A 57671-nucleotide genomic window follows, 5' to 3' on the forward strand; every position below is an offset into this window, starting at 1 on the left:
CCACAGCACACCAAGCCTCCCTTATCCATTCACCATGAAACCCAATAATCACTCCACTGAAACCAACACTCCTCCAGCCATTGATGTAGAAAAATTCGTAGCTAAATTAGAAAGTATTACCTCTAGACGCAGTAAAGCGCGTTGTGCACGTAGCATCCGTATTGCGCTTGAGTCTGCTGGTGCCGATGTTGAAAATCATCCGATTGCAGCATCTGATTGGGGCGATACCCTCAAGAAAATTGGCTATAAAGAAATAAATCCAGCCTTTGATGAGCCACAAGAAGGCGACATTTATATCATTCACAGAACCCGCAACCATATTTACGGTCATATCGCTGGTTACACAGGAAGCGAATGGGTGTCGGACTTTAAACAAAGTAGTTATGACGTCTATAAAGATGATAACGTCACCTATACTTACTATAGATTAGGCTAATTCACTTCTAAGATAGAAACATTTGATGAATTTGCTCGGCACAATGCTGAATGATTTCATCATGGCCTTTTCTATAGACCAGTAAAACTTCCGAAAGAGATAGGGAATCTTCCAAAGGTATTAGTTTTACATTGGCAGGTAAGATTTGTTGAAACTCCGCAGGAACAATACCTACCCCTAAATTTGCCGCCACGAGCTGTAACTGTGAAATCTTACGCGACTGAATGGAGGCTTTTTGTGGGGTAAATCCTGCGGCTAAACACAGATTTGCGACCAAATAACTTAAGCCTCCTCTTTCGGCATGAGGTGTTGATACAAAACACTCATCTTTTAAGTCTTTTAAATAAACCTTTTCTGATTTAGAAAACTTGGCATGATCAATATGCACAGCCACCATTAAAGGCTCTTCATATAACTTAAGAGTATTTATACCATCTAAAGTATGCCGAACTGGTGGGCGGATCAAACCGATATCAATTTCACCATTTAATAACGCTAAGATTTGCTGCTCGGATGATAAGGTATTAATCTCAAAGCTCAACTGCTGCGTTAAGCTAACTTCTTTTAATATCTGCACCTTTGTATTATCCACGACAATACTGCTGGAATGAGCAATTTTAACCTGTCGATTTTTCCCTTCCGAAACACTTTTAGACAGATCAATAATTTCATTTAAATAAAGCAGGTTATCTTTTATTTTCTTATAGAAGACCTCTCCTGCTGCCGTAAGTTTTACTCTTTTATCCGTGCGATCAAACAACAGAAAATCAATTTCTTCTTCTAATAGTTTCATTTGTCGACTTAAAGCAGACTGGGCAATAAATAGCTTTTCGGAAGCAGCGGTAAAACTCCCTTCTTCAACAATTTTTATGAAATATTGGAATTGTTTTAATGTGAGCATTACCATCTCAAAATTAGATCATTTGGTCTATTTTCTATATTAGATTAGATAGATTCCCTTCGCTAGAATTTTAATCAAGACCATTCACTTAATTGAATTCTTCATGAAGTACTTAAAAGGTTTCACAATATGTACCATCGTTATTTTAATTTTATGGTGCTTTAAATTTTATGATCAGCAATTACCCATACATCCCAAACAAGACAATATAGAGCTATATGATTAAATAGTTTTTCCCAAAACAAAAGGCATGCACTCACATAAGCACATGCCTTTTCAATATTTAAATTAGGCTTTCTTTAAATCGAGTTTTTTCAAAACTTCGGCTACAGCAATCATAGCAAAGCTTGAAGTCACCACCACCGCTGAACCATAGCCACCACAGCGCAACCCAGCCGATGGGCAGACATCTGCGCTTGAAAATGGATTGTCGATTGAGTAAATACAGGTAATGCCAAATTTCTCTTTTGGCTTTTTACAGATGCCACGAGCACGAAGCTGACTACGTAACTTCGCTAACATTGGGTCTTGTTCTGTTTTTGATAGATCCGCCACGCGAATTTTAAGTGGATCGAGCTTACCACCTGCCCCACCCGACACAATCAAAGGAATTTTGTTAAAACGACAATGGAGCATTAAAGCCAGTTTTGCTTTAACATCATCGATGCAGTCCAAAACAATGTCTGGTACAGGGTTTAAAAGCTCTGCAACATTTTCAGGTGTTAAGAAGTCGTCAATAATATTGACTTTAATGCGTGGGTTAATTTGGCGACAACGCTCCGCCATAATCTCAACTTTTTCACAGCCCAGAGTTGAGGTCATTGCAGGTAGCTGACGGTTTACATTTGACGCTGCAACCACATCCATATCGACTAATGTGATCTCACCAATACCTGTACGCGCTAAAGCTTCTACCGCCCAACTGCCAACCCCACCAATACCAATCACCATCACATGACTTTGTTCATAGTGCTGGAACGATGAATCACCATAAATTTTGGCTACACCTGTAAAACGGCGGTCATATTCATCTTGTTGAAGATCGGTCATTGCTACTCTTTGAGGGGATATAAAACACGGGGAGTATTTTACTGCTTTTCAGAAGAAAGTATATTTCAGATCAAAGAAAACTTGAGATAGCGATATTTGAGTTCACGACAAGTCTTATCATTATAAATCAAATTATATTATTTAAGATTTAAGTCATTATTTACTAACGTGACAGGCGGCATGGATGCCACCCAGTTGGGCTGCGGTATAGGGACATGCCGTCAGCCCGACAAAGGATTTTTGTTACTTTTCATCCTCGAAAAGTAAGGATACCGCTATATACCCAACATTAGCTCATACACATTCATTATAAGGCCATGCTAAGTTTATCGATTTATGAAGCAATCAAATTCCGAAGTACATAATGCAAAATACCACCTGCCTTAAAGTACTCAACCTCATTTAACGTATCAATTCGACATAACACATTAAAATGACTGGCTACCCCATTTGGCCCTTTCACATCAACCTCAAGAATTTCATGAGGCTGAATACCATCCGATAAACCACGAATCGAAATGACTTCATGACCCGTTAAGTTGAGGGACTGTCTGGTTTGGCCATCAACAAACTGTAATGGCAACACGCCCATACCCACCAAGTTTGAACGGTGAATACGTTCAAAACTTTCAGCAATGACAGCTTTTACACCTAACAAGTTCGTTCCTTTGGCAGCCCAGTCACGTGAAGAACCTGTTCCGTATTCTTTACCAGCAATAATCACAAGCGGTGTATGTTCTTGTTGGTAACGCATTGCCGCATCATAAATGGCAAGCTTCTCACCACTTGGCACATGTATGGTATTACCGCCCTCTTCGCCGCCGAGCATTTCGTTCTTAATACGAATGTTAGCAAAGGTGCCTCGCATCATGACTTCATGGTTACCACGTCGTGAACCATAAGAGTTGAAGTCTTTTGGCTCAACACCTTGCTCTTGTAAATAGCGGCCAGCTGGACTGTCTTTTTTGATATTACCCGCTGGTGAAATATGGTCAGTGGTTACCGAGTCACCAAGCACTGCCAAAATACGTGCCTGTTCAATATTCTTGATTGGTTTTGGTGGCTCACCAATACCTTCAAAGAACGGCGGATGACGAATATAAGTCGAGTCATCAGCCCATTCGTAAGTTTTACTTTTTGGAATCTGAATCGCTTGCCAGCTTTCATCACCATCAAACACCGCAGCATATTCTTTGTGGAACATGTCGGTATTTACTTTTTGTAAGACAGCATCAATTTCTGCCTGACTTGGCCAGATATCTTTTAAGTAAACAGGTTGCCCATCTTTACCTTGCCCGATTGGTTGAGTCGTTAAGTCTGTACGGATATTCCCAACTAAACCATAGGCAACCACAAGTGGTGGTGAGGCAAGCCAGTTGGTTTTAACTAATGGATGCACACGCCCTTCAAAGTTACGGTTACCCGAAAGTACAGATGCCACGTTTAGATCATGACACTGAATCGCATCTTCAATTGGTTCAGGTAAAGGACCTGAGTTACCAATACACGTTGTACAACCATAACCAACCAAGTTATAGCCCAACTCATCTAAATACGGCGTAAGCCCAGCCGCCAATAAATAGTCGGTCACGACTTTAGAACCAGGCGCAAGTGAACTTTTTACCCACGGTTTACGCTGCAAACCCTTTTCAATTGCTTTTTTAGCAAGTAAACCGGCTGCCAACATGACACTTGGGTTAGAAGTATTGGTACATGAAGTAATCGCTGAAATCACGACATCACCATGATTTAATGGATATTCTTGCCCTTCAATTACACAAGATGGGCTTTCATGCTGAATATTGGCTTTGGTCGCTTCTACAGCCGTACCGCCACCGCCTTCATTTTCTAAACGTTCTTTCGCTTCTTTGGCTGGCTTAAGGGTTAATTCCATGAGCGCATTAAACGTTTTAGGTACTTCCGATAAAAGTACGCGGTCTTGAGGGCGTTTTGGACCTGCCAAACTTGCCTGAACCGTACTCATATCTAAACTTAACGTATCTGTAAACACAGGTTCATCACCCGCATTACGCCATAAACCTTGCGCCTTGCTATATGCTTCAACCAATGCAATACGGTCACTTTGACGACCAGTTAATTTCAAATAACCCAAAGTCACTTCATCAATTGGGAAGAAACCACAAGTTGCACCATATTCAGGTGCCATATTAGCGATGGTTGCACGGTCAGCAAGTGGTAAGTCGGCTAAGCCATCTCCATAGAACTCGACAAATTTACCCACTACACCTTTTTGGCGAAGCATTTGAGTAATGGTAAGCACCAAGTCAGTTGCCGTAATCCCTTCTTGTAATTTGCCGGTTAGTTTAAAACCGATCACCTCAGGAATGAGCATAGAAATAGGTTGGCCTAACATGGCAGCTTCTGCTTCAATCCCCCCAACACCCCAACCTAATACCCCTAGACCATTAATCATAGTGGTATGTGAGTCTGTACCCACTAAGGTGTCAGGGAAAGCAAAGGTTTGTCCGTTGTCTTCACCTAACCACACTGCTTGAGCCAAATACTCTAAATTGACCTGATGGCAAATACCGGTACCTGGTGGCACAACACTAAAGTTATTAAATGCAGATTGTCCCCAACGCAAAAATTGATATCGCTCGCCATTTCGCTGCATTTCAATTTGAACGTTTTCTTCAAAAGCCTGATCATCGGCAAAATGGTCTACCATCACAGAGTGGTCAATAACCAAATCTACAGGTGATAACGGATTAATTTTTTCAGGGTCACCCCCCGCTTCAGCCATTGCAGCACGCATTGCGGCTAAGTCAACGACTGCCGGAACGCCGGTAAAATCTTGCATTAAAACCCGTGCAGGTCGATATTGAATTTCTTGATCTGAGGTACGGGTTTTTAGCCACTCAGCTAAAGCATAAATGTGTTCTGTTTTAACACTGAGCTGATCTTCAAACCGTAATAAGTTTTCCAACAGTACTTTTAATGATTTCGGCAGTTTGGCAATGTCACCTAGCTTTTTCTCGGCTTGGGTTAAGCTAAAAATCTGATAATTGCTGGAACCTACTGTTAGCGTCTGTAAAGCATTAAAACTATTGATATTGCTATACTTAGCCATTGGGTTATCCTCCCATGTCTGGCAATGTTATTTTTCACGTTTTTACATGTTGTTTTCTTACTTTAAGCTTCTTTTTTAATCGCTGTGTTTTGTTTTAGTTACTATTTCTAATCTTTGATTTTTATTACGATAATTTCAAAGCAGATAAAGAGTTTTTCCACAGCAAATCTGCTAATTCTGACTCTGCCATATTTAAATTTTCAGCCAAACTTTTTAGTACATAAGGTAAATTCACAGGCGTATTTCGAGTACGCTGCTCAGTTGAAGTTTGGCAGCAAAGTGGCGTCATATCAGGACAGTCTGTTTCAATCACTAAATGCTCGGCACCTATAGCCTGCACAACCGTATGAAGCTTTTTCGCATTGGGGTTCGTGATTTGTCCCGTCACACCAATTTTAAAACCAAGCTTAATCAGGCCTTTTGCCTCCTCTACTCCGCCACTAAAGGCATGAGCAATGCCACCGAGTTTAAACTTATGCGCTTTTAATAGTGCGAGCACATCACCATGTGCTTTTCGTATATGAAGCAACACCGGTTTTTGGTATTGAGTTGCCAGATCTAACTGATCACCAAAATACTGTTTTTGCTTGGCATATATATCGGGCTGCTTGTGTTCCTTTAAGAAGGTATCTAAGCCGATTTCTCCTATTGCGACGCAGTCTTCTTGCTGCAAAATCTGTTCAAGATGAGAAAGATGCTCTGGTTTGTGCTGCTCAATATAAAACGGATGCAACCCCGGTGCTAAATAAGAAGTAGGCACGTTGTCCCACTGCTTGAGCTGATGATGGGTTTGTACCAAATCATCAAAACGTGACTGTAAAAAGCCTATTAACACCAGAGCATCCACACCCACTTTTTTAGCTTCAAGTGCTAACTGGTGCCGATCTTCATCAAAATCGGCAACATCAAAATGGGTATGAGTATCAAACAGATGCATTAGCTGGCACTTTTTGCGGCAGGTGTCGAAGCTGGTTTAGCTTTAGGCTGCGGCAAATATTCTTCTTTCAATACTTCTTGTAATTGGTCATATGGAATGACTAAACGAGGTAGCCCGACCACATAAGGTCCAATTTCATATTCGCCATATTGAAGAATCAAGCCTTGGTCACCTAATAGGAAATTTTCTGTGAGTTTAAACGGCCAAGCTTGCTCATATTCACTCACACTATTTGCAAGTTTTGAGTCTGTCACCCAAGCTTTAAACGCTTCATGTGCTAATTTTTCTAAAGCCGCTTTTTTCTCTGGACGTAACAAGTCTTCAAGCTTGACCTGCTTTTCTTTCTTTAAATCAAAATTATAATATTGCTGCGCTGCCGAGCCATGTGCCCCGCCTAAATAGCTACTACTATTTACAACAACAGTTACGACTTTACCTTGAGACTGTATGATTTTAGGTTTCACCAACAGATTAATCTGGTGATTACTACTTAGAGCCTTTAATTCATTGTCCAAATCAATAAATGAATTTGCATAGCGCTGAACCTGAGCATCGAAACTATCTTGTTGCTCTGTAGCGGCAGCTACTGAAGCTTCTGTCTTCTTATCAGCTTGTGCTGCTTTTGCATCTGGTTCTGCAATTTCAAGAATCTGACCAAGTGCTTTTAAAACTTGTTGATCAATAATCTTATCAATAAAAGGGAAATTACTTTGTAGGCGTTCTACCGTAAATTCGGGACAAGTTTTACCATCACAATCCGGTAAAGTCACTTTACTTGGAACTGTTTCTCCTTTCAAAGTCAGTTCTACAGGCTTTTGTTCAACCACAGCCGGTTTTTGCTGATCTTCCGACTCTTTAGGATCACTTTTAGGCTGACATGCCACCAAAAATATCGCAGAAGCAAGTAGCGTTAAACGTAGCGAAGCCTTAGAAGTTAACATCATATTTTGCCTTTATTCTGAGAAGATTATGCATAACTCATATGAAGTTAGCGCATCTACAAGTAGGTTGCAAATTCTGCTACCAACTTAAAACATTTGTTCATAAACCTGAGGTTGCAATATTTTTTTCGTTTGTTCTGTTGTTAAATAAATATCAAGTTGAGGCGCATCTTTCGTAATCTGATTTGCCTGATAGTGCAAACCTACCCCTTCACCATCAAAGAACCAGTCAGCTTGTCCCCAATATAAAGTTTTTGGGGCTTGTTTTTTGACATCGGCAGTTTGCTTTTTCAACCAGTCCTGATACGCAGTTTGAACAATTTGATGTACTGTCGGTTGCTGGTCTTTTTTAAGCACATCAAGCAACGTTAAGTTTTTATGCAGTTTACGATCAGCCACGAAAAAATAATAACGGTCTTTTATAGTGACCTCTTCTTGTTTACTGTCTAAAGCCAGTTGCAATAACACATACTGGTTACGCTGCGAGGCAATGCGTGTACGAATGTGTAATTCATAAGCACGATTTTTAGAATACTTATCTTGCCATTCATCCGACTTTTTCACGTAAGCATTAATCGCTTGTTGAAGGCTTAAATCTTTTTTCAAATTAATTTGAGCCTGAATAACTTTCGTCTGATTTTTTTCAATCCAGCTATTTAACCACGCATCTTGGGTTTTTATGGTTTGAATATCGACATCAATACAATTTTTCTTTTCACAAAACGGCACTGCATAATTTGCTTTGGTTTCGGTCAAATTTAAATAAGGTAAAACCTCTGCTTTCTCAACCGGATGGTCTTGAGTAGAAGCTGAATTTTCTTGAGAAGATGATGAAGACTGAGGCTTTTTCCAGACAAATACACAAATAGCCAAAATTAGAGCTATGGCTGCAACCACAAGCGCAATAATTGTCTTTTTACTCAAGTTCATTTCATCATCCTTTCTTATTTTTCAAAACAAAACAGCTTCTATTCGAAGCTGTTTGTCACATTTACATGATTAGTGTTCACGTGTGCTACGGAACTCAATATCAGGCCAACGCTCTTGCATAATCTGCAAGTTCACTCGGCTTGGCGCAAGATACGTTAAGTGTCCGCCACCATCAATAGAAAGTTGGTCATGTGCCTTTTTCTTAAACTCATTAAGAATCTTTTCATCATCACAATGAATCCAGCGCACTGTATTTACACTTACTGGCTCATAAACACAGTCAACTTTATATTCTTCTTTCAAACGGTAAGCAACAACGTCAAACTGAAGTACACCCACAGCTCCCACGATCAAATCATTGCTAATTTGTGGCATAAATACCTGAGTTGCACCTTCTTCAGACAACTCTTTCAAACCTTTTTGCAACTGTTTTGACTTTAACGGGTCTTTCAAACGTACACGGCGGAACATTTCTGGCGCGAAGTGAGGAATACCTGTGAAGTGCAAGTTTTCACCGCTAGTGAAAGTATCACCAATCTGGATTGTACCGTGGTTGTGTAAACCAATAATATCGCCCGGCCATGCTTCTTCTAAGTGCTCACGCTCGCCTGCAAGGAAAGTCAACGCATCACTAATACGAACTTCTTTACCAATACGTACGTGATTCATTTTCAGACCTTTCTCGTATTTACCTGAACAAATACGCATGAAGGCAATACGGTCACGGTGTTTAGGGTCCATGTTGGCTTGAATTTTAAATACAAAGCCAGAGAAACCTTCTTCTTTTGCTTCAACCATACGCTCTTGCGTTGGATGCGCTTTAGGTTCAGGTGCCCAGTTCATAAATGCATCGAGAACGTGGTCAACACCAAAGTTACCTAATGCTGTACCAAATAAAACCGGAGTTTGTTTACCTTGTAAGAAAAGTTCGCGGTCTAATGGCTCATTTGCCATTTGTACAAGCTCAAGTGACTCTTCAAAAGAAGCCCAAGCTAACTCACCAACTTTTTCACGAATATCAGCGTGATCATAGCCATCACGTACTTCAATATCGGTAATGGTTGAACCAAAACCTGCTTTGTAGACATACAATTTATCTTCAAGAATATTGTATACACCAGCAAAGTCACGACCCATACCAAGTGGCCATGTAATTGGTACACAGCGAATGTTTAAGACATTTTCAATTTCATCTAACAACTCAAGTGGCTCACGAATTTCACGGTCCATTTTGTTGACAAATGAAATAATTGGTGTGTCACGCATACGACACACTTCCATCAATTTAATGGTACGTTCTTCGACACCTTTTGCACCGTCAATCACCATCAGTGCGGAGTCAACAGCAGTAAGGGTACGATAAGTATCTTCCGAGAAGTCTTCGTGCCCCGGTGTATCGAGTAAGTTAATCGTGTGACCTTTATATGGGAACTGCATAACAGACGTGGTGATCGAAATACCACGTTCTTTTTCCATTTCCATCCAGTCAGATGTAGCTGCACGATCAGATTTACGGCTTTTTACCATCCCTGCAACCTGAATCGCTTTACCCCATAACAACAGTTTTTCTGTCATGGTGGTTTTACCGGCATCGGGGTGGGAAATAATAGCAAAAGTCCTACGAGCCTTTACTTCTCTAGCTAATTCATCTTTAAACATAAGAAAAATCTACAATATGTACACAGTTATGTACACATTTCTAAATATGTACTAAAACTGAAAAAGTGGGAATTCAAAATTGGCATAATTGTAGCAGATTTAGAGTTGTATAGGCATAGGTGGAAATCCAGTGGCTTTTTTTTGGGGGGAGAAAACACCTAGTTTTATAAACTCAATTTATCTCTTTGCTTCGGACTTTTCGGCTTATCGGGAATTGATGTTTGCTGGATTAACAGGACACTCTTACTTAGGAGATTCTAGGCAGGCAACTTGTAAAAGTCCTCTGCCATTTGATTTGGTGCATTATTGTAGCAATCGCCTTTTATACTCATCGAAGCCTGAAATCCATATTTTTCAATCATATTGCGATATTCATGGCTACAATATTGGCTTCCTCTGTCCGAGTGAACGATTAATTTTCGAGATGGTTTATGATTGCCAACAGCCATGCTGAGAGCATTGCAAATAAGTTGGGCTGTCATCCGTTCACTTAAGTTATAAGCAACTACCTGTTTAGTACAAAGGTCTTTTAAAGCTGCTCGATATAACTGTCCTTCGGCTGTCCAAATGTACGTTATGTCACTGACCTATGCTTGATTCGGGGTTTCCATTGAAAATTGTTGATCTAGCAAATTATCGTAGACAGAACGCTTGTGGTCACTATTCCTAGTTCATTTAAAACGCTTATGGCACTTACAATACAATTGATTTAACCTTTTGATACAACGGACTGCATACGCGCTAATTTGAATGCCTTGTGATTGTAAGTATCTCGTTAAGCGAATATGGCCATAACTTTCTTTAGTTTCTTGATGGGCGATTTTGACCAAGATAGTCTGCTGATATGTTTGAATCTTTCGTTGGCTTAAACCTTGTTTAAGCCAATCATAAAACCTTGATATTGAAAATTTTAGTAGTCTAGCCATCATCGTCGTTGGATATCTATTTTTTTATGCTCTTTCATATAAGCTTACCTCACTAATTTTCCTTGGCAAAGTACGCTACTGCTTTTTTTAGGGATTCTCTTTCCATTTCAGCAGTTTTGAGTTGTTGTTTTAGCTTTTTATTCTCTTCAAGCAGCGCAACGAGATAGGGTAAATATTGTTGTGTACCCGCTAATGTCCCTGCTTTGGATTTCTTGTGTCAATTGGAAAGAGTCTAGATGAAATTCCAAGTAGTCTTGCTGTTTCTGAAACAATGGGTACATCTTTATAAAATGCTTTAGCTAATGAACGGTACAGCATGGTTGATTCAGTACAATTTTCAAAGATAGTACGTGTACGGCCATCTTTACGGAAACGTTTACCATCAACCGTTTTAGCTTCAGAAGTAAAATTAATATCTGCTAGATAAACTAATAAGCCGTTTAAAATATAGTAATTACTTTCAACTAGTTATAACCCAATTTTTGGTATAATGCAGTGACTGAAAGCTTCTTTCATACGTTAAAAGGTCACGTGGTACATGGGAGCGTTTTTTCGACTCGAAAAGAAGTGAATGCAGTCTGTTTGACTATATTTCGATTTATTATAATCGGGTCAGAAGACATTCTGCAAACGGCTGGTTAAGCCCAGAAGCGAAGCCTTTGAATAGAAATATTTCAAAAATTTAGAGGTATCAGTTGTCCACGATACTGTCTAGGATCAACGGTTCATATGTTATTATGTAGTGAGGTATACAATTATTAAGATAACGTTATGGAAATAGTAAATACAAAATTACTAGCTGGAGCTTTTATGGCCCTAACTTTAACTATGCTTAGCCCTGCCGTACTTGCAAATGATAACAATGATATACGAAAGACTGTTGTAGTTAAGTTTGCAAAAAAAGCTTACTCTGCAAATTATTACGGAAGGATAGATGGATACAAGTATGATTCCTACAAATTTTATGCTAAAAAAGGGCAAAAGTTAAAAGTGAGGTTGACTGGAGGAAATGTTGAAACTTACTTATGGGGTAATCAATTAAAAGACTCCATCAATCTTGGAGAATATTCTCCAGAGCTTGATGATAATGGTATTTATATTTTACCTGCTTCAGGTGAGTATGAAATTAGAGTATTACAACCTAGATCACAGGCAAGAAAAGATAAAAAACCTCAATATTGGATGAGTATTAACATTAAATAAAGACTTGCTAGATTCGTTTAAACTTTTATAAAAGGGTTCAAAAACTATTGCCAGTTAAACGGGGCGTGATTTTTACGTATATGTGTTTAAGTTAGTAAAATGATGTAGTTTACTTGTTTAATACCCCGAGGAATAATTTAATCTTGCTGAGCCTTAGTCACGTTTCTTTCTTTCAAAAGTTGATTATATCTTTCAACGTAACCGTCGTGATATTCAAACTCTTTTGATAGGAATTTGCAGGGGAAGAATAGGCAAAACTTGCCTTAAATAATGGTAATTCCTTATCTTTAAAATAGAGAACGCCCGATGAAATTCATTAGGCGTTTAATTTAAATAAGTGTCAGCTTATTTTATAACTAGATGTACTTGTCAATCATGATTCTTTTTCTCAATTGCCTTAAAAAAACAATCTTGCTATTTTTGACTTTTCACACCATTTTGTTCAATTTGTACTGCGGCTTGCCAGCTAGGTAGTTGGCTTAAAACTGCTACGTAACGTTGGATATGGGGATAATTTTCACCTTGTCCCATATGATAAACTAAAGCATGTAGTCCAAAGCCCATCATAAAGTCAGCACCGGTTAAACGGTCTGCCACTAGAAATTCTTTATCTTTTAAATATTCATTTAAATGGCCAAATACTTTATCGAACTCAACTTGAGTATAATTTTCTAGAAATACCAACTTCGTACCCTGCTTGGTTTCTATCGCATTAAACGTTTTTAACAAAAATGGCAGCATGGCAGAGCTTTCTGAGAAATGAATCCACTGTAGATAATCGACATAGGTAGGTTCATCCATATCTGGTGCTAAATGCGGCGCAAGTTGCTGAATTAATAACTCAACGATTGCGCCTGACTCTGCAATAACTTTGCCATCCCATTCCAATACTGGAGATTTCCCTAAAGGATGAATGGTTTTTAAAGATTCAGGGGCCAAATGCGTGTTTAAGTCACAATAATAGCGTTTCAGCTCATAGGGCTGCTTGATTTCTTCAAGCAACCACAAAATGCGAAAAGAACGTGATTGATCTAAATGATGTAGTGTAATCATGATAATTCCTATTTTTTAAATCTTTACAACGACTTTGCCAAAGTTTTCGCCTTTCAACATACCATTGAAAGCATTGATTGTGTTATCTAAACCTTGCACCATATGCTCTTTATATTTGATTTTTCCGTCTTTCAACCATTCAGACATTTGCTGATAGAATTCCGGATACTGACTGCCATAATCATCAAAAATAATAAAGCCTTGCATGCGAATACGCTTTTTTAAAAGGGTGGAAATAAAGCCCGGTAAACGGTCTGGCCTTTGTGCTTGCTCGGTAGTGTTATACTGGGAAACCACACCACACACCGGTACACGTGCCGCAGAGTTAAGCAATGGCCATACCGCATCAAACACTTTACCCCCCACATTCTCATAATAAATATCAATACCGTTGGGAGCTGCTTGTTGTAATTGTTCTGCAAAATTTTCATCATGATGATTGATACAAGCATCGAAGCCGAGTTCTTCTACTGCATAACGGCATTTTTCAGCCCCACCTGCGACGCCAACCACGCGACAACCTTTAAGTTTGCCAATCTGTCCAACCGTAGCACCAACAGGTCCCGTTGCAGCTGCAACGACTAAAGTTTCACCGGCTTTAGGCTGACCAATGTCCAACAACCCCATATAAGCAGTAAATCCTGGCATTCCCAAAATACCCAATGCCCAAGATGGATGTTCAGGTTGCATACCTAAGCTTTGACATGCTGTCCCATTAGAAATTGCGTAGCTCTGCCAGCCATTTCCTGAAAGAACCCACTCGCCTTCTTTGAATTTTGGGTTTTTAGAGGCCATCACTTGACTGACTGTTCCACCGACCATCACTTCGCCAATTTCAACCGGTGCTGCATATGAAGGAGCATCACTCATGCGACCACGCATATAAGGATCGAGTGACAAGTAAATGGTTTTTAACAATATCTCGCCTTGTTTAAGTTCATTGAGTTCAACTTGTTCAATACGAAAATCGCTGTGTTTTGGCTCACCCACTGGCCGTTTAGCTAAAACGATGCGTTGATTAATAACTGTTTTCAAACATATAACTCCATGTTTTATTTAGAAGTATTTCGCTTCACAATCAAAAATTATGATTAAAATTTCTTTACACCCATTGTAGATGAGTTATAATAAAAAACAATACGACTGGTCTATTTTTACAATAGAGTAAACAATTAATATGAAGCCTAATCCTATTAAAAAGTCTGAAGCGAAGCGCTTACACATTCTTAACACCAGTTCAGACCTGATTTTGCATAAAGGTTTTACTGGCGTAGGATTACAGGAAATTTTACAGAGCTGTGAAATCCCTAAAGGCTCGTTTTATCATTATTTCCAATCCAAGGAAGCTTTCGGATGTGAATTGGTACAGCATTATGTAGATAATTACCAAGTCCGTTTAAATGATGTATGGCGTAGTGATAAATCCCCTTATCAAAAGCTGATTGAGTATTTTAATTTATGGATAGAAGATCCTGAAACACAGTGTGGTTGGGCGGATAGCTGTTTAATTGTGAAACTTGCCGCAGAAGTTGCCGATCTATCTGAAGATATGCGCTCCATTATGTCCGCTGGCGTCGATGATGTAATCCAACGGATTGCTGGTTTAATTGATTTGGGAAAACAGGATCAGTCTATCCAAGCAGATACCGAGGCCTCGACGTTGGCACAAGTACTTTACCAAATGTGGTTAGGTGCAGCATTACTGAGTAAGTTGCAAAAAGATAAAACACCATTACATCAAGCGCTGAGAGCAACTAAATTTCTATTAAAAAGTAAAGATTCATAAAAATTAATTAAATATCAACCACATAATTCATAATAGCAGTCCAATGATTACATATTATTGTATTGCTATTAGATCAATTTACAATCCATGAATGAGTATAGCGCACAATGAATTCTTCTTCTAAAGCCCTCATGACTCGTATTTTAGTCGGATATTTAGGCTTATATCCCACACTATTACTGGTACTCACTTTATTAAAGCCAATTACTGAGCATCAAAGTTTCCCGATGATGGTGTTGATTGAAGTCATAGTATTAGTGCCAGTAACGCAACTGATTTCTTTCCCACTGGCAGGTTGGCTCATTACACAGCTAAGAAATTTTAAGAACTTGTTTTAAGAAGAAATTGTGCTGGCAACAGCAATCCTAAGTCCTTATTTTGCCAACCACAAAGGTTGGCAAAATAACTCATTAAGTCAATATTAATCTGCGTAAGCTGGATAATCAATATAGCCTTTTTCCGTCCCACCATACATAGTGCTTGCATCTACTGTATTCAATGGCCAGTCATTCGCGATGCGATCGGGTAAATCCGGATTCGCAATAAATGGGCGTCCAAATGCAATTAAATCGGCCAACCCTGCCTCTAAAATTCGAGTCCCTCTTTCTGCCGTATATCGACCTGCATAAATAATCTGACCACTGAAAGTGTCTCTGACATCTTTACGAAAATCATGAGGAAGTTCTGGTGCATTATCTCAATCAGCTTCTGCAATAGATAAGTAGGCAATCCCAACTTCTTCAAGTATTTTTATGGCTTCAATATAAGTTACATGTGGATCATCTTCAACCAACCCCATGTAAACACGATCTTCCTCTGTACTTTCAAATAGCGGGGCAAAACGCACTCCTAAACGATCTGCACCAACCACCTCAGCAACGGCCTCTACTACTTCACGTAAAAAACGCAAACGATTGTTTAGTGATCCACCATATTCATCTTCACGGTGGTTACTATGTGCAGAGATAAATTGATTTACCAAATAACCATTTGCACAATGAATTTCAACTCCATCAAAACCAGCAGCCAAGGCATTGCGTGCAGCTTGAGCATAGAGTTGCACTAATTTTTTAACTTCTGCATTGCTTAAAGCACGTGGCATTGAAGGATCAGCCAAGGCACCTGCATTGGGCCCGGTCTCAATAAAGACTTTAACATTACTATCAGCCTTAATAGCCGAAGGCGCGACCGGTGATGCATGATTGGGTTGCAAAGATGTATGTAAAACACGCCCAACATGCCAAAGTTGTGCAAAAATAATGCCTCCTTTAGCATGCACTGCTTCCGTCACTTTACGCCATCCAGCAATCTGTTCAGGGCTGTGAATACCGGGAGTCCAAGCATAGCCTTGACCACGTGGCTCAATTTGCGTACCTTCGGTGACCATAAATCCTGCCCCGGCACGCTGTTGATAATAGGTTGCCATCAGTTCATTTGGAATATTCCCTGGCTGAGTACTGCGCGACCGCGTTAATGGTGGCAATACAATACGGTTTTGCAAAACATAAGGGCCTAAGCTTAAGTTTTGAAAAAGTTTACTGTCATTCAATTCATTGTATCCAAGTCATCATGACTTAATTGATCTAAATTAAATACCCATCCTTCCTGTATATAGAAAAATAAAGGAAGGAAAGCTATTCACTCAGGCCCTTCACCATTAAGTGACGATTATTTTGCTTGTTGCGCCAGTTGCTCAAAGTCAGAAGTTTTATTCACTGCAAAGCACCACAACAGACACTAGCTACTCTTTATTTCAACAATTGAAGTAATGCTGTAGCGGTTGCAGCAGAAGAGGCTGGATTTTGTCCAGTAACCAGCAAGCCATCTACTTGAACATGTACTTGCCAATCTTCTACTTTAGAATAATGACCACCGTTTTCTTTAAGCATGTCTTCAACTAAAAATGGTACAATTTTAGTCAAACCTACAGCCTCCTCCTCAGTATTGGTAAAACCAGTCACCAATTTACCTCTGACTAAAGGCGCTCCATTACTTGCTTTCACATGACGAAGAACACCTGGGGCATGACACACTGCTGCAACAGGTTTGCCAGACTGAATCGCCTGTTCAATCAGAGAAATTGAAATCGGATCTTCTGCTAAATCCCACAATGGGCCATGCCCGCCTGGATAAAACACTGCATCATAATCAGCTACAGAAATTTCGCTAAGTTTATGCGTCTGTGCCAATGCTTGCATTGCAGTTGGATCAGCTTCAAAACGATGAGTGGTTTCAGTTTGCGCATCGGCCAAATTACTTTTCGGATCTAATGGTGGCTGCCCACCTTGAGGCGACGCCAGCGTAACTTCAGCACCAGAGTCAATAAAGGTGTAATACGGTGCAGCAAGTTCTTCTAGCCAAAAACCTGTTTTCTTACCAGTATTGCCAAGTTGATCATGTGAGGTTAAAACGATTAAAATTTTCATGTTATTTCTCCGATAATTTTCAGGATTGAGGAGCATTGTTGCATGATCACTTGTCGTGTATCGTGACCATGACAGATACGCTTATTTAGATGCTCGCCTCGAGAATTTGGCGACTGATCTCTAATGAAACATTTTTATGTTCGCCTAGCTGTGTAAGATTGTGTGATTTAAGTTGCGTAATGATGATCTCAATATCTGTCTCCCCCAGTCCATAATCGCTAAGACGGGTCGGCAATCCAAGTTGCTCAAAGAAGGCTAGAGTATGAGCAATAGCAGTATCAATACGTTGTTCTTCATCACCTTCGACAATCTGCCAGACTCGAGCTGCATACTGTAGTAATTTTTCTCGCTTCTCTTGACGACGCACTTGTAGATTGGCCGGCAACACAATGGCTAAGGTACGAGCATGATCAATACCATGTAAAGCCGTGAGCTCATGCCCAATCAAATGGGTTGACCAATCTTGTGGTACACCAGCTCCAATTAGCCCATTCAGTGCCATGCTAGCAGCCCACATCAAATCCGCACGCGTGTCATAATCTGCTGAATCGTCCAAGATTTTCGGTCCAATCTCAATCAGAGTTTGCAATAGACCTTCGGCAAAACGATCTTGTACTTGTGCATTGACAGGGTAAGTTAAGTACTGTTCCATGACATGAACAAATGCATCGACTACGCCATTTGCTAATTGGCGCGTCGGCAAGCTAAAAGTTTTATTCGGATCTAGTACGGAAAATTGCGGAAAAACATAGGGGCTGCTAAATGACAATTTGGCTTGGGTCGATTTTCTGGTGACTACCCCACCGCTATTCATTTCTGAACCAGTTGCCGGAAGGGTGAGTACACTCGCAAAAGGCAAAGCTTGAGTAATTTTAGTACCATGGGTTTCTAAAATTTCCCATGCATCCCCTGTATAATTGACTGCTGCTGCAATAAATTTAGTACCATCAATTACCGATCCACCACCGACAGCCATCAAGAAATCAATCTTTTGTTCACGAATCAGCTCTACAGCTTTCATGAGGGTTTCATAACTCGGATTCGGCTCAATTCCGCCAAATTCATGAATTTCTCTTGCACCTAATGCTTCACGCACTTCAGCTAAAGTACCATTCTTACGTGCACTTTCACCACCAAACAACATTAATACTTTTGCTTCTGTAGGCACATAGTCATTGATTTTAGCTATTGTATCGCCACCAAAAATAATGCGGGTCGGATTATAAAAGTTAAAATTCAGCATATTTTTATCCTAGGATGATCAGCTAATTGATTTGAAAAACCACCGTTATTCATCAAATAAACTTTAAAAAATTGGACAACACTGCGGCTTTTGACTGCACCATGTGCTAACTATACATAAAAATAGACCAGTCGTCTATTTTTATAAAAATTATTTCAGCTTACCGACTTGAGTGATGGTTAAACACATTCAGGCTTGTTCTATACCACTTTTATTATTGATGTATTTTCACGAGCGATTGTTGAATGGAAGGTATCAACACGCTTGACTACTGACATGGTCGTGAACGCATTGGCTAAAACAGTGAATGGCTCATACAAAATAGCGATGATTGAATATTTTAAAAGCAGTTTGGCACGGTTTAGCAGATGTACAAATGCGACAGTAAATTAGATAGATTGGTTCAATATAAAGCATGTAAATAGTTGCATTCGTTTATTTACCCTGCCCTGTTTTGGATATTGACCCATTTAAATGATGGGATTAAACCAATAAATAAAGTAGGACAACTTGAATAAAAGCCTCTGACAAACCTCACAGGGTTGAAGTGCTGCCTTTCATTCAAAATTTCAGGCAGCACCCTCATACATTTAAGCGTCGGTTTAACCTGGTAGTTTACTCGCCAAAACATCTACTTTCTCAATAGACGGTGGCTCTGAAAATAGATCATCGGCCTGAGCCATCAAAGCAGCTGCAACCTTGCCAGATAAATGTGCTTGGCGACCCGCCTCATCAGGAAATGCATCAAAAATACCAAATGTTGTAGGTCCAAGACGTAGGCCGAACCACGCAACTGTCGCAGGTTCTTCCATTACGATTGGTAAACCGCCTTTAAGGAAAGCTTCCACTTCGTCTTCTTTACCTGGTTTAGCTTCAAGACGGACATATAAAGCTGTTTTAAGCATGACTAAAACCCCACAATTGATTAAAATTCAAACTCATTCTGACATTACTAATGTATGCATGTCAGAAAGTTTTGTTGTACAAAGGTTAAAAACAATTTTCCATAGCAGAGCCAAAATCTGATTTTTTTATTTCGGCATAATGCTATGAATTTATTCAAGTTAATACCATTAACATTTGAATCAAAAAATCAAGATATGAGATGATTAAATTCAATCTTAGTTATATAAGGATCAATTGATTCGTCCTTAGATTTATAAGCTGACCTCTTCATCTGGAAATTATATTGCTCAAGAAGCATTCAAGAACAACATGTATATCCTCATATCTATGAAAGTTATTTTGCTAGGAATTTGCTGTGAAACTCTATATGTTTCTCTATAAAGCTCGCAATGAAGTAATAGCTATGGTCATACCCTTCTCTTAGGTTAAGTGTAAGAGGATATTCTTGTTCCAAACAAATATCACTAAGAAGCTTAGGTCTTAACTGTTCTTCAAGAAAATCATCAGCTGTTCCCTGATCGACTAAAATAGGTAAATGAACTTCAGCGTTTTTGATTAATTCAATCGCATCATAGCTTTTCCATAAAGTTTCGGTTTCACCTAGATAGTGTGTAAAAGCCTTTTTCCCCCAAGGTACTTGGCTAGGTGCAACAATTGGTGCAAAAGCAGAAATACTTTTATACAGCTCAGGATTTTTTAACCCAATTACTAATGCACCATGACCACCCATGCTATGACCCATAATACTTTGGACTTGATTGGTCGGAAAATTTAGGTCAATCAGATTTCTGAGCTCTTCCACAATATAATCATACATTTTGAAATGCTGCGACCAGGGTGCTTGTGTTGCATTCACATAGAATCCTGCACCTTGGCCTAAATCATAATCTGCATGATCTGGTACATCCTCTCCACGTGGGCTGGTATCTGGTGCAACAACAATGACTTTATGTTCAGCCGCATACTTTTGTGCTCCGGCTTTAGTAATAAAGTTCTGTTCGTTGCAAGTCAGTCCTGATAACCAATATAAAACTGGCAACCGCTCATCTTTGTCATGAGGTGGCAGATATATTGAGAATTTCATTGAACAGTTTAATGCTGTTGACTGATGGCGATACACTTCTTGCGATCCACCAAAAGAAGCATGTTTCTCAATTATTTCCATAATCAATTACCTATGTTGAGCAAGACTTCATGAGAAATCGAGTAAACAAAGAGTCTCATATTCTCCACAGAGAATAGTGATAAAGATTTAAAATGTAGGCAGGTTTGTTGAACCTATACACGATGCCTACACAGATAGATCGGTTTTACAGATAATGTGCCGTTTTAGAGGATTCCATGCATGTCATTCATGATGCACATGCATGGAAAACTGTAAGGTCTGACGGAATTATTCGTAATGAATTACAGTACGAATTGACTTACCTTCATGCATTAGATCAAAGGCTTCATTGATCTGATCCAAGCCCATCGTATGTGTCACAAATGGTTCTAATTGAATTTTACCTTTCATGGCATCTTCAACCATTCCTGGAAGTTGCGTACGACCTTTTACGCCACCAAAGGCAGAACCTAGCCATTTACGACCAGTAACAAGCTGGAATGGACGGGTAGAGATTTCCTGACCTGCGCCAGCTACACCAATAATTACGGATTGTCCCCAGCCACGGTGTGCACTTTCAAGGGCTGCACGCATCACATTCACGTTACCAATACATTCAAATGAATGATCTACACCCCAGCCAGTCATTTCGACAATGACTTGCTGGATTGGTTTATCGTAATCTTTAGGGTTCAAGAAGTCCGTTGCACCAAACTCTTTTGCCAGCGCAAATTTATCTGGATTCATGTCAACCACAATAATACGCCCTGCTTTAGCTTGACGTGCGGCTTGTACGACTGCCAGACCAATACCACCTAAACCAAAGACCGCAACACTATCACCTTCTTGTACTTTAGCCGTGTTATGTACTGCACCGATACCCGTTGTTACCCCACAACCCAGTAAGCAGACATGTTCGTGATTGGCTTCAGGATTGATTTTAGCCAATGATACTTCTGCCACTACAGTGTATTCACTGAACGTTGAGCAGCCCATATAGTGGTAAATCGGTTGACCATTGTAGGAAAAACGAGTGGTACCATCTGGCATTACGCCTCTACCTTGAGTTTCGCGAACGGAAATACACAAGTTCGATTTTCCAGATTTACAGAATACGCACTCGCCACATTCAGCGGTGTAAAGTGGAATTACATGATCACCTGGTTTGACGCTAGTCACGCCTTCACCAACCTCAACTACGACACCAGCACCTTCATGCCCGAGAATAGCCGGAAAAACACCTTCAGGATCATCGCCAGATAAAGTAAATGCATCTGTATGACACACACCGGTATGGGAGATCTTGATTAATACTTCACCTTTCTTCGGTGGTGCAACATCAACTTCAACAATTTGAAGAGGTTGACCAGGACCAAACGCAACGGCAGCACGTGACTTCATGGAATAATTCCTTATACAGATCTATTTTAAATATGATTTTAGAATCTTGGCGATTTCAGCCAATTCTTCTTTTCGTTGTTGTTCTGTGGTTTCACCTGATACTAAAGTGTCCTTTAAATGAACCTCTAACATCTCATTCATCAAACCATTAATAGCACCACGCACAGAGCATATTTGTTGCAGAATTGCACCACATTCCACATTGTCTTCTAACGCTTTTTCAATCGCTTGCGTCTGACCTTTGATCTTTCTGACGCGTAGAAGAATCTTTTTTTTGTCTTCAACCTGATTAGGCATCAGATCTCCTTATTTGCTAGCATTAATACTATAGTACCCCATAGTATAAAAAAAGCAATAATTTTTATAAATCGAAAATTAAAAAGATCTTTAGCGAAAATTTTCTATCCCTGTTTTTAGTTTTTTTAAATTAACATCATAGAGTTGATGCCAAAGTCACAAAAAAAATGGGACTTTTAGCTCCCATTTTTTATTTTGTCTCATGTTCTTTGTAATGCTGTGACCTTTTAGAATTATGTTTCAAATTTTAGCCACTTTGTAGATATTTTGAACGTTTCAAGCCTTGAAAATACTACCGACAGTTTAGATTAAACTGCCTTTACAAACTGTACTAGAATATTTTTAGTGAGCGGATGATATTTATTATTCATTATTTAGGAATTATTAAATCCTATAAATATCATTTATTGGATTAATTAACTTTGGTACTGTGCACATCATCCCCCAGTTAAAAATAAGGAACAACTATGAATAAGATGATGAATGCTCTTATCCTAGAAAATTTTGGTGATCATGAATTTAAACGTGTAGAACTCCCTATACCTCACCCTGAGGCTGGGCAAGTTCTGGTACGTATTCATGCTAGTGGTGTAAACCCTATTGATTATAAAATTCGTCTTGGTGAAGCACCATATGCTATGCCAGAGCTTCCTGCCGTGTTGGGAACAGATATGGCTGGGGTTGTAACTGCTGTTGGTGAAGGTGTCACCGACTTCAACGTCGGGGATGAAGTTTACGGTCTGATTGGTGGCGTTCGTGGTCTTCAAGGATCTTTAGCAGAATATGTTGTCGTAGATGCTGATCTGATCGCATTAAAGCCACGGAATATCTCTATGCGCGAGGCAGCAGTACTACCATTGACGTTCCTCACCGCTTGGGAAGGTTTAGTGGATCATGCGAAGGTCCAACCAGGTCAAACTGTACTGGTTCAGGGTGGTGCTGGTGGCGTTGGTTATATGGTGGTTCAGCTTGCAAAAGCACTTGATGCAAATGTTTGGGCGACTGGTCGTACAGCTGATCAATCACTGATTTCAGAACTCGGTGCAACACCTCTCGATTACACAACAGCATCTTCCGATGACATTATTGCTGCAAGCCCTGAGGGTCAAGGTTTTAACATTGTTTACGACACTGTGGGTGGTCCAGTACTAGAAGCTTCACTTTCCATGACAACTCACTATGGCCACATTACCAGCTGTGCTGCATTTGGTAATCATAATTTAGCGAGTTCATCTCTACGGTGTGCCACACTGTCTGGCGTATTCGTCCTATTGCCGATGTTAACAGGCAATCGCCGTTCTCATCATGGTGATGTCCTTAAGATCGCTACTCGTCTCGTTGAGGAAGGTAAACTGCGTCCTCTTGTTGATCCTCGTCATTTTACTCTAGACCAAGCGATTGAGGCTCATGATGCTGTTCAAGATCGCTCTGCCAATATTAAGGTCGTGATTGATGTCATTTAACGCACTTCAGGCCAAGACTTGGCGCTTCAATTCTATTGGAGATACAGATGTTCTGACATTAGAAACACTTCCTGTTGCTTTACCAGCCGCAGGAGAAGTTCTAATCCAGATGAAAACGATCGGACTCAACCGGGCTGATGTGATGTTTCGGCGTGGTACTTATATTCAAAAGGCAGTATTCCCCTCTCGTCTGGGATATGAGGGAGCAGGCGTAGTTCTGGCGATAGGTGAAGGTGTACGCCAATTTTCTCCAGGAGATGCAGTATCGATTCTTCCGACTGACAATCTAGCCAAATATGGGACATATGCGGACAAGCTTCTGATTCCAGAAACTTTTTTAGTTCACAAACCCGATAGTTTAAGTTGGGAAGAAGCTTCTTCAATCTGGATGCAGTATTTGACGGCTTGGGGTGGTGTAATCCATGCTGGTGGAGTTTCGAAAGGAAAAACGATCTTGATCACAGCAGCTTCAAGTAGTGTAGGATTAGCTGCGATACAGATAGCTGAAGCAGCGGGTGCTAAGGTCATTGCAAGTACACAAACGATAGAGAAAAAGCAACGTTTACTAGATCTCGGTGTTAAAGATGTTATAGCCAGTGAAGATGAACCAGATTTGTATGAGGCGCTTGTTTCACGTTTGGATGGAGAACATCTTGATGTCGTCTTCGATGCTGTAGGAGGGCCGCATATTGAACAGATTGCAAAAGCGATGTCTGTAGGAGGAACGATGGTTATGCATGGTGCACTTAGCCCTGAGATCACACCATTTCCGCTTAAAGTTGCATTACGCAAGAGCTTAACCATGCGAGGTTTTTTGTTCCTTGAGGTTCTGCATGACCCTGTTCTAAGGGAGCAAGCCAGACGATTTATTCTTAGCAGTATAGGTGCAGGATATCTTCGTCCAGTGATCGACCGTTGCTTTAACTTTGAGGACATGCATGACGCTCAGCGCTATCTTGAATCAAATCAGCAAATAGGAAAAATTGTAGTTACTCTAGATACGTGATGGTCTTATCTGATTCAGGTTTCTATACGGCCCAGCACTTCCGCTAAGTAATCAAACAATGCTCGGATTCGCAAAGGTGTCGGGCCCCGCTGTGGACGATATAAATACAGGCGCCAAACGGGAGAGGTTTCCTCATGAAGTATCTGAATGAGCTTACCACTCCTAAGCCACGGCAAAACTAGAAATCCAGGCATGTGTCCGAATCCGACTCCAGCGAGAATAGCTTGAAATTCAGCTTCAAGATCATCTGTAATAAAACGGGGATTTGATGGCGTAAAGCTTCGACTTTCGGTGAATGTCCATGGCCAGTAACGCCCTGTTTTATGATCGACTAGTGCTGTTAGAGGGTATTTATCAAGATCAATAATTTTTTTAGGCATTCCAACCTTATCAATTAACTCTGGCGTACCCACAGAATAAAAGTTCACTTTAGCCAATTCCCTTGCCACATATCGATTGTCCGGCAAAAATCCAAATCTGATCCCGATATCTATCCGCTCATCGATCACATCCGAGTGTGAATCTGTTAGCACACAATCCACGACAATATCTGGATAACGTGTGGCAAATTCTGCTAGTGCGGGTACTACCAATTTGCGCCCTAACACAGACGACACAGTAAGACGGACAGTCCCACGCATTTCATCTCGTTTCTCCTTGGTGTCTTTTACAAACAAAGCATCGATCGATCCCACCGCAAAACGTGCTTGCTTTGCCAGACGCTCACCATCAGCGGTAATTTTAATTTGTCGAGTACTCCTGTAGAACAGAATCTCTCCGCGCTGCTCTTCTAGCTCTTTTATTGCCCGTGTCACTAGCTGCGGGGAAATACCCAGCTGAGTTGCTGCCTCTTTAAAATTTCGAGACTCTGCTGCGACACAAAAGATACGCATCATTTCCAATTTGTTCTGCATGTCCAATCCTGTGTTCTGGTAATTATTCCGTAAATAGGAATTCTGAAAGATAATATTATTCATTTATTATACCTAACAAGGCTGTAATACTTAATCCATCAAATATGATTGACAGATAGGTTGAAGGTTACTTGTATGAATAATATAGAAAATAAAGTTATTGTTATCACTGGTGCAAGTAGTGGTTTAGGTGAGGCTACTGCTCGCTTACTTGCTAAAAAAGGTGCAAAGGTTGTACTTGGTGCTAGACGTACTGAAAAATTACAGGCTATTGTTCACGACATTCGTGCTGAAGGTGGTCAAGCTGAATTTATTGGTATGGATATAACCAAACCACATGAAGTACAAGCACTTATTGAAAAGGCATTAAGCGCATTTGGTCAAATCGATGTATTGGTAAACAATGCTGGATTAATGTCTATTGCACCATTAAGTGAGCTAAAAGTTGATGAATGGGATCGTATGATCGACATTAATATTAAAGGTGTTCTTTATGGTATAGCAGCTACCCTACCTGTTTTCCAAAAACAAAACTTTGGACACTTTATTAATCTCGCATCTGTTGCAGGGATAAAAGTATTTAGTCCAGGAGGTACTGTTTATAGCGGTACTAAGTTTGCTGTAAGAGCCATCTCTGAAGGCCTTCGTCATGAGGTTGGGGGAACAATTAGAACGACGACTATTGAGCCTGGTGCAGTTGAGTCAGAACTAAAATTTGGTTCTTCTCATAAAGAAAGTTCAGAGTTTGTTACTGATTTCTACAGACAAGCCATACCAGCTGACTCAGTCGCTCGAGCAATTGCTTATGCAATTGAACAGCCTGCGGATGTAGATATTAATGAAATTGTTTTGCGCCCAACGAGCCAAGAGTTTTAATTATTGAATAACATAAAATGGGAGCACTTCGCTTCCATTTTTACTCTATTTTTTTTAAAGTTGTGGACAAATCTATGAAAGCCGTATCGTATGTTATAAATAATCATGATGATTTTAAAAATTCATTGGTAGATATTGAAAAAGCGAAGCCTACACTTAAGGAGCGTGATGTACTGGTAAAAGTTCAGGCAATCTCTGTGAATCCAGTTGATACCAAAGTGAGAAAAAATTCGTCTGAAGCAAATAATCGTATTTTAGGTTGGGATGCCGTTGGGGAAATTATCGAAGTTGGCCCAAAAGTTACCTCGTTTAAAGTAGGAGAGTCTGTTTGGTATGCTGGCGATTTAACCCGAGATGGTAGTAATGCTGAGTTTCAAGCAGTCGATGAACGAATTATCAGTCTTAAACCAATTACAGTATCTAATGCAGAAGCAGCAGCATTGCCATTAACTGCAATAACGGCATGGGAAATGCTGTTTGATCGGTTTCAAATTTCAGAAACAGAAGTTGGCAGTATTTTAATTATTGGTGGTGCAGGTGGTGTAGGATCAATCGCTATTCAACTCCTAAAAGCAAAAACAAATCTGACCGTTATAGCAACAGCTTCACGTGAAGAAACGAAATCTTGGGTAAAATCATTGGGTGCCGACCATGTCATTGATCATAGCAAAGATTTAAATGCACAAATCGAGACACTAGGCATTGCAAAACCAAAATACGTATTCTCTACAAATCATACAGACACCTATATCAAGCAAATAGTTTCTGTAATTGCACCACAAGGCAAGCTTGGATTGATCGATGATCCACGAACATTTGATATTATGCCGTTTAAGACTAAATCTATTTCTATCCATTGGGAGTTGATGTTCACTCGTTCAATGTATGAAACCGATGATATGGAAAAGCAAGGTAATCTGTTGCAACAGGTTGCCCAATTAGTTGACCAGCAAAAAATTAGAAGTACCCTCAACCAAAATCTAGGCAAAATTAACGCTTCAAACTTGGAGAAGGCGCATAAGTTGCTTGAATCAGGTAAATCAAAAGGCAAAATTGTACTAGAAAACTTCTAAAACAAATTAAAGGTGAAATAATGACTATTTCAGTAATTGCGAACTTTAAGGCAAAATCAGATCAAAAAGAGAAGTTAGAAGCGCTTTTAAAAAGTGTAATAGAGCCTACGCTTCAAGAAGAAGGATGCTTGAAATATGAGCTTTATATTAGCGAAAATGACTCGAGTAGATATTTCTTCTTAGAAGAATGGCGTAGCAGGGAGGATTTAGATATCCATATAGCCTCTGATTATATTCAAAGTTTATTTGGTAATATCCAATCGCTAATTGAATCAAGTGATATTATAGAAATCAAAAAAATATAGCCTTCTTGCTCTTTTCATCAATTTGCTTGGCCTGAGTAATGGTATCATTCAGGCCAATACCCTCCCGTAAAGTTAGATCCACGTAATACACAGGTTGGCGATAGCTTTGTGTGGTGCTTTTGTCTCTTAAAGTGAGTTGCAATGGTAGGCACGACAGTAAGCCTCCTGAAGCTGCACTGTAGTAACTCAATCGTGTAGCCAAGGTTCGGTTACTATTAAAGCCAGGGGTTCTAAAGATGAAGGTCCCAAATTCATCTGAGTCATCCAAATTCATATACAAGCACCCATAGGGGATTTATCCACAATTGAAAGTATTGTTATCTTTTTAATCTATACTTTTGTTTCGGACTTTTCGGTTTATCTGGAATAGTACGCTCAATCAAGCCAGCTTCTATGGCAGGATTCAAGTAATTCTTTTGGAACGTTGCTCGATGAGTCAACCCGACCAATTGCATCAACTCAGCGAAAGTATAGTCTCCTTGCTTCATTGCTGAAATTAAACGTTGAACATGATCGCCAGCTTGAGCGGTAGCATGATCGTTAGCTTGAGCGGTCTCATTTGAACTCAGGATTGCATCTAAAATCATCTGTAAGATGAATTCTATAAAAGGGGCTGAATCAGTACGAACTGTACTTACTTGCAAAGCCTCATAGTAGGCTTTTTGATTTTGATAGATCAAACTCTCAACAGGAATATTAGCAAAGATTGGATTCCATCTGCTTAATATTAAAGTTTGCCATAGCCTTCCCATGCGACCATTGCCATCCGCAAATGGATGAATGAATTCAAACTCATAGTGAAATACTGAACTTTGGATAAGAGGATGCACTTCGCTATCATTTAACCAATCAAGTAAGTCAACCATCAGTCGATTAATTTGATTTGCAGGTGGAGCCATATGTACCACTCGATCACCTGACATCACGCCTACGCCACCATGACGATATTGACCAATTTCATCAATCAAGCCTGTCATTAAAATTTGGTGCGCTTGTAATAGGTCTTTTTCTTGGCTTGGTTGCCACTGCTGAAAGGCTTCATAGGCTTTAATGGCATTACGCACTTCCTGTACTTCTTTTGGAGGTGCAATCACTGTCTTACCATTTAAGATCGCCGTGATCTGCTCGGTACTTAGAGTGTTCCCTTCAATCGCAAGTGAGCCTTGAATGGTACGGATACGATTAGCTTTGCGTAGTTTCAGACTATTTTGGATTTCCTCTAAAACAGTCAAGCGCCCTATATTTTCACTAATCTCCGCAACCAGATGAATGATTTTTGAGGTAATAGTATAAGGCGGTTGGTATTTCATTATTAGTTTACTCAACTAAACTGTATTAGTTCTGACTTAATCTAAAACTATTTTTAAACCAGCACATTCAATTAACTTATAAATAAATTATAGAAATATTATCTCTAAATTTTTAAGCCAATCTCTTGAAAAAAAGTATTCATATTGATACAGCGAATACCAAGATCATTAGCAATATCAGGAACTTTTGGGCTTTGTGAAGGTTGATTTTTATTTAAACTAATATTTTTCGTTTCACTTGTTACAATCACTAAATTATCTTTCTTTGCAATTGCGATCAACCATCCATCTGCTATTTTTTCATGTGTCCAACTTTTGTCATTTGTTAAGGCTTTCTCACTATAACAGTCATGAGTTGCAATATGTTGGATAACTTCAGCCCATAAATCAGCATAATCTTTGTATTTACAAGATGCTCCTGTAAAGTTTTCTTCAAGCCATTTTTTAAAACTTTCATCTTGATAATGTTCATTAACAACAATATCTGGAAGTACCACTTGTGAATTGATGATGACTTTAATTTTCTCCCAAAAACTTGGAAAAAAATCAAATTGATAATATCTTTCATAAAAATTGATATAAATATTAGTGTCCAATAAATACTTAGTCATTGCCACCTCTATTCATCAAAATTTTATATCCTTTAAAACCGACACCTACAATATTAAATGCATCTGTATATGAAATACGATCATGATTTACTGCATTCATTACATATTTGAAAAATCTATTATCAACTCTAAATCTAATATTATTAGTATAACTTCCACCATTAGATTCATTCGGTAAAAAACGTTCAAGGTTTTCCTTTAGGTCTCTAGTACGATTCAGGTATTCTTCACGTGTAATCTTATTTAAGTCTAATAGTCTTCTTACAATTACAAATTCACTGACTTTAAATTTTCTAGCTAAAAAATTACTATCGGTTGAATTAAGCTGTAAGAAAATCTCTTGAGGAACTAAAATTTCTGCTGTTACTTTATTTATAAATGCTTCAGTTCGATCAAATTGGTAATCGCCAGCCTCTACAATGTTAAATATTTCTTCAGTACCTACAAAAATATGCACTAACTCATGCACTAATGTAAAGAGTTGACCATTCTTAGTATCTTTCTGATTAATAAAAATTATAGGTGCTTTATGGTCAAGTAATACAAACCCTCGAAATTCTTTCACACTTAGGGGACGATGTGTATTGTCTTTCACTTTACCATTAAAAAAAACAAATACGCCTATACCATTAATCTTATCACGTAGATAATTTAATGGATTATCCGCTTGATTATGGAAAAACAAAGGAATTTCTAGCTTATTACGTATTTGTTTAGCTACCTCTAGAAAATTGGAATCAATAGAGAATTGACCCACAAAATCTAAAGTTTCAGTAATTTCATTCTTCAAAAATTCCTGTTTGACCTCCATTTCTGCAATGGTATCTCTTAACTCTTCACTTGCTTCATCGATTGAATCTGACTCAAGTGTCCTGAAGTCCAATCGTTTGATGTCAATATCAATAGTTTTATTCAGTAATAAAAGACCTGTCGGAACATTAATTTTTTTTGCTATTTCAGATAACTGATTAAAAGTTGGCTGCTTTTCTCCACTTAAAAATTGATCTAAATTATTAATTTTTGTTCTTAAAACACTCAAAGAAATTTGGGCATTTTGAACATAATAATTCAATGTGTTAGTGTCGATACGCATTGACATTACATTCCCTCCTCTATGCCCATTTGACCTTGTCTTATGCTAACATAAATTAACTGTGCAATACTGTCTATAAACATTCATAACAGCACGGCACAATTTGACGTGAAATTTTAATAAGAATTATTTTGAAGCTTTCTTTTTTGTCCGAGTATAAATATGCTTCGCCAATCGCTTAGCGACTTTTTTGCGTAATTCTTCCGTACTCATTACTTTATTACAAACTTCCTCATTTCCTGCAAGTCGCGTAAGGAAAAGGTCTATTAACTTTCCAGATAAATACTCTGTAAAACTGTCTAGAGAATTTGCGTTCACCGCTTGTACTATCTCTTCATTTTCAATAGCTGCTTGTTCAACCTGATCAAAGAACAATTGATCAGCTACCGTAAAATCAGTACCAAATGCCTCATTCAATTCATCAATCAGATGCGATACAGTATCCGTAGATTCTGCCTGCCCTGTTCCAACATCCGTTGAACCTTTTAAAGCATTCGCTTCACCATGCCCCAAATCAATACTATTTTCACTTAACTTTTGCAATCGATAGAATTGGAGTTCAACAATTTTGGATAAATCAACTTCATTTTCCTTAGAGCCTTTAGGCAATTTTTGCAACAATGCTTTTAAATAGGCATAGCGTTGCTCATGCTCTGAGTCTGTAAAGTCCATGATTTGTGAGACAAATAGATATAGATTTAAATAGCTTTGCAATTGGCTCTTAAATAACTTTTGTTGCTCTTGTTGATGTACAAGGTCATCAGGATGAATTTTCTTATATTTATCAACAGCACGATCAATAATACTATTCAACTGCTTATGTTCATGCCCTGTTAGCTTGCTTCTATCCTTAAACCAAATATTGGCAAACTCATTTAAATCAACTTCAAAGTAAAACTTCCATTGATCCAATGTATGACCAAGCTCATTTAACTTTTGCTCATTTGGAATATCACCAAGTTTGGTCAGCTCGTAGAATGGCTTAAATGCTTTATAAATATCTTCATGGGTATTCACAAAGTCCAATACAAAAGTATCTTCTTTACCATAAGCACAACGGTTCAAACGCGATAAGGTTTGTACTGCTTGGATTCCAGATAACTTCTTATCTACAAACATGGTGTGTAGTAAAGGCTGATCAAAGCCTGTTTGGTATTTTTCAGCAACCAAGAGTACTTGATAATCATCTGTATCAAATTGATCAGGTAATTCAGTTTCTTTAAAACCATTCATTTTAGGTTCTGTATATTCAGTACCATCAACCTCTAGTTTTCCAGAGAAAGCCACTAAAGACTTTATTCCTGTATATTTTTTTTCTTTAATGTATTCATCAAATGCAAGTTTATAACGTACCGCTTGCTCACGAGAATTGGTAACAACCATAGCTTTGGCACGACCACCAATTCGATGCATCGTCACAGTTCTAAAATGCTCGACAATGATTTCTACTTTCTGAGCGATCACACTTGGATGCATGGAAACAAAACGAGCCATTAAAGCTTTGGTTTTATTTTTTGCAAGTTCTGGATCATTGTCAGCGATTTTGATTAATTTAAAGTACTGTTCATAAGTCGTGTAGTTTGCCAATACATCTAAAATGAAGCCTTCCTGAATTGCCTGTTTCATACTGTAATGATGAAACGGAGCTTCGCCGTTATCACCTGCTTCATCAAAGCAAGCGAGCGTTTTCCATTTCGGTGTAGCGGTAAAGGCAAAGAAACTTAAATTAGGTTGGCGACTACGTTTTGACGCTTCTGCAAATAAATGCTTTTTCACGTCATCAGTGAGTTCGCTTTCATCCTCATCGCCATCATCTAAAAACTCTTGAGCAATTGCAGATTCAATCCCATCTTTATTTAGAATCTGCTTCAGTTGCTGTGCTGTCTCCCCACCTTGCGAGCTATGAGCTTCATCGACAATAACAGCGAAGTTCTTGCCTTCTGTACTCAAATCAACCTTAATTCCCTTTTTCGCTTGGGTACGAATAGATTGCATGATGTAGGGAAATTTTTGAATTGTGGTAATAATGATAGGTACATTCGAAGCTAAGGCATTGGTGAGCTGTAGGGTATTCTCATCAATCTTTTGTACCACACCATCTTTATGCTCAAACTGTGCAATGGTTTCTTGTAACTGACGATCAAGTACAATACGGTCAGTAATCACAATAATAGAATTAAAAATTTTCTGATCATCTGCATTGTGCATGGATGCCAATTGATGTGCGAGCCAAGCAATGGTGTTTGATTTGCCTGAACCTGCTGAATGCTGAATTAAGTAGTTATGACCTGAACCATTGGCTTTACTGTGTTTTGTGAGTTTACGCACAGCATCTAATTGGTGGTAACGTGGGAAAATCATGGTTTCTTTTTCGATATATCGAAAACCATTCTCAGTTTTAATTTTTTTGCTTTCTACACTCAAATGCATGTAGCGCGCAAAAATTTCCATAAAGCTATGACGCGCTAAAGTTTCAGTCCACAGATAATGCGTGCGTACATCACCTTCTACAGGTGGATTACCCTTACCATTTAAATAACCTTTGTTGAAGGGTAGAAAAAACGTATTGTCTCCATCCAACTTCGTGGTCATATACACTTCACAAGTATCCACGGCAAAATGAACTAAGGTACGTTTTTTAAATTCAAATAAACGTCCTTTGGCATTGCGATCTTTTTTAAATTGAATTTTGGCATCTTCCACATTCCAGCCTGATGCTGAAAACTCATTTTTAAGTTCAAGCGTGATCAATGGAATACCATTGAGTGAAAGCACCATATCTGGGATTTCATTAAATTCTGTATGGAGCTGACGTGTACATTTAAGTACATTTGCATCATATTGTTCTTGAGTGGTTTTATTGATGCTGGTATTGGGTGCAAAATATGCCATTTTGATTTTTTTACCGAAGCATTTAAAGCCTTGGCGTAAAACCGATAATGCGCCTTCAGTATCTAAGGCATGTGCTAAATCATTAACAATACGATTTGCTGTTTCTTCTTTACATGAGTTATAGATTTTTTCCCAAGTCTTGGGTTGTGTTGCTTGAATAAAGGCAACGACATCTTTGGGAAATAAAGCAATTCTTGGGTCATAATCTTTTGGGTTACCTTTTACATAACCGCCATCCGTTGTTAAACTTTGTTCAATAGCTTGTTCAAAATAATATTCGCTATGCATGGCATTTCCCCAAAAAAAATATGACCCAATGTTTTTTAGTTTACTTTAAGATTTCGAACATCGATTTTCCCTGTCACCACTTGGGTGATTAGAGTCGAGCGATATTCTTTTAACTTATTAATGGTTTGTTCAACTGATTTTTTAACCGCTGAAATTTCATTAAGCTCTTTATCCAAAAATTCAACAATTTCATTTTGATCATTTAGACTTGGCACAATGATTTTCAAACATTTCGTTTTTTCCTGATTAATAATGCCTAAAGTTGAAGCACTAGATAATAATTTGACTATATCTCTCAAAGAATTTAATTGATACATCAAATACTTAGCATTAACATCTTCGATAGGAATCAAAGAGTTAATTTGCTGATTGGTTGTACAATCAACATTAGTAATCGCGACTTTTCCTAAAGTAGCGCCAATACCAATCATCATAATCGATCCTTTCGGCATTGGTTTTACGACTTTATCTTCTAATGCTAATGCGCTAATCTTTTTAACTGATTCATTTAAAATATAATTTTCATCTGTAAAATCAGCAGGTCCATACCAAACAATATCATCATTACTATAATATTCAGGCACAGCACTAGGAGGAGTAGACCCCGTTTGAATTTTAGTAATAACAAACTTTAATTGTTTTACATCCCAAGATTTAGGTATTTGCTTAAACCAACTAATACCACTCTCTTTCATCTCCACATCAGGATTTAAACCCTTAGTCACCGCATGAGAAATCAAAGCCACACGTTGTTCAGCCAATTTTTCCAATAGAGTTTCTTGCTTAGCGATTAAAGCATCAACTTGGGCAAGGCGTTTATCTAAAAAATCTGCAATAACTTTTTGCTCGTTAAATGGTATTTGTGGAATATAAATTTTTTTAAGATGATCTGTATTAAATCTATAAACTTTTGTGCCCGTAGCATATTTACGCAGATAACCAGAAAATGCTTTTGATAAATAATACAGATACTTGCCTAACTGTTCTTCCTGATTAACTTTTAGTAAAAACTGTTCACCACCTATTAGACCAATATCTTGACGGGCATAAAAACATGAATGACCTAAATCCTCTATCGTTTCCGAAGTTGAGATAAGAACCGTATCACCATACATTGCGATTTGACTCAACTTATAAAACTCTTCATTTACATAAGAAGAAAAAGTATTATTTATTTCATCTACTTTATAAGTTTTACCATATTGCAATGCTACGTATTGCCCCTCTTCTAATAAATCAGCTTTAGAAAATCCTGTATTACCTCTAACAATTTCACAACCTTGATCTAATCGTACAATAGCCCAATGGCTAGGGATTTCCCCTAACCATTGCACGCCACTATCCTTATAACTTTCGTAACGTGGTAACTGACTCATGCAGACAAACCTCCTAACATCTGCATAATCTCCTGCTCAAGCTGAACAATCTCAGACTTAATCTCCTCTAAAGGACGTGGTGGCTCATATACGTAGAAATGACGGTTAATTGGAATTTCATAACCGACTTTAGTTTTACTATAGTCAATCCACGCATCAGCCACATGCGGTAAAACTTCCGCTTTTAAATAAGCTTCGCAATGCGCTGTAACCAATGGCAATAACTTAGACAAGTCAGGCTCTTTGTCATAATTCACAGGCAAAGGTAAAGTCAAATTGTCAGGGAATGAAACAAGTTCCGTATCACGCAATTGCGTATCTGGTTCAATATTCCCTTTGCTGTCTTTACACACATCCGCAGTTTGGTCACGTTCAGACAATGCTTCCAAAATCGCTTTCTTCACAGGTGCGCCAAGCTTAAAGGTTAATCCTTTTAAAATTGGATCAAGTACTTTTAAGAATGCATCACGGTTCTTCCAGACTTGATCAGAAATTTTTTCAGTAAGAACCTCTTTAATCGCGTCCTGTTGTAAACGACCTGCTTGCTCTTCTTTCGAGATTTCAGCAGTATCTTTTACTTTCTTACTCTTGGCTAAGCTTGCAAAGGCAGATTGATCATCCAACAAAGCAATACGGTCAGCAGAAATTTTAAAGTTTAAACGTAAAGGACGTTCTACAGTCAGCTTCAAATAACCAAAATCTTGATTATTGAAAATCTTCGAACACACCTTCGCTTCACCAGCTTTGGTTTGAATCAATGCACTCGTGTCTTGATCTTTAAATTTCGAATAAAACTTAGTCAGTTCAGCAATATGATCTTTAGACAATTCATGACGCTTGTTGCCTAAGCTCTTCGCCATTTTCTGATAATGTGCTGTACCATCTATCAACTGCACTTTGCCTTTACGCTGTTCAGATTTTTTGTTCGAAATAATCCAGATATAAGTATAAATACCTGTGTTATAGAACATCTGATCAGGTAAAGCGATAATCGCTTCAAGCCAATCATTTTCGATAATCCAACGACGAATATTACTTTCACCACTGCCTGCATCACCTGTAAATAATGGTGAACCATTAAATACTACGGCAATACGTGAACCTTCCCCACCATTTTCAGGCGAAGGCTTCATTTTAGAAATCATGTGTTGAGCGAACAACAATGATCCATCATTGATACGTGGCAAGCCTGCACCAAAGCGACCTGAAAAGCCCTGTTTCTCTTCCTCATCAATAAATTCTTTTTGGTTTTTCCATTCCACACCAAAAGGAGGATTTGAGAACATATAGTGGAAGTCTTTATCTGCATGACCATCACGCGGAACATAACCATCTTTTTCCTTGGCATTTTTCACACCAAGCGTATCGCCATACACAATGTTTTCAGCAGGTTCATCTTTAATCAATAAGTCAGAACAACAGATAGCATATGATTCAGGATTGTACTCCTGTCCATACATATCAAGGCTAATCTTGTCATTGTATTTCTTGAGAAATTTTTCAGACTCAGACAACATCCCGCCCGTACCCGCCGTTGGGTCATAAATACTACGATGTACCCCTGCCTTAACAAGCTCATCCTGATCTTCTTCAAAGATTAAGTTCACCATCAACTCAATCACTTCACGAGGCGTAAAGTGATCCCCTGCTTCCTCATTTGCCTGTTCATTAAACTTACGTACTAACTCTTCAAATAGGTAGCCCATTTGTAGATTACTCACGCTACTAGGCGCAAGGCTTAAACCTGATTCAACCAAACCATTACGGAACTCTTGGAAGACTTTATATAAACGGTTTGCATCATCAAGTTTTTCAATTTCTTTAGCAAATTCAAACTTGGCAAAGATATCCTTCGCTTTAGGTGAAAAACCATCAATGTATTTTGTTAAATTTGCCGTAAATTGATCTGGATCATCCAACAGTTTTTGTAGATTAAAACCACTGATGTTATAAAGATTTTGCTTACGATCTTTATCCGCAATTTGGCTCAACTGCTTTTGTAAAAAGACATTCGGGGTTTTATCTTGCAAATTCGCCACAGCTTTTTCATAGCATGCTTTCATTTCATCTGCATAAGGTGCAAGAATCGCATCAAAACGCCCTAATACAATTAATGGCAACATCACACGACGGTACTGCGGTGGGCGGTAAGGTCCACGAATAATATTGGCAATACTCCAAACTAGTCCAACAAGTTTAGAATGCTGTGGGTGTTGATTTACTTCATTTGTCATTTCAATTCTCCAATTCAAAAATTCGGTTTATTGCGCCACTTTGGCTTGCATTAAAATTTGTTCGCTCTTCGCTTGATTGTATTCAGCTCTTAAAGCTGTCAATTGTTTGAATATTAAAGCTTCATTGTGTGCTTTTTCGACAAGTCGAAGAATCTCTTCTTGTTGAAACATAGAGGGAATAACTATTTCAGCTTCTTTTAAGGTCGAAATACTGAGCATCATGAGCAATGATCCTCGACTATTCATTTCAAAATAAGATCGCATTGCTTGTGAATGATTAAAGTACCAAGCTAAAAATTCGGGTTTAATTTCATCAACCTTTAAATTTACAACGATAAATTGATTACTCACAGCAACTCGATCAGACTCTTGTCCTTTAAAAACGTAGGCTCTTGGTTCCCCACGAGCGACCACAATAATTGAGTTGTATTTCAAATATTGAGGTTTTGAGTCGTAAGCCCATTCAAGTTCCGACCATTGATCTTTTGAAATCACCACTTGATCTTTGGTTAAATCTTTAATTTGAATCGTTTTTAAATCAAAAGCATTTACTGATTTTTCAGGGGGGCGTTGCGTAAACCCTGTATATATCTCAGCAATATTTTTTAGTTTTGTCTCCATAGTCTTTCCTTTTAATAAACTTGGAGTACTTTGTTATTTTTCAGATATAATCTGTTTAACAAAGTCTCCTGTGATTAGCGAGTTTTGTTTTGAAAAGTTATCTGATCGCCAAATCTCAACTTTTCAAATCATGCAGTAGAGCTCGTACTGAGCTTTTTACTGCATGAAATCACTATACGATGCTTCTTTTATTAATGCAAATATATTTTGCACTTTTTATCGTACTGCAAAAAAATATTTAATTTTCCAATTCTTCGTGATGTTTTTTATAACCAATATACCCCTTTAATGACCATCTTTTCATCGCAAACTTAATGTAACGCTCTTCCTGTTCACCAATAATTTCACTATAAAAATCAGAATAATAATTAATGGTTTTCTTGACATCACTCATAGTGTTAAAGGTTTTCCGAACACTTTTTCCTGCTAGTCGTACATGATATAAATCTGTTGGAGCTTCTTGTTCAAACCCTTCAAGATATCGATCTGCTTTAATCCATGCATCATCATTAGTACCTTGAATATTTAAACGGAGTTCAAGTAAAACGAAATTTCCAAGTCTTCTTTTTTGATAACGATCAACTTCTCTACAATTTTGTCCCTCAAAATTTCTATTCTCTGTCGCCCACAAATGCTCTACCGACAAATAATCATTGGTTTTACCAGATGATCTACTCTTTAAAATCTTATCTATATTAATAGTCTTATTAGGTTGTAAAGAAGATTCATAGTTCATTAAGAAGTAGCGAAGTCCTCTCCACCCATAAAAATCAAAAGAACTCTTACCATCCAAATAAAATGAGGCTTCGAACCAACCATCATGCGCAAGATTTTGAGTAAAACTAACCAGTAAATATTCCAATGCTTGGTCATCATTTGTTAGTGTTGTTTTTCCAACTACTCTATTCTCCTCTGCAATAAAACTGTTTAACAAACTCCCATAGTAGTACCTACTCGCATACTGGTATAAGTCACCCTGACCTGTATCTTTTCTAAATGTCATGCCGTTAGCGATATAAACTCTAAAATTTAACGTTTCTAATAATTGTAAATGCCGTTCAAGCATCTCACCCTTACCTTTATTTTTGAGTACCAATGCTAAAAACAAGGGCATAATTGAAGCATGAACATTCTGAGCACGAATGTTTTCAATTAGTGGTTGAATAGCTTTATCAAGCCCAACATAATTAGGGGCATAAAGATGTTCGTACCATTTTGCAGATAATTTTAAAAATTGAATAAAATCTTGTAGTTTGGTTATTGTTTGATTTTTCTTTTCACTGGACTGCAAACATTGATCTATTTTTATTCTTTCCTTAAGAACATCATACCCATACTGGCTATCCGTTTTATTCATTTTAAAAAATACAACCAAACAATATCTTAAAAATGAACTCTCTTCATTTGGTGATGTTTTTTTCGCTTTATTTAGTGATTGTAAAATATCAGACCAATGTTCAGTAATATCATCCCGCAATGAAAAAGCAGATAGCTTAATTGAACAATAAATTAAATAGTTTTTGACTTTTTCCAATTCACTGAGTTGTTTACCTCGATTGTTAATCACTTCAAACATGATACCAGTTTCAGCATCTTCAACTGGCGAATAAACTAAAAACCCTAAACGCTCTTCTAAAACATTTAAAATCTGCGTAATAAGAACTCCTGAAGAAGTTTTTTGAGTCAACCATTTATGGATCAAATCATGAGCATTCAATAGTCGTTCGTGTGACTCTAATGTAATAGGGCAATTTTCTAAATTACGATCAGATAAAATAACTTTCTCAAAAAATTTATTAGTATCTAAATTCAACTTCAAAACAAACTGATCATTACCAATATCACCACGCTTTAAATATTTGGTGCCAATACTCTCTTTGTCCTCTCTATCAGCAAATAGAGAAATACATTTTAAAAAAATAACCAAGGTAGTTAACCGCTGTTGACCATCTACAATATGATATTGATTAGACTGATCTTTATTCAGTGATAAAACAAGTGTACCTGTATAGTGCCTAACGGCTGAAGTATCTAAAAGAAGATGATCAATATCTTTCAATAATTCATCAATCTGCTTTTCATCCCATGCATACCCTCGCTGATAGTCTGGGATACAAAAAAAATTCCCCTCAAAAATCTCTGGTAATGTCCGAAGCTGATGTACAAAGTTATTTTTCATTAGGTGCCCAATAAATGATTTTTTGATTATGAACTAGAGTGACCAATTATATTTCAAATTCATTTATAACAATCTCAATTTAATCAATTTATTAAAAATAAGGGGCTTGCACCCCTTGCTATCCAGTAACCCTCAATTCACCGCCCTCACACTCCCCTGCAAGCCCTTCTGCATATCCTGCACAAAACCCTCACCTTGATTCGGCTTAGACATTGCCTTGGTTCTCGCTGTGGTTACAGACTGTGCTTGTTCAACGTCTCCCTTTTGATTTTCATCACTATAAAACTCCTCCACTAAATCTAACCCTTCTTCGCTGTTGACTTCAAACTGTGCATTGGCAAAACCCTGCCTTGCTGTATGATCTAACGCTGATTGATTAAAGCCGCTCTGCTTACCCTGTTGATCAATGTCTTTCGCCATCTGAATCGCTTGTTGAAGATTAACTCCCTCCCTGAGTGTTAAGTCCACGTAATACACAGGGGTACGATAGCTTTGTGTGGTGGACTTACCTCGAAGTGTCAGTTGTAGTGGCAGGCAAGAAAGTAAACCATAGGATGCAGCATGGTAATAACTCAGTCTAGCCGCCAAGGTCCGAATACTATTAAAACCTGTGGTTCTAAAAATGAATGTACCGAGTTCATCACTTTCATCCAAATTGACATGTAAACGTCCATAGGGCTTGCAGTTTCCTCCTTGTGCCAATGAGCATAAGTCTGGTGAAGGGCATGGGTGCTGCTCAACACCCTGATTGGTGAGTCGCTGGCAGGTTTCACCATTACCTACACAGACAGGCCGTCCTGTTTGTCGGTCAAATAAAGTGTACTCAGCTCTCAGATTCAGTTCAGGATCATTGAAGATCATCCGTACTGGAATGGTACGGAGTTTTTGATTCGGTGCTTTACTGCGTAATTGCTCATCAAGCGGATGTTTGATCCACCCCTCTTTGCTTTGGATTTGACTGGTAATGGTAAATTGGTCATCCTTTTCAGGCAGTCGTTTACCGTTCTTTTCAACAACTTTACCAATACTGATACGTCCAAGGATCGGTGGTGTGATTGCTAAACCTTTAATCATGATAATTTTCCTCTAAATAAAATTTTACTGTTGACCCTTTGTTATGTAAGCAAATACAAAACCGTTTAAAGATCAGATGAAATGCAAAGACCGCCATTTAGTCCACCGCTCCTTCGGGAGTCGGTGGATCGGGGTGGTTTTTGCGCTTTTTGGAAGATTGGAAATATCGATGTGATGGATTCAGTCATCGGTATAAATCTGAAAACGTCGCGTCCCAGCTTTACTTTGTGGAAACTGCTCAAGCATTTCAGGATGAAGTTTGAGTAAGGCTTTGCTGTCTAAACTGATTGAATCTTTGGATTTCTTCCACGTCACTGAACCAGTGGCAAAGGTTGCTCGTTCAGCATCCCTCATCAACATCTGGATTTGATGCTTAGTTTCATCAAAGTTGTTTTGATGTTTTTCAATCTGAAGTTTTTCCTGGATCAGTTGAGCAAACAATTGATTGGCTTGTTCGTTATGACTCAAGTCTTCAACAGTCAACGGAATATGTTGTGGATAGAGCTGCTGTATGGCTTTAGCTGCCGATTCACTGGCATCTACATCAGGTGGTGTATCTTTTTCCACACACTCCCAGAAGTAACGTTCGGCATTGATGATATGTTTGATCACGGATTCGGAGCGCGTCACTTTGAAAATTTTGGTTTCATGCCCACAGATCAGCACACAAACATGTGCTGCTCGTTTGCCTGTCACTGCAAGTTGATGCTGCACCTGACACAGTACGTATAAAGGTACTCCATCTCGCCAAAGTTTTGCGCCGTACTCACCTGCTGTTTTGCATTCCAGAATTTGGACTTCATTGCTACCCACAACGGAGTAATCCAGATTGGCAAGCATAAAATGCTTATCAGGATCTGGATGCTGAAACACTGCATTGATTCTGCGTACCTTGTTATTGGTATGCATGCTGTAGTACTCAGCCACCAATGGTTCTAGCTGCTTACCCCAATAGAGTGGCGCGATACCTGAACTTTCATCTTCAATCGATTGTTTGACTCGTCCTGTCTTGATCATCCAAAGTTCGAGCATCGACATATAGGGATTCAATCCACAGGCTGCTGCACAATCACTACTGCCAATACCTTGGCGACGAACTTCAAGCCAGTCAGATTGAGTCATATTCTTTGTATTGACCAAGCGTTTAGCTGTGAATAATTTTGGGGCAATAAATGGAGTACTTACCTGTTGCATAGATGGATTTAAAATTGCGGTATTCATATTGAAGTCCTGATTATTTTGCTATGTAAAATGATGGGGATCACAAAAATTGGGCATAAAAAAACCACAGCCGAAGCTATGGTTTTAATAATTTTTAAAATCTAATATTTAATTTAAAAATAATTAGTTAGGTCTAACTTTCCATTATTGAAAAATGTATATTTCACACTATGCAAGCATGTTAAGTGCCTGTTCCAATCCTCGTTGTTTGATCGATGCGCCAGCACCAAACCAAGCTGAATCAAGTCGGTGATCGGTACTCATGGCACGACGTTCGTGGTCTATAAATTCCGTGATTGAACACAGTAATCCATAGGCTGTTCCTTTGGCTGAACTTAGCTCCGTACCTCGTCCTTGACCATTAAACATTTCCATAACTCGACTCATCGATCTCGCATTTGGTTCAGCTTTGTCCTTGCCATTGGCTTGGGCTTGCAAGGCTACATCACGGTAGAACTGAATGATGTTATCCTCCTGATCTAATACGTTGTTCATGGTGCTGTTATTGAATACTGCATCAAAGTAAGCGGATGCTTCCATCTGACTCACCTTACGTTGTGTCAGTTGCTTCATTTCATACATGTGTTCATCCCATGCACGTACTGAAATACCCAATTGCTGTTTGACCCTATCTGCATCAAATTTAGTACTGTGTGGAACTTTGACCACACCTGCACTGCTGTTCTGTCCTTTTAAGGCAATCGCTAAAGTGTTGTTACACACCACTCGGATCGAGGTAAATTGTGCGGTGGTGGCAAGGGTTCCGTCACATGCTGTTGCCAAGAGCATATAGCCATTACTGACATCTTTGCCCTTTAATATGGATGTTTGCCCTGTCCGAGCCAGTGCCCAGAATTTCTTACCACCTTTAAGCACGCCTGCAGTTTCAAGCTCAAAGCCTGATTGTTCAGTCAAGTCACGATAGAATTCTAAAATCTCTCGTGGTTGAACTTCCTGAAAGCGTTGGCTAACGACTGATAGTGGTGCATGGGTGTCTGAGCGATAAAGTACTCGTTGCTCTTCATAAGGTATGATGATACTTTGCCCACGTTCATTCTGTGCCATATAACTGACATTGGAAGACTCAATCCGCCAGTCCATGCCTGCCTGCTGTGCCCAGACTTCAATCGGTTGGTTTTGACTTAGTTGATTACCTAGACCATGCCAAGGGGTATCACCGACATAAGCCATTTGTTCAAGTTGATGTGCCATAGTTATATTCCTTTTAAATTGAAAATGAAATTTGAATCTGTGTGGATATGAATATTCTTTAGTGCAAAAGATGAGTTGGAAATTTTTGGTAGCAGTTGTGGCAAAAGCACAAATTCTGCTGTGATGGTGTGCTTTGTTCAGTGAATGAATTCAACACACTACCCAATACTGTTCCTGCAATTCCACCGACAATCGGTGGCAGATTGAAAGACTTTGCGACCGTGGTTCCCAATGCACCCAATGTGGTCGGTGTGACCAAATTGGTTAAGGTTGTATTTGATTGTTGTGTACTTGCTTCAACCAATATCACATTCGTTGAATGACAAAAGGGACAGCTCAAGCTCATGGCTCGACTCCTTAAATTTTGGGCACAAAAAAGCCTGCTCGATGGCAGGCTCTGTTTTCATATTTTCATGTCCTCTCAAAAGAGTTTCATGATTCTCATTAGTATGTTATGTATATGAAATTATTTGGAATATAGCCCTGACCAAGCTATTATTTTAATGATCTCAAAGAGTTGATGCTCTTACCGTCATTTCCCGCTCTTTTAAAGAGCCGTCGGTCTAGTTTTCACTGCTTTAATTTACTGCAAAAGATTCTCATTTTGATGGTCTCTAATGACTGTATGCAGACGAACAAAACTTGATCTGAGATCATCACTTACAAGAGGACAAGCTTTACTCAAAAAAGCTGAACAACCTCGTTTTTATTTATAGTTATAACTTTCAAATAAGATGGAAAATTCCCATGAATACCAGCAATAGCCCTACAGGAAGCAATACCTCAACAGCAGAGACTAAGTTTCTTGAAATACCCATAGTTCAATTTGTCATTTTTATTATCATCACTGGCACTTACTTTTTTGGTATCTATCATTTTTTTGGGGTTGATTTTAATAAAATAAAAGCACTTGAACCCAATGCCCTTGGGGATTTTCTAGCGGGAACATTTGCCCCATTAGGATTCATTTTATTAATTCTAGGTTATATGCTCAATACAAGCGCCTTGAAAATTCAAGCCCAAGAACTTAGAAATAGCGTACAAGAACAGCAAGCATTAGTTGAAACAGCTAAAAATGAGTATGATTTGCTGATCACCCAATATAATCAAAACCAAAGTAATTTAGCTAATCAACGTAGCGATCAAGAGTTAAAAGATGAGCTGAATTCAATGCCTGTTATCCAGTTTAAATTCGCAGGAAATTACAACTATTTTGAAGTCATTAATATCGGCTCTCCCGTTATTGATATTTCTTTAATTAAAGGCCAAAACATTGAGCATATGACCTCTTACATTCCTGTACTGAAAACGAATACCACAACACGAGAAGTCACAATTACAATTTCTGCAAATAAAGACGCTATCTTTAGTTTTGAAATGGTATTTAAGACGACTAAGGGGTTAAAATATAAACAAAAATTTAAAAATGACAGATCAGAGTTTGATCATAATTTATTTATTATTACAGCTCAAAATGACCCTGAAAAAATTGAAATTATAGACTGCTAATCCCTCTTAGCATCATCAAGATATATTTCCACTTCATGATGAAGTGGAAATATACAAATTCAATCAGCGCTCTTGGATTCTGCTTTACTTCCATAATCAATGATATAAATGTCTCCAGCAATGACCAACCTCAAGCCTGCACAAGCATTCAATATAAATCGATCATTTATTGTCATTGTTAAATAAACCCCTAACCTCACATAAAATGCATTTTCTACCTTTGATTTTATTTGTTTTTTCATATCACTTGATTGACTCAGCGAAACCTTAATTTTATCATTCAACTGCTGACCTACATCGTCAGTCGGTTTTAGCAGACCGTTCAGCCAAAGCACACTAAAAAGTATATCTTTTTGGTGGGCGACCCTGCGTGCCCCCTCTGCGGCGGAACGGGAGGGGGACACCTTCGGGTGTGCTGATCCTTTGGCTATCAGTCTGCTAACCCTCTTTCGTTTCGCCACCATTATTTAGCAGTAAAGTGGTGAAGCTTCTTTCATAGCCAAAGGAGTCATACCCATGACTAAGTTTTTCCTATCTATATTGTATTCCCTGAAACAATTTTATATTCCTCTGTTGCATTAACAGCATTCATAAATTTTTGCTTATTTGACTAATCTAAACGCTGTCTAGCCTTGGAAAGCTTTGTCGCATCTACACTTTAGTCCATTCAGCAAAATTTATTACACATCAAATAACACAATAAAAAATTAGGGGAAATGATGAAAATTCAAACTTCACTTGTACTCATCTCTGTTGCATTAATGGCTTCAGGTTGTGCCAGTAAAACCGAACGTCAGTTTATTAGTGGTTGTAAAACAGGTGGCATTGATGGCAGTACCTGTTCATGTATTTACGACAAACTTGAAAATAAATATGGGGAAGATGGGCTTAAAGAAAACCTCTACACCTTGCAGCAAACTGAATCCTTCCAAAAAGATATGGTCAATATTTCCTATCAGTGCATGAAGGAATAACCATGAGAACACTTGCTGGCATCATCTGCATCATTGCAGTGATTTGCTTTTTAGGTTTGCCATTTATTGGCTTCATGATCGTAATGGGAATTTTTATTGCATTAGCAAAATATGCAATGGGGGGAAAGTAAATGAATTCAAATATTAAAACAGGTTTGATTAGTGTCTATTTGATAATTGGTTTCTTCTTTGCCATCTATCAACACTTTTGGGGGCAGTATAACTACAAGTCTTTTGCCTACAACATTGGTCAAGGCTTAGTTTGGCCTGCGGTAATGTTTCCAACAGTGGGGAAAATCGTTGGTGGAATTTTGATTCTATGTTTGGTCGGCTTTCTGACCATGCGTTCTAAGTAAAGGCGTAGCTAGATATGAAAAAAATACTTTCCACTGTGATGTTATCTAGTTTACTGATGGCATGTAATCAGAATAATCAGCCAACTCAGAATAGTACAACGGATCAAGCATCTAGTTCACCCAATGCTTCTGCTCAGAATGAACAATCCAAATACGCCCCATATAGCAAGGATGAGGTTGAAGCCAAAGTACAAGCTTTAACTCAGATTGTGGAAAATGATACTGAGTATCTGCCTGCTGCGGTCAAACAAGCTCAGTCATTTCTTGAGAGTTGGGATAAATATCCCGAAGCACTCAAATCCATGATGGAGTCTGATCTTAATCCAAACAATGCTGAATATAGCAATCATATTCCCATGGAAATGGAACAGCCTGCATTATCTGTTCGTGCTCAAATTACCAGTCGTGAGTCTCAATCTGCATTTAATGTACAAGGAGCGATTGAATATATTTTAGAGATTCAGTCCACAAACGATCAACCTTTTGTTCTTCAAGGTATGAGCATTAATCGTGGTCGTTGTGGTTATTACACCGCAGATTTCCATAGCAAGATGCCTGTGCAAATGAGTTATAGCTCAACGGTATCGTACTTGTTGAAATGTCGTGGTGATCAAGTGCTTGAAGCTGAGTTGACAACCGACCAAGGCAATGTCAGTTTATCTTTTTGATGTCAGTAAATATGAAATAGAGAACATAGCATTACCAGTGTTCTCTATTCTCAAAATGACCTATTCTTTATATGCCTCTTCGCCAATCCAGATCAAACTGACTAATCCCAAATGACCTCATTTTAGGGGATGTCTTGGCACGTAAGCGTTGTTCTACTTTTTTGGGATTCACTAAATATAGACCAGCACGAATAGCATTCTCGACTTGTTTTTGCTGATTTCTATGAATCATTCCTATACCAAGCAAACCATTGACCTCAAACTTTTCTTTATTCTCTTTTCGGTTACAGTTGAAATAACACCCTTGATTATTAGTAATGTATTGTTGCCAGTACTTCCCTACTTCCTCTCCTAACCATTCATCGCCGTCACGCATATTGCCATCATAAATAAGTAATAAATGGCAGTGATAGCCCTTCTTAGTACCTTGCTCAAATGCCCAAACACACCCTTGTAAATGACGAAAGCAGGAATCTTTATTTGACATCCTATTCCGTAATATTTCCAAAGCCCTATGAAAATCCTCAACATCCCAATTCGCTTGATGTTCTTGAAAGATTCCTACATCTACTCGTACAAAAACCAACCTAGCATAATGATTGAGTATTTTGTTCAAATAGCGTTCTAATTCAATTTGATTTTTTCGTTCTTGATATTTAAATTTATGAATATCTAGAAAAGAACTTTTCATTTCATACTGAATCATACCTTGGATATGAAAGATATGATTGAGTTCAAACCGTAGAATATCTTCATAAATCTGAAAATCCAGTTTTTCCATGATGTAATCGACAAGGATAATCACCCTTGTAAAAACTTGTATGATTTTGGAATAGCTCAGATCAAATCTATAAATCTGCTTAAACAGCACTACCGCTTCTAATAATTCTCGTTTGAACTCATCATGATCATCAATGAATTGCTCATGGCATGTACTAATCATAAAATCTTCGATTGAGATAAGAATGGAAGATTCATTGGCTAATGGAATATTTGGGGACATTGGTTTTCTCTTGAAATATAAGCTTCATATCTAAGAGTGAGATGTAAAATTTTACTGACAATGATTCTAAAGCAGGATGTTGTGGTCATCCTGCTCAGCTGAATATGCTTTAAGACCTTGGAACATACTATAGGGTTAATTCAGAATGTTTTAACTCATTGGAATCTATACGTTGTATAGCCCATTTTGAGTATGGGCTATACTGAACTAAGCAACTCATTGTACTTACTCAACTAGATAAGATATTGTTTATATTATTAATATATTACTTATAGATAATTATATAAGATACCTGTTAAGTACCTTAAGCTATTGCCTCGGTAAGATCATTGAACCATATGATGCTAACCATCGATGTATCCTAATATACATCGAAATTTGCTTAGGCTAAAGTTACGCCAATATAGTTAAATATTAACTAAGCAATCTACCTCCCTACATTCCACAGGAAGCAAACCAAAATCTTGTAATTGCTGTAAACTTGGTGAGTCAAAAGAACTGAAATTTGAATCACGATTTTTGTGTTGTTGACTCTCGGAAAAGTCCTCATCTGTTTCATCCAATAAGTAAAACTCATTTGCTCGTAGGGTTGGATCAATCATAAAAATGCAGCTATATATTTGTTGATGATATGAACGAGGCATAATACTGAAAGGCTTCAACTGCTTAATATTACTTTGCTTAGCAAGGAACGGATAAAGCTTATTGTTTGCAATCAATGTCAGTAAAAAACTAATTAAGAAGGTAACACTTTGAATTTCTTGTTCGAAGAATCTACTCAAATCGCGATCATTTATCTGAAGCAAAGAACTTAGCTTAAGGTTTTTTTCAAGCCTCTTGAGATCATATACTTCTACAACATCAAAATTTAGTAATAATTGCTTCAATCTAGTTGAGGAGGAATATAACTCTAAACTCCACTGCTCCAAATAACACTGAAATAATGCGCAAGCCATTAAAGCGTTAGCAAAATTATTCGACTTGGTGTCCAACTCATTATAACTTATGACTTCTTTCAACCACTTCTTAGCTACAGGGTGCTTTTTTAATTCAAAGTAACCACTCAATAAATTAAGAACAAGCTTCTTTTCTAAATCATCCTGAGCCATTCTGGATGAATTTTCAAAATTGAATACCGTTCGCTGGCATAAGCGATCACTCAAGATTCTAGGTTCATGCTGTATCAAACTGATATATGCTGAATGTGGATCATGTCTAAAATTTAAATAATAGTCCAATTCTCTATTAAAGGTTTCAAACAACTGAAGTAAACGACCTACCCGTTGTACTTCAAAAAGCTGAGTGGGTTTACTTTTCTCAATATAAAATCGACCATATCGAGCTTTATCCCCCCAAAGCTCATGCGATAAGTTGAGTGCGTAAAATGGATTCATTCGACTGATAATCTTGCTTGATTGAGTCCCATCGACTCGTGTACGAATGAGTCCCTGTTGCTTTAATTTTTTGATACACCGAAAGATCGCATCTTTAGACAGTCCTGTTTTATGCTTTAATTTATGAATTCCGCATTTATTGGTAATTCCAAATTGATTACTATGTCTAACCAATACCATTAATACCAATGCCGTTTTGAAATCTATTTTTCCAAATAATATCGGTTTAGTATGTTGTAAGTGATGTACATAAAAGTCATTTAATTTGGTATCGACAAGGTGAAAAAAAAGAGCCTTCAGCGGAAGTTCATGATTCATCATCTTAGAGAACCATCGCTCTTTCTCAAAATCACCTATCGTTTTTACACTCCCCCAAAGACCAAACATTTCAATATCTATTCTTACAAATTCTTTGCAAGATTTTTCATCAATTCCTCTAACAATTATTTGATGCTCTTGTAACTCATTCAGCGTTGTCTGCAATTTTTTATCATGAAATACAAACTTCTTTGCACTCATTGCAGATGTTAAACAAAATTCTTGCCCTCCATACATTTGAATTATTTGGAGTAACAACCATCGTGCTGTTGGGCTCAAAGTAATAGGAGAAAATTCATGAGCAAGTAAAAAAAGTAAAAATCTATCTTCCATGAAGCTATCGAACACTACCCACTTGTAATTTCACAAATATGGATGATAAAACTCATATACGCAACCATTAAAATTTAGTAAATATTAATTTAACATTATAGTTAACATTAACTTACTAATAAGTTAATATTATTCCTGTTATTAATTTCATAAGAAATGCTCATCATGACAAGACCATACGAACATTTTGAAAATTGGATGAAGAAAGACAGTAAAGCTAAGGAAGATTTCATCCAAAAAAATAAAGATGCATGGAGCAAATTAATCCCAAAACAATTTACAGTGTCTATATCCCAACCCCAAATCCTATTCGGTTATGATCAAGAACAAGCCATACTTTCGACAAAAGAATTTGTCGCCGCATCTAAAGATTTCTATGAAACCATTCGTAAAAAATTTAGGGAGCACAAGCACCAAACCTCTAAACAGCACAAAAGCCGTATTCAGGCAAGAATAAGTAAAAGCTCAACATCCAAGCTTGAACAAATCAAAAAAAAGCTTGAACATAGCAGTGCTTCAGGGACACTTGAACATGTCATTAATAGTTTTGATGAAGACAAATTAAAGCAACAAATTCAAATTAATAAATTACAGGAACAAATTCAAAAACTGCGAGATTTTGAAGCGTATCTAAATAGTAAGCACAAATTAGAGCTTGAGACAGCACATGCACTCAATCAGAAAATTCAGGATTACTTATTCAGCCAATGGGTTTCAACCCAGCAAAAATTGGAAGTCCTAGAAAACCAATTTCCGAATGAAGATGACCTTGACCAAATTTATGCTTCTCAAAGTGACGAAGAAAAGGAGAACTCTCGTAGGATAATAAAATCGAATTTACAATCTGATTTTAATAACAACCTTCTCCGCATAAAAGCGACACTGGAACTCAAATCAGAAACCACAAATCCCCTTCATACAACTCTTGCGCCTATTTCTGAAAACGATTACCCACCTATTTATCCACGACCTTCAGGATTTACTAAACAAGGAGAAATTATTCATGATGGCATAGAAGAAAAAACTGATAACAAACAGAGAGCTGTGCCAGAGTACCTTACAAACCCAATAAAACTATTCACCAACAAATAAGCTTAAATTGGATTCAATATTTCCTTCAATATTTCAGGCTGTTCCCTCAGCCAATGAATGATCGTTTCATCCAAATACACGGTGTTGTTATATGGTATTTTGTAATTCAAATGCTTAAGCATGAATGAAGGATTTTTTGAATGAAGAATACTGTCTAATTTTTTAATTTCAGTTTGAATTTTATCGATCTTTTTAGCTCTTACAGCAGATGTTACTTTTTTACGTTTTATTGAATTATCTAAAAGTGGTTCAGACTTGAGCGTATCTTCTTGTTCAAGTTTTTGAAGCTCCGCTTGCATCAAGTTCATTTGAGATTTGATCCAAATGAGATCATATTTTTCAAACTCTTTTATTAATATAGGAATTATTGAAGTGACCGCCTGATTCAGGCTATCCCATTTATGCCCACGTTGAGCAAGTTGCTCACGTAAAACGCTAAGTATTATTTCACGTCTTGGGTATAAATTTTTAGTGTGACTTGCCATCGCTGCCCTTACTGCTTTGGCTTGTCTTTCAAGCGTCGAGTTATAGATTAAATATAGCTCTCCACCCAATGCATCCACATACGCCATTAAAATGTTTGAATAATGATTTTTTTGGAGCGTCTTTTTTAACTGATCCATCCCTTGTCTTAAGCTATTGATCTGAGTAAGAAGTTCAAAAATTTGAGTAGGCTTAAAAGGAATTGATTTAAGATCGCCACTCGCCTCTATCAGACTTAAGGCTTGCTCACTGAGTGAAAAATCATTATCTTTCATTCGAAGCATAATTTTTTCTTTCATAGCTGCATATAATGGATTCCCAAACTCTGCCACCAAATCACACTGATAGTAGTAACAGAAATTTTCAACAATGTTTTGTTCAAGTAATGCTAAATCTGAAGTTATTTTTGATTCCATAATTTTTTAATCCTTTATTTAACAAAACATTATAACCTGATAATGCTAAATTTTTTTTATACATGAGTACTGATCTACTTTAATCCTTTTCTAAATTTTATAGTGACCTCATCAACAAACAGAACTAATGACTTAAAAATACGCGTTGCTCTCTGACCTGTATTTAAAGCTGGAAATTAGTTCTTTCATCTAATTGTTATTATTACAAAAGGATCAAAGGTATGGGCTACTTAACATCTAAAGAAATTCGCCACAAACTTAAAAATTGCTCTCCTTCAACATTATGGCGTTACCAACAACCTAATCAAAAAATGTTCGAACAACCGATGCCACAACCTATTAAAAAATGTGCTGGCTCTTCTAGTCTTTGGGATGAAGAAATGTTTAATGAATGGCTACTCAAATATTTCAATAACAACCAAATGAGTAATCTGTCTAGCTAGACAGATTACTTAACTTTTTCCACCATTTTTTATAAGCTTTCGACATCTCTTTTTGATAATCATAATAGTCATATGTCCCCTGTTCCCCAGGCATCACATGACCAACCATCAGTTCCGCAACATCCCTACTCGTAAACGCACTGAAATTTGTCCTTGCTGTACGCCGTAAATCATGCATAGACCAATGATCCATTTCAAATTTATAATTCTTCCTTGCAAATTGCATGAAGTTATAAGGGGTATCTGTTGGCCCACTACGCCCCATTGGCTCTTTGCCATTTTCATGTGGGAAAATGTATTCAGAATTACTCAAATCCATTGCAGACTGAAGCCACGGTTTGATCTCATCAATAATAGGTCGAACAATGTCCCCTTTACTTTCTCCTGTCTTATGATTTTCATACGGTACTGTCCATGTATTTTTACTAAAATCAAAATCTGATTTCCGTGCAAGCCTCAACTCACTATATCGATTACCATAAAACAAACATAACTTGAGAAATAAAACATTCCTTAATGATGTTCTAGACTCATCACAAATTTTAAAAATTAAAGACAACTCATCATCTTGTAATACTCGAACAGTTTTATTTTTCTTAATATTCAAGTCACGTTTTCCAGTGATATGTCTTATAGGGTTTTGCTCAATTAATTTTCGATTGATCCCCCAATCCAAACACTGCTTTGTATTCGTAAGAATGCGATCAGTTATCGATGGCGACTGTTTAAATTGCTCTTCTAGTAAATCTAACCACATATGTAATGTGATTTGCTCAGCAGGTATGCCACCTAACTTTGGGAAAACATAAAGTTCAAATGATCTCAAATATTGATCTGCATTCTTTTTATTAGGAATACTATATTTCGCATGCCACTCACGAAATAACGCTTCAAAAGTTATAGCCTCTGTGATCTTGTGAAGTTCTACTTTTTTATGAATACGTGGGTCATGTCCCTTTTCTAAAATTGCTTTCATTTTCTGCAATTCAATACGAGCTTCTTTAAGGCTCATATTTGGATAGGTTCCCAAGTCTAAACGAGCTTGCTTATCGTTATATCGAAAACGCATCTGAAAAGTGAGCTTTCCTTTTTGCGATACACGAACGCTCAATCCATCTTGATCAGGCTCTGTATGTATAGCTGAACGTTCACGATCTAGATTCTTCTTAAGCCAAGTATCTGTTAAAGGCATTTTACTCCACCTGTGTACATATTTTTTTCAAGTAGCTAATTCTAGAAAATATGTACACACATATGTACACAAACATACTGACTAGACTTGAAATCCATTGAACGGGGTTGAAAGATATATCAGATAAAGAATAGCAATATTTTTATATTTTTACAGTACTTACAATGATTTTATTATTATATTTGAAATAGGTTGAATGGGCTTGAATAGATATCAAATATTTGGGTGGGAAATAATAGCAAATGTGCGTCGTTGAGCGACCTGTGCCGCTAACTCATCTTTAAAACTCATGAAATACACCTACTGCGGAGATTGCAGTGCCAAAGATCTAAAGTCGATCAAAATAAAAATTGGCGTAATTGTAGCAGATTTATAGGTCCTGTTTAGAGATTGTTGAGTTGTCTATCCGTGTTTTCATATTTGGAATATTTTTAATTGAGCCATTAAAAAAGCCTGTTCACTATAAACAGGCTTTTACGAATAAACTGAACAGCTTATGCTAATTTCTTTTCTTCAATAAATTGGACATCGGCAATTTGTGCATCCCAAAACTCAGTCCACAGTGCACAATAATCAAGACATAGTTGAGTCAAGCTTTCATAATCATCTTTGGTAATGGCTTGAGCCAACGCAAACCAAAGGTCATCCTGATGGTCATCATCAGCAGCTTCAGCTGTTTCATCTGTTGAAACGCCGTGTACATGGTAATAACCACCACCCTCAACATCGATATTTACAAACTTGGTTGCTTGTCGCAATGGTGGGCTAAAAAGAATAACTTCTTCTTCTGCCACCGCCAATAATGCCACCACATTAATATAACGATCGTAAGAAGCTTCTAAAAATGTTCTCACCTGATCTGCAATTTTTGAAGGTTTATAATTACGGCGGTCAGCCTCAGTCAAACCATAGTCATTTAGCAAATCTTCATATAATGGATAATGTGCATATTCAGGGTTGCCTAAATAATAATGATCTTTATCTAAACCCGGTCGAAAACCAAATTCATCTAATATATTTAAGCTCAACAACACCCGTGGAAACATTTTAGCACCCGAGTGAAGCTTTGGTTCCAATTGTTTTGTCAGAAACTGCGCCTTTAATAAAGCATCGGTAAAAATCTGAACAATGGCATGACGATATTCTAAATGAATACGAGTCAGGGTTTGTTTATCAAGATAACCGTTATTTAATATTTCAATTGCAGGGTGTTTACTTACTGGTAATTGCGCAATTTTATTCCTTAATTGTTTGAGAAACTGTAAGTTTTCTTCCCATTGTGAAGCGGGAATACTATCTTTCATCCCCTGCAATGCTTTTTCTCTTGGATTATTAAAGTCTTCAAATTTTTTTGACATAATCATTCTCAATAAAAAGTTTTTCTTATAGTTAAGCTAAAGGCTATCCCTCTATTTCCATTACGTATTCGAACGTAAAAAGGATAAATTCCGTATACCCATACTTAACGAATTGATATTATGTTTATTATCTCAACAAATCAATGGATTAATTAATATTATTTAAAAAAGTAAACTATTGCCAATAAAATATTTATTTCTTTATTTATCAAGGCAAACCAAGCTATTGAATAAATATAATTTTTTAAATATCATTAAATAAGTTTTATTTAAGCTTTCATACTTTACAATAGCAAAGTTAATCAAAAAATATCTATGACGGGGCAACCAATGTCAAAAAGAGAAACGATTATAACAACAGCAATGACCCTTTTTAATCAGAAAAGTTATACCTCTATTGGGGTAGACAAAATTATTGCTGAATCTAAAGTTGCAAAAATGACTTTTTATAAGTACTTCTCTTCTAAAGAAGTTTTAATTGAAGAGTGTCTTCGCCGAAGAATTTTAGAAGTTCAAACTTCTTTATTAGATAAAGTTAATAGTGTAGATGTCCCATTAAATAAACTAAAAAGTATTTTTAATTGGTATATCGACTGGATTAACACTGAAGATTTTAGTGGTTGTTTATTTAAAAAAGCAACGATAGAAGTCCTGCAGCTCTATCCTTCTATTAAAAAACAAGTAAATAAATATCGTGAATGGATTTACAGTTTAGTTTTATCTATATTTTTAGAGTTAGAAATTGAAGATCCAAAAGTATTAAGCAGTCTTTTTCTTAACATTATAGATGGGCTTATTATTGACGGGACTATTAACAAACCAGAAATTAACTCTGAAGAAACATGGTCTTATATAAATAAACTCATTGAGCTTGAAACAAAACAAAAATATGAAGCCGCTTAAAAAAATTTAATTATTACGGACCTTTACCATATTATAAGTTTTATTTTGAAGATGAGAGGAGCTGTAATACCTGCTCTATCAGGTGATCAGATCTGTTTTTTATCTGGTTCAATATAAAGTTCAGGCCGATATGTTTTAAAAGCATAACCGCCTGAACTCTATATAAATTTAGTTATTCTAAATATATCAATTAATAAACATATAGATTTTAATAAATTAATCTTTAAGAAAAATACCCTTTAAAATATAAGTAAATAACAGTTCTCTCGTATCACCCCTAGTTTCATCTAGCAGCTGAATAATGGCACCATCTAATGTAAATAAAAACATATCGCTATCGCTTTTCGTAACATCTTTCTTCACAGTTAAAAGCAATTTATAAACTTCAGTAGTTAACCAATGCCGATATTGTACAACCACTTGATAGGCTGCGGGGTAGAGTTTTTCAATTTCAAAAATAGCCCTAAATAGCAAGTGGTAATAACCATCCAGATTAGTATGTAAAAAGAAAATCTTTTTGAGTTTTTCACGCAAGATTAAATCTTTTTGTATGTAAATGATTGAGCGCACTTGTTCTTTTAAGACGTCTTTTTGAAAGTGTAGGCACATTTCAATAAGCCGTTCTTTAGAGTGGAAATAGTTATAAAACGAAGCTTTTGGCACCTCTGCTTCTCGCACAATGCGGTCTACTCCTACGTTATGAAAACCATGTTTATTAAAAAGATATCGAGACTTATGGAGCACGCTTAACGCGCGAAATGAGAGATCTGAATATGGCATATAGTTACCGTTATAAAATAATTTCTTGTTGTGTATAAATGAGATAAAACGGCTGCAACTTTTGCTCTAAGCAAAAAAAGCATGCAAAGGCCCCAAAGACTGCCCTAACGCATCTCAAGTTTTATTGTTGATATGATTTTTTAGTCGTGAAGAACTGACGCCTGAAAACCTAAAGGTGATCAAACTGCATTCAAGACTAACTGGGAGGTGTAAAAATAGTATGCACAGCCAACTCCTTATTTCGGGAGTTCTGCCAAAGCATTAATAAAAGATTATGGTGGCAGAACGAGCAAGGGTTCGCAGACTGATAGTAAAGAATCAGCACACCCAAAGGTGTCCCTCACTCGTCCTACCGCAACGAGCGAGGGACGATTGTACACACAAGACTACTCCTCAGAGGGAATAATCTG

Annotated in this window: 53 protein-coding genes and 7 pseudogenes; 20 read left to right on the forward strand and 40 right to left on the reverse strand. The window is 37.7% G+C overall.

Annotation, left to right across the window (positions count from 1 at the left end):
- A partial coding sequence (locus R5R67_RS00005; protein WP_318754723.1) for a hypothetical protein occupies positions 1-436 on the forward strand: 436 nt, incomplete at its 5' end.
- 7 nt (positions 437-443) lie between these two features.
- Here the strand turns inward: R5R67_RS00005 and R5R67_RS00010 are convergent.
- Positions 444-1343 (reverse strand): LysR family transcriptional regulator, encoded by a 900-nt coding sequence (locus R5R67_RS00010; RefSeq protein WP_002040689.1) that lies wholly within the window; start codon positions 1341-1343, stop codon positions 444-446.
- Between the two features lie 97 nt (positions 1344-1440).
- Here R5R67_RS00010 and R5R67_RS00015 point away from each other — a divergent pair, with 97 nt between their 5' ends.
- Complete coding sequence (locus R5R67_RS00015) at positions 1441-1563, forward strand: hypothetical protein (RefSeq protein WP_002062434.1); 123 nt, start codon at positions 1441-1443, stop codon at positions 1561-1563.
- A gap of 62 nt (positions 1564-1625) precedes the next feature.
- Here the strand turns inward: R5R67_RS00015 and R5R67_RS00020 are convergent, their stop codons facing one another.
- The 8 genes and pseudogenes from R5R67_RS00020 to R5R67_RS19700 all read right to left on the reverse strand — a co-directional run.
- The gene (locus R5R67_RS00020; RefSeq protein WP_000130932.1) at positions 1626-2387 is read right to left on the reverse strand and encodes a ThiF family adenylyltransferase; all 762 of its coding nucleotides are present in this window, start codon (positions 2385-2387) and stop codon (positions 1626-1628) included.
- Between the two features lie 334 nt (positions 2388-2721).
- Positions 2722-5478 (reverse strand): aconitate hydratase AcnA, encoded by a 2757-nt coding sequence (gene acnA, locus R5R67_RS00025; protein ID WP_001151979.1) that lies wholly within the window; start codon positions 5476-5478, stop codon positions 2722-2724.
- A gap of 124 nt (positions 5479-5602) precedes the next feature.
- A complete protein-coding gene (locus R5R67_RS00030) occupies positions 5603-6415 on the reverse strand; it encodes a TatD family hydrolase (protein ID WP_000549986.1) in 813 nt (270 codons plus the stop codon).
- Positions 6415-7356 (reverse strand): RsiV family protein, encoded by a 942-nt coding sequence (locus R5R67_RS00035; protein WP_000958109.1) that lies wholly within the window; start codon positions 7354-7356, stop codon positions 6415-6417. Before R5R67_RS00035 ends, R5R67_RS00030 begins: the two co-directional genes overlap by 1 nt.
- Before the next feature lie 87 nt (positions 7357-7443).
- On the reverse strand, positions 7444-8286 hold the full coding sequence (locus R5R67_RS00040) for a hypothetical protein (protein ID WP_001054079.1): 843 nt from the start codon (positions 8284-8286) through the stop codon (positions 7444-7446).
- A 69-nt stretch (positions 8287-8355) separates the two neighbouring features.
- Positions 8356-9945, reverse strand: a complete 1590-nt coding sequence (locus R5R67_RS00045) for a peptide chain release factor 3 (RefSeq protein ID WP_079548077.1) — start codon at positions 9943-9945, stop codon at positions 8356-8358.
- 296 nt (positions 9946-10241) lie between these two features.
- A pseudogene (locus R5R67_RS00050) lies at positions 10242-11141 on the reverse strand (IS3 family transposase); the annotation flags it as partial.
- Positions 11130-11339 (reverse strand): annotated as a pseudogene (locus tag R5R67_RS19700) (GIY-YIG nuclease family protein); the annotation flags it as partial. The pseudogenes R5R67_RS00050 and R5R67_RS19700, both read right to left, overlap by 12 nt.
- A gap of 9 nt (positions 11340-11348) precedes the next feature.
- On the opposite strand from R5R67_RS19700, the pseudogene R5R67_RS00055 reads away from it, so the two are divergent.
- A pseudogene (locus R5R67_RS00055) lies at positions 11349-11586 on the forward strand (IS3 family transposase); the annotation flags it as partial.
- 56 nt (positions 11587-11642) lie between these two features.
- On the forward strand, positions 11643-12074 hold the full coding sequence (locus R5R67_RS00060) for a PPC domain-containing protein (protein WP_000407076.1): 432 nt from the start codon (positions 11643-11645) through the stop codon (positions 12072-12074).
- A gap of 414 nt (positions 12075-12488) precedes the next feature.
- Here R5R67_RS00060 and R5R67_RS00065 read toward each other — a convergent pair whose 3' ends face one another.
- Both R5R67_RS00065 and R5R67_RS00070 read right to left on the reverse strand, forming a co-directional pair.
- A complete protein-coding gene (locus tag R5R67_RS00065; RefSeq protein ID WP_318754724.1) occupies positions 12489-13127 on the reverse strand; it encodes a glutathione S-transferase in 639 nt (212 codons plus the stop codon).
- A gap of 15 nt (positions 13128-13142) precedes the next feature.
- The gene (locus R5R67_RS00070) at positions 13143-14162 is read right to left on the reverse strand and encodes an NADP-dependent oxidoreductase (protein WP_002050967.1); all 1020 of its coding nucleotides are present in this window, start codon (positions 14160-14162) and stop codon (positions 13143-13145) included.
- Positions 14163-14304: 142 nt separating this feature from the next.
- Here R5R67_RS00070 and R5R67_RS00075 point away from each other — a divergent pair, with 142 nt between their 5' ends.
- Positions 14305-14913: a TetR/AcrR family transcriptional regulator gene (locus tag R5R67_RS00075; protein ID WP_002050928.1), complete on the forward strand. Its 609-nt coding sequence runs from the start codon at positions 14305-14307 to the stop codon at positions 14911-14913.
- 107 nt (positions 14914-15020) lie between these two features.
- Positions 15021-15251, forward strand: a complete 231-nt coding sequence (locus R5R67_RS00080; RefSeq protein ID WP_002050964.1) for a hypothetical protein — start codon at positions 15021-15023, stop codon at positions 15249-15251.
- Between the two features lie 83 nt (positions 15252-15334).
- On the opposite strand, the pseudogene R5R67_RS00085 reads toward R5R67_RS00080, so the two are convergent.
- From R5R67_RS00085 to R5R67_RS00095, 3 genes and pseudogenes are all read right to left on the reverse strand, one after another.
- Positions 15335-16462 (reverse strand): annotated as a pseudogene (locus R5R67_RS00085) (alkene reductase).
- 199 nt (positions 16463-16661) lie between these two features.
- Positions 16662-17339 (reverse strand): type 1 glutamine amidotransferase domain-containing protein, encoded by a 678-nt coding sequence (locus tag R5R67_RS00090; protein WP_002050954.1) that lies wholly within the window; start codon positions 17337-17339, stop codon positions 16662-16664.
- 85 nt (positions 17340-17424) lie between these two features.
- Entirely contained in the window at positions 17425-18582 is a 1158-nt protein-coding gene (locus tag R5R67_RS00095; RefSeq protein ID WP_002050973.1) for an iron-containing alcohol dehydrogenase, read from the reverse strand.
- 183 nt (positions 18583-18765) lie between these two features.
- Here R5R67_RS00095 and R5R67_RS19705 point away from each other — a divergent pair.
- Positions 18766-19100: pseudogene (locus tag R5R67_RS19705) on the forward strand (IS3 family transposase); the annotation flags it as partial.
- Positions 19101-19184: 84 nt separating this feature from the next.
- Here R5R67_RS19705 and R5R67_RS00100 read toward each other — a convergent pair.
- The 4 genes from R5R67_RS00100 to R5R67_RS00115 form a co-directional block, all read right to left on the reverse strand.
- On the reverse strand, positions 19185-19487 hold the full coding sequence (locus tag R5R67_RS00100; protein ID WP_002050969.1) for a putative quinol monooxygenase: 303 nt from the start codon (positions 19485-19487) through the stop codon (positions 19185-19187).
- Between the two features lie 335 nt (positions 19488-19822).
- The gene (gene fghA / locus R5R67_RS00105) at positions 19823-20653 is read right to left on the reverse strand and encodes an S-formylglutathione hydrolase (protein WP_002050963.1); all 831 of its coding nucleotides are present in this window, start codon (positions 20651-20653) and stop codon (positions 19823-19825) included.
- A gap of 228 nt (positions 20654-20881) precedes the next feature.
- Positions 20882-21994, reverse strand: a complete 1113-nt coding sequence (locus R5R67_RS00110) for an S-(hydroxymethyl)glutathione dehydrogenase/class III alcohol dehydrogenase (RefSeq protein ID WP_000842149.1) — start codon at positions 21992-21994, stop codon at positions 20882-20884.
- 21 nt (positions 21995-22015) lie between these two features.
- On the reverse strand, positions 22016-22291 hold the full coding sequence (locus R5R67_RS00115; RefSeq protein ID WP_001133624.1) for a metal/formaldehyde-sensitive transcriptional repressor: 276 nt from the start codon (positions 22289-22291) through the stop codon (positions 22016-22018).
- 467 nt (positions 22292-22758) lie between these two features.
- Here R5R67_RS00115 and R5R67_RS00120 point away from each other — a divergent pair, with 467 nt between their 5' ends.
- Both R5R67_RS00120 and R5R67_RS00125 read left to right on the forward strand, forming a co-directional pair.
- Positions 22759-23754: a zinc-dependent alcohol dehydrogenase family protein gene (locus R5R67_RS00120; RefSeq protein WP_086497674.1), complete on the forward strand. Its 996-nt coding sequence runs from the start codon at positions 22759-22761 to the stop codon at positions 23752-23754.
- On the forward strand, positions 23744-24760 hold the full coding sequence (locus R5R67_RS00125; RefSeq protein WP_002050956.1) for a zinc-dependent alcohol dehydrogenase family protein: 1017 nt from the start codon (positions 23744-23746) through the stop codon (positions 24758-24760). Before R5R67_RS00120 ends, R5R67_RS00125 begins: the two co-directional genes overlap by 11 nt.
- 14 nt (positions 24761-24774) lie before the next feature.
- Here the strand turns inward: R5R67_RS00125 and R5R67_RS00130 are convergent, their stop codons facing one another.
- A complete protein-coding gene (locus tag R5R67_RS00130) occupies positions 24775-25674 on the reverse strand; it encodes a LysR family transcriptional regulator (RefSeq protein WP_025467887.1) in 900 nt (299 codons plus the stop codon).
- A gap of 135 nt (positions 25675-25809) precedes the next feature.
- Here R5R67_RS00130 and R5R67_RS00135 point away from each other — a divergent pair, with 135 nt between their 5' ends.
- The 3 genes from R5R67_RS00135 to R5R67_RS00145 all read left to right on the forward strand — a co-directional run bounded on the left by R5R67_RS00135 (position 25810) and on the right by R5R67_RS00145 (position 27928).
- On the forward strand, positions 25810-26550 hold the full coding sequence (locus R5R67_RS00135; RefSeq protein ID WP_002050925.1) for an SDR family oxidoreductase: 741 nt from the start codon (positions 25810-25812) through the stop codon (positions 26548-26550).
- Positions 26551-26624: 74 nt separating this feature from the next.
- Positions 26625-27623, forward strand: coding sequence for a zinc-binding alcohol dehydrogenase family protein (locus R5R67_RS00140; RefSeq protein WP_086496149.1), 999 nt, complete (start codon positions 26625-26627; stop codon positions 27621-27623).
- 20 nt (positions 27624-27643) lie between these two features.
- Complete coding sequence (locus R5R67_RS00145) at positions 27644-27928, forward strand: putative quinol monooxygenase (protein WP_002050931.1); 285 nt, start codon at positions 27644-27646, stop codon at positions 27926-27928.
- Here the strand turns inward: R5R67_RS00145 and R5R67_RS00150 are convergent.
- The 13 genes and pseudogenes from R5R67_RS00150 to R5R67_RS00210 all read right to left on the reverse strand — a co-directional run.
- A pseudogene (locus R5R67_RS00150) lies at positions 27918-28220 on the reverse strand (hydrolase or metal-binding protein); the annotation flags it as partial. The gene R5R67_RS00145 and the pseudogene R5R67_RS00150 sit on opposite strands and share 11 nt — an antisense overlap.
- Before the next feature lie 25 nt (positions 28221-28245).
- Positions 28246-29238 carry a Fic family protein gene (locus R5R67_RS00155; protein WP_002050993.1) on the reverse strand — a complete coding sequence of 331 codons (993 nt, stop codon included), beginning with the start codon at positions 29236-29238 and terminating at the stop codon, positions 28246-28248.
- 104 nt (positions 29239-29342) lie between these two features.
- Complete coding sequence (locus tag R5R67_RS00160) at positions 29343-29849, reverse strand: DUF4411 family protein (RefSeq protein ID WP_002050938.1); 507 nt, start codon at positions 29847-29849, stop codon at positions 29343-29345.
- Positions 29842-30948: an ImmA/IrrE family metallo-endopeptidase gene (locus tag R5R67_RS00165; protein WP_002050997.1), complete on the reverse strand. Its 1107-nt coding sequence runs from the start codon at positions 30946-30948 to the stop codon at positions 29842-29844. Before R5R67_RS00165 ends, R5R67_RS00160 begins: the two co-directional genes overlap by 8 nt.
- Before the next feature lie 120 nt (positions 30949-31068).
- The gene (locus R5R67_RS00170) at positions 31069-34122 is read right to left on the reverse strand and encodes a type I restriction endonuclease subunit R (RefSeq protein ID WP_097355198.1); all 3054 of its coding nucleotides are present in this window, start codon (positions 34120-34122) and stop codon (positions 31069-31071) included.
- Between the two features lie 35 nt (positions 34123-34157).
- Complete coding sequence (locus R5R67_RS00175; RefSeq protein WP_002050927.1) at positions 34158-35498, reverse strand: restriction endonuclease subunit S; 1341 nt, start codon at positions 35496-35498, stop codon at positions 34158-34160.
- Entirely contained in the window at positions 35495-37732 is a 2238-nt protein-coding gene (locus R5R67_RS00180; RefSeq protein ID WP_002050996.1) for a type I restriction-modification system subunit M, read from the reverse strand. Before R5R67_RS00180 ends, R5R67_RS00175 begins: the two co-directional genes overlap by 4 nt.
- A 27-nt stretch (positions 37733-37759) precedes the next feature.
- Positions 37760-38353, reverse strand: coding sequence for a restriction endonuclease subunit S (locus R5R67_RS00185; RefSeq protein WP_002050981.1), 594 nt, complete (start codon positions 38351-38353; stop codon positions 37760-37762).
- A gap of 238 nt (positions 38354-38591) precedes the next feature.
- Entirely contained in the window at positions 38592-40532 is a 1941-nt protein-coding gene (locus tag R5R67_RS00190) for a DUF262 domain-containing protein (RefSeq protein WP_097355196.1), read from the reverse strand.
- Positions 40533-40664: 132 nt separating this feature from the next.
- Positions 40665-41606 carry a hypothetical protein gene (locus R5R67_RS00195; protein ID WP_002050936.1) on the reverse strand — a complete coding sequence of 314 codons (942 nt, stop codon included), beginning with the start codon at positions 41604-41606 and terminating at the stop codon, positions 40665-40667.
- Between the two features lie 180 nt (positions 41607-41786).
- Entirely contained in the window at positions 41787-42827 is a 1041-nt protein-coding gene (locus tag R5R67_RS00200) for a YqaJ viral recombinase family protein (protein WP_002050975.1), read from the reverse strand.
- A gap of 168 nt (positions 42828-42995) precedes the next feature.
- Entirely contained in the window at positions 42996-44039 is a 1044-nt protein-coding gene (locus R5R67_RS00205) for a DUF932 domain-containing protein (protein ID WP_033855501.1), read from the reverse strand.
- 58 nt (positions 44040-44097) lie between these two features.
- Positions 44098-44385, reverse strand: coding sequence for a hypothetical protein (locus R5R67_RS00210; protein ID WP_000058782.1), 288 nt, complete (start codon positions 44383-44385; stop codon positions 44098-44100).
- 401 nt (positions 44386-44786) lie between these two features.
- Here R5R67_RS00210 and R5R67_RS00215 point away from each other — a divergent pair, with 401 nt between their 5' ends.
- A complete protein-coding gene (locus R5R67_RS00215) occupies positions 44787-45548 on the forward strand; it encodes a hypothetical protein (RefSeq protein WP_002053467.1) in 762 nt (253 codons plus the stop codon).
- Between the two features lie 59 nt (positions 45549-45607).
- Here the strand turns inward: R5R67_RS00215 and R5R67_RS00220 are convergent, their stop codons facing one another.
- Entirely contained in the window at positions 45608-45952 is a 345-nt protein-coding gene (locus R5R67_RS00220; protein ID WP_155758097.1) for a hypothetical protein, read from the reverse strand.
- A 315-nt stretch (positions 45953-46267) separates the two neighbouring features.
- On the opposite strand from R5R67_RS00220, the gene R5R67_RS00225 reads away from it, so the two are divergent.
- The 4 genes from R5R67_RS00225 to R5R67_RS00240 are packed head-to-tail and all read left to right on the forward strand — an operon-like array spanning position 46268 to position 47546.
- The gene (locus tag R5R67_RS00225) at positions 46268-46522 is read left to right on the forward strand and encodes a hypothetical protein (RefSeq protein WP_002053455.1); all 255 of its coding nucleotides are present in this window, start codon (positions 46268-46270) and stop codon (positions 46520-46522) included.
- Between the two features lie 2 nt (positions 46523-46524).
- A complete protein-coding gene (locus R5R67_RS00230; protein ID WP_002053253.1) occupies positions 46525-46653 on the forward strand; it encodes a hypothetical protein in 129 nt (42 codons plus the stop codon).
- Positions 46654-46878 carry a hypothetical protein gene (locus R5R67_RS00235; protein WP_002053356.1) on the forward strand — a complete coding sequence of 75 codons (225 nt, stop codon included), beginning with the start codon at positions 46654-46656 and terminating at the stop codon, positions 46876-46878.
- A gap of 14 nt (positions 46879-46892) precedes the next feature.
- Positions 46893-47546, forward strand: a complete 654-nt coding sequence (locus R5R67_RS00240) for a hypothetical protein (protein WP_002053358.1) — start codon at positions 46893-46895, stop codon at positions 47544-47546.
- A gap of 67 nt (positions 47547-47613) precedes the next feature.
- On the opposite strand, the gene R5R67_RS00245 is transcribed toward R5R67_RS00240, so the two are convergent.
- A complete protein-coding gene (locus tag R5R67_RS00245) occupies positions 47614-48549 on the reverse strand; it encodes an inovirus-type Gp2 protein (protein WP_118936202.1) in 936 nt (311 codons plus the stop codon).
- A gap of 407 nt (positions 48550-48956) precedes the next feature.
- A complete protein-coding gene (locus tag R5R67_RS00250) occupies positions 48957-50594 on the reverse strand; it encodes a hypothetical protein (protein ID WP_086496125.1) in 1638 nt (545 codons plus the stop codon).
- Positions 50595-50759: 165 nt separating this feature from the next.
- Between R5R67_RS00250 and R5R67_RS00255 the strand changes: the two genes are divergently transcribed.
- A complete protein-coding gene (locus R5R67_RS00255) occupies positions 50760-51686 on the forward strand; it encodes a hypothetical protein (protein WP_002053248.1) in 927 nt (308 codons plus the stop codon).
- A gap of 2 nt (positions 51687-51688) precedes the next feature.
- On the opposite strand, the gene R5R67_RS00260 is transcribed toward R5R67_RS00255, so the two are convergent.
- Positions 51689-52585: a hypothetical protein gene (locus R5R67_RS00260; protein ID WP_042075174.1), complete on the reverse strand. Its 897-nt coding sequence runs from the start codon at positions 52583-52585 to the stop codon at positions 51689-51691.
- Positions 52586-52806: 221 nt separating this feature from the next.
- On the opposite strand from R5R67_RS00260, the gene R5R67_RS00265 reads away from it, so the two are divergent.
- Positions 52807-53028 (forward strand): hypothetical protein, encoded by a 222-nt coding sequence (locus R5R67_RS00265; protein ID WP_000541019.1) that lies wholly within the window; start codon positions 52807-52809, stop codon positions 53026-53028.
- On the opposite strand, the gene R5R67_RS00270 is transcribed toward R5R67_RS00265, so the two are convergent.
- The 3 genes and pseudogenes from R5R67_RS00270 to R5R67_RS00275 all read right to left on the reverse strand — a co-directional run bounded on the left by R5R67_RS00270 (position 53021) and on the right by R5R67_RS00275 (position 55578).
- Positions 53021-54220 carry a tyrosine-type recombinase/integrase gene (locus R5R67_RS00270; protein ID WP_002053261.1) on the reverse strand — a complete coding sequence of 400 codons (1200 nt, stop codon included), beginning with the start codon at positions 54218-54220 and terminating at the stop codon, positions 53021-53023. The genes R5R67_RS00265 and R5R67_RS00270 overlap by 8 nt on opposite strands.
- Before the next feature lie 219 nt (positions 54221-54439).
- Positions 54440-54511, reverse strand: a pseudogene (locus tag R5R67_RS19710) (hypothetical protein); the annotation flags it as partial.
- A 203-nt stretch (positions 54512-54714) separates the two neighbouring features.
- Positions 54715-55578 carry a hypothetical protein gene (locus R5R67_RS00275; protein ID WP_000037370.1) on the reverse strand — a complete coding sequence of 288 codons (864 nt, stop codon included), beginning with the start codon at positions 55576-55578 and terminating at the stop codon, positions 54715-54717.
- 330 nt (positions 55579-55908) lie between these two features.
- Between R5R67_RS00275 and R5R67_RS00280 the strand changes: the two genes are divergently transcribed.
- Entirely contained in the window at positions 55909-56481 is a 573-nt protein-coding gene (locus R5R67_RS00280; RefSeq protein ID WP_000043989.1) for a TetR/AcrR family transcriptional regulator, read from the forward strand.
- Positions 56482-56697: 216 nt separating this feature from the next.
- Here R5R67_RS00280 and R5R67_RS00285 read toward each other — a convergent pair whose 3' ends face one another.
- On the reverse strand, positions 56698-57261 hold the full coding sequence (locus R5R67_RS00285) for a TetR/AcrR family transcriptional regulator (protein WP_025466904.1): 564 nt from the start codon (positions 57259-57261) through the stop codon (positions 56698-56700).
- Between the last annotated feature and the right edge of the window lie 410 nt (positions 57262-57671).

This window comes from Acinetobacter sp. OYA S30 (assembly GCF_033599315.1).
Lineage (GTDB): Bacteria > Pseudomonadota > Gammaproteobacteria > Pseudomonadales > Moraxellaceae > Acinetobacter > Acinetobacter baumannii.

Bases quoted from the DNA above. Each gene is read 5' to 3' on its own strand.
- R5R67_RS00200 (WP_002050975.1), bottom strand. From the start codon at position 42,827: ATGAATACCGCAATTTTAAATCCATCTATGCAACAGGTAAGTACTCCA.
- R5R67_RS00180 (WP_002050996.1), bottom strand. From the start codon at position 37,732: ATGACAAATGAAGTAAATCAACACCCACAGCATTCTAAACTTGTTGGA.
- R5R67_RS00160 (WP_002050938.1), bottom strand. From the start codon at position 29,849: ATGACTAAGTATTTATTGGACACTAATATTTATATCAATTTTTATGAA.
- R5R67_RS00115 (WP_001133624.1), bottom strand. From the start codon at position 22,291: ATGCCTAATCAGGTTGAAGACAAAAAAAAGATTCTTCTACGCGTCAGA.
- R5R67_RS00015 (WP_002062434.1), top strand. From the start codon at position 1,441: ATGAAGTACTTAAAAGGTTTCACAATATGTACCATCGTTATTTTAATT.
- R5R67_RS00270 (WP_002053261.1), bottom strand. From the start codon at position 54,220: ATGCCTTTAACAGATACTTGGCTTAAGAAGAATCTAGATCGTGAACGT.
- R5R67_RS00155 (WP_002050993.1), bottom strand. From the start codon at position 29,238: ATGAAATACCAACCGCCTTATACTATTACCTCAAAAATCATTCATCTG.
- R5R67_RS00245 (WP_118936202.1), bottom strand. From the start codon at position 48,549: ATGTCCCCAAATATTCCATTAGCCAATGAATCTTCCATTCTTATCTCA.
- R5R67_RS00040 (WP_001054079.1), bottom strand. From the start codon at position 8,286: ATGAACTTGAGTAAAAAGACAATTATTGCGCTTGTGGTTGCAGCCATA.
- acnA (WP_001151979.1), bottom strand. From the start codon at position 5,478: ATGGCTAAGTATAGCAATATCAATAGTTTTAATGCTTTACAGACGCTA.
- R5R67_RS00215 (WP_002053467.1), top strand. From the start codon at position 44,787: ATGAATACCAGCAATAGCCCTACAGGAAGCAATACCTCAACAGCAGAG.
- R5R67_RS00095 (WP_002050973.1), bottom strand. From the start codon at position 18,582: ATGCTGAATTTTAACTTTTATAATCCGACCCGCATTATTTTTGGTGGC.
- R5R67_RS00130 (WP_025467887.1), bottom strand. From the start codon at position 25,674: ATGCAGAACAAATTGGAAATGATGCGTATCTTTTGTGTCGCAGCAGAG.
- R5R67_RS00075 (WP_002050928.1), top strand. From the start codon at position 14,305: ATGAAGCCTAATCCTATTAAAAAGTCTGAAGCGAAGCGCTTACACATT.
- R5R67_RS00205 (WP_033855501.1), bottom strand. From the start codon at position 44,039: ATGGCACATCAACTTGAACAAATGGCTTATGTCGGTGATACCCCTTGG.
- R5R67_RS00260 (WP_042075174.1), bottom strand. From the start codon at position 52,585: ATGGAATCAAAAATAACTTCAGATTTAGCATTACTTGAACAAAACATT.
- R5R67_RS00030 (WP_000549986.1), bottom strand. From the start codon at position 6,415: ATGCATCTGTTTGATACTCATACCCATTTTGATGTTGCCGATTTTGAT.
- R5R67_RS00280 (WP_000043989.1), top strand. From the start codon at position 55,909: ATGTCAAAAAGAGAAACGATTATAACAACAGCAATGACCCTTTTTAAT.
- R5R67_RS00185 (WP_002050981.1), bottom strand. From the start codon at position 38,353: ATGGAGACAAAACTAAAAAATATTGCTGAGATATATACAGGGTTTACG.
- R5R67_RS00190 (WP_097355196.1), bottom strand. From the start codon at position 40,532: ATGAAAAATAACTTTGTACATCAGCTTCGGACATTACCAGAGATTTTT.
- R5R67_RS00010 (WP_002040689.1), bottom strand. From the start codon at position 1,343: ATGGTAATGCTCACATTAAAACAATTCCAATATTTCATAAAAATTGTT.
- R5R67_RS00210 (WP_000058782.1), bottom strand. From the start codon at position 44,385: ATGAGCTTGAGCTGTCCCTTTTGTCATTCAACGAATGTGATATTGGTT.
- R5R67_RS00100 (WP_002050969.1), bottom strand. From the start codon at position 19,487: ATGCTTAAAACAGCTTTATATGTCCGTCTTGAAGCTAAACCAGGTAAA.
- R5R67_RS00060 (WP_000407076.1), top strand. From the start codon at position 11,643: ATGGAAATAGTAAATACAAAATTACTAGCTGGAGCTTTTATGGCCCTA.
- R5R67_RS00225 (WP_002053455.1), top strand. From the start codon at position 46,268: ATGAAAATTCAAACTTCACTTGTACTCATCTCTGTTGCATTAATGGCT.
- R5R67_RS00235 (WP_002053356.1), top strand. From the start codon at position 46,654: ATGAATTCAAATATTAAAACAGGTTTGATTAGTGTCTATTTGATAATT.
- R5R67_RS00265 (WP_000541019.1), top strand. From the start codon at position 52,807: ATGGGCTACTTAACATCTAAAGAAATTCGCCACAAACTTAAAAATTGC.
- R5R67_RS00125 (WP_002050956.1), top strand. From the start codon at position 23,744: ATGTCATTTAACGCACTTCAGGCCAAGACTTGGCGCTTCAATTCTATT.
- R5R67_RS00275 (WP_000037370.1), bottom strand. From the start codon at position 55,578: ATGTCAAAAAAATTTGAAGACTTTAATAATCCAAGAGAAAAAGCATTG.
- R5R67_RS00145 (WP_002050931.1), top strand. From the start codon at position 27,644: ATGACTATTTCAGTAATTGCGAACTTTAAGGCAAAATCAGATCAAAAA.
- R5R67_RS00240 (WP_002053358.1), top strand. From the start codon at position 46,893: ATGAAAAAAATACTTTCCACTGTGATGTTATCTAGTTTACTGATGGCA.
- R5R67_RS00170 (WP_097355198.1), bottom strand. From the start codon at position 34,122: ATGCATAGCGAATATTATTTTGAACAAGCTATTGAACAAAGTTTAACA.
- R5R67_RS00140 (WP_086496149.1), top strand. From the start codon at position 26,625: ATGAAAGCCGTATCGTATGTTATAAATAATCATGATGATTTTAAAAAT.
- R5R67_RS00090 (WP_002050954.1), bottom strand. From the start codon at position 17,339: ATGAAAATTTTAATCGTTTTAACCTCACATGATCAACTTGGCAATACT.
- R5R67_RS00195 (WP_002050936.1), bottom strand. From the start codon at position 41,606: ATGATTAAAGGTTTAGCAATCACACCACCGATCCTTGGACGTATCAGT.
- R5R67_RS00110 (WP_000842149.1), bottom strand. From the start codon at position 21,994: ATGAAGTCACGTGCTGCCGTTGCGTTTGGTCCTGGTCAACCTCTTCAA.
- R5R67_RS00120 (WP_086497674.1), top strand. From the start codon at position 22,759: ATGAATAAGATGATGAATGCTCTTATCCTAGAAAATTTTGGTGATCAT.
- R5R67_RS00175 (WP_002050927.1), bottom strand. From the start codon at position 35,498: ATGAGTCAGTTACCACGTTACGAAAGTTATAAGGATAGTGGCGTGCAA.
- R5R67_RS00135 (WP_002050925.1), top strand. From the start codon at position 25,810: ATGAATAATATAGAAAATAAAGTTATTGTTATCACTGGTGCAAGTAGT.
- R5R67_RS00285 (WP_025466904.1), bottom strand. From the start codon at position 57,261: ATGCCATATTCAGATCTCTCATTTCGCGCGTTAAGCGTGCTCCATAAG.
- R5R67_RS00045 (WP_079548077.1), bottom strand. From the start codon at position 9,945: ATGTTTAAAGATGAATTAGCTAGAGAAGTAAAGGCTCGTAGGACTTTT.
- R5R67_RS00255 (WP_002053248.1), top strand. From the start codon at position 50,760: ATGACAAGACCATACGAACATTTTGAAAATTGGATGAAGAAAGACAGT.
- R5R67_RS00065 (WP_318754724.1), bottom strand. From the start codon at position 13,127: ATGATTACACTACATCATTTAGATCAATCACGTTCTTTTCGCATTTTG.
- R5R67_RS00250 (WP_086496125.1), bottom strand. From the start codon at position 50,594: ATGGAAGATAGATTTTTACTTTTTTTACTTGCTCATGAATTTTCTCCT.
- fghA (WP_002050963.1), bottom strand. From the start codon at position 20,653: ATGGAAATAATTGAGAAACATGCTTCTTTTGGTGGATCGCAAGAAGTG.
- R5R67_RS00080 (WP_002050964.1), top strand. From the start codon at position 15,021: ATGAATTCTTCTTCTAAAGCCCTCATGACTCGTATTTTAGTCGGATAT.
- R5R67_RS00230 (WP_002053253.1), top strand. From the start codon at position 46,525: ATGAGAACACTTGCTGGCATCATCTGCATCATTGCAGTGATTTGCTTT.
- R5R67_RS00020 (WP_000130932.1), bottom strand. From the start codon at position 2,387: ATGACCGATCTTCAACAAGATGAATATGACCGCCGTTTTACAGGTGTA.
- R5R67_RS00035 (WP_000958109.1), bottom strand. From the start codon at position 7,356: ATGTTAACTTCTAAGGCTTCGCTACGTTTAACGCTACTTGCTTCTGCG.
- R5R67_RS00165 (WP_002050997.1), bottom strand. From the start codon at position 30,948: ATGTCAATGCGTATCGACACTAACACATTGAATTATTATGTTCAAAAT.